Source organism: Streptomyces mexicanus (assembly GCF_902506575.1).
Lineage (GTDB): Bacteria > Actinomycetota > Actinomycetes > Streptomycetales > Streptomycetaceae > Streptomyces > Streptomyces mexicanus.
In genome coordinates this window covers 658,269-715,343 of the sequence record NZ_LR732544.1, presented here as the reverse complement: position 1 = coordinate 715,343, position 57,075 = coordinate 658,269, and the positions used below count along the sequence as shown (strand labels likewise).

General features: G+C 69.5%; 47 protein-coding genes and 7 pseudogenes (1 of these 54 cut by a window edge). 24 read left to right on the top strand and 30 right to left on the bottom strand.

The genetic code is table 11. The features are described from left to right. On the top strand, window positions 1–261 hold the 3' portion of the coding sequence (locus tag GV126_RS03335; protein WP_159662518.1) for a hypothetical protein. Its footprint begins 189 nt before the window's first position; only the last 261 of its 450 coding nucleotides appear in the window; the start codon falls outside the window, past its left edge; it ends in the stop codon at window positions 259–261. Window positions 262–559: 298 nt separating this feature from the next. Next, complete coding sequence (locus GV126_RS36195; protein WP_328707324.1) at window positions 560–1,120, top strand: helix-turn-helix domain-containing protein; 561 nt, start codon at window positions 560–562, stop codon at window positions 1,118–1,120. Here GV126_RS36195 and GV126_RS03325 read toward each other — a convergent pair. After that, entirely contained in the window at window positions 1,063–2,358 is a 1,296-nt protein-coding gene (locus GV126_RS03325) for a PP2C family protein-serine/threonine phosphatase (protein WP_236569857.1), read from the bottom strand. The genes GV126_RS36195 and GV126_RS03325 overlap by 58 nt on opposite strands. A gap of 326 nt (window positions 2,359–2,684) precedes the next feature. Here GV126_RS03325 and GV126_RS37080 point away from each other — a divergent pair, with 326 nt between their 5' ends. Then, complete coding sequence (locus GV126_RS37080) at window positions 2,685–2,816, top strand: hypothetical protein (protein ID WP_268977392.1); 132 nt, start codon at window positions 2,685–2,687, stop codon at window positions 2,814–2,816. A gap of 169 nt (window positions 2,817–2,985) precedes the next feature. On the opposite strand, the gene GV126_RS03320 is transcribed toward GV126_RS37080, so the two are convergent. After that, a complete protein-coding gene (locus tag GV126_RS03320; RefSeq protein ID WP_159662514.1) occupies window positions 2,986–3,378 on the bottom strand; it encodes a DUF2267 domain-containing protein in 393 nt (130 codons plus the stop codon). Between the two features lie 362 nt (window positions 3,379–3,740). Further along, window positions 3,741–3,944, bottom strand: coding sequence for a cold-shock protein (locus GV126_RS03315; protein WP_159662512.1), 204 nt, complete (start codon window positions 3,942–3,944; stop codon window positions 3,741–3,743). Between the two features lie 664 nt (window positions 3,945–4,608). On the opposite strand from GV126_RS03315, the gene GV126_RS03310 reads away from it, so the two are divergent. Then, a complete protein-coding gene (locus GV126_RS03310) occupies window positions 4,609–5,019 on the top strand; it encodes a hypothetical protein (protein ID WP_159662510.1) in 411 nt (136 codons plus the stop codon). A 1,478-nt stretch (window positions 5,020–6,497) separates the two neighbouring features. On the opposite strand, the gene clpB is transcribed toward GV126_RS03310, so the two are convergent. From clpB to GV126_RS37580, 9 genes and pseudogenes are all read right to left on the bottom strand, one after another. After that, a complete protein-coding gene (gene clpB, locus GV126_RS03305; protein ID WP_159673274.1) occupies window positions 6,498–9,137 on the bottom strand; it encodes an ATP-dependent chaperone ClpB in 2,640 nt (879 codons plus the stop codon). Window positions 9,138–9,145: 8 nt separating this feature from the next. Further along, window positions 9,146–9,481, bottom strand: a complete 336-nt coding sequence (locus GV126_RS03300) for a chaperone modulator CbpM (protein ID WP_159662508.1) — start codon at window positions 9,479–9,481, stop codon at window positions 9,146–9,148. Further along, entirely contained in the window at window positions 9,478–10,515 is a 1,038-nt protein-coding gene (locus GV126_RS03295) for a DnaJ C-terminal domain-containing protein (protein WP_159662506.1), read from the bottom strand. Before GV126_RS03295 ends, GV126_RS03300 begins: the two co-directional genes overlap by 4 nt. 15 nt (window positions 10,516–10,530) lie before the next feature. Then, window positions 10,531–11,163, bottom strand: a complete 633-nt coding sequence (locus GV126_RS03290; RefSeq protein WP_159662504.1) for a nucleotide exchange factor GrpE — start codon at window positions 11,161–11,163, stop codon at window positions 10,531–10,533. 51 nt (window positions 11,164–11,214) lie between these two features. Next, window positions 11,215–13,092, bottom strand: a complete 1,878-nt coding sequence (gene dnaK, locus GV126_RS03285) for a molecular chaperone DnaK (protein ID WP_159662502.1) — start codon at window positions 13,090–13,092, stop codon at window positions 11,215–11,217. Between the two features lie 150 nt (window positions 13,093–13,242). Next, a pseudogene (locus GV126_RS03280) lies at window positions 13,243–14,351 on the bottom strand (lipase maturation factor family protein). Between the two features lie 122 nt (window positions 14,352–14,473). Next, on the bottom strand, window positions 14,474–14,827 hold the full coding sequence (locus GV126_RS03275; protein WP_159673272.1) for a J domain-containing protein: 354 nt from the start codon (window positions 14,825–14,827) through the stop codon (window positions 14,474–14,476). 121 nt (window positions 14,828–14,948) lie between these two features. Next, window positions 14,949–16,079 (bottom strand): annotated as a pseudogene (locus GV126_RS03270) (SpoIIE family protein phosphatase); the annotation flags it as partial. Between the two features lie 45 nt (window positions 16,080–16,124). Then, window positions 16,125–16,388: pseudogene (locus GV126_RS37580) on the bottom strand (PAS domain-containing protein); the annotation flags it as partial. A gap of 766 nt (window positions 16,389–17,154) precedes the next feature. Here GV126_RS37580 and GV126_RS03265 point away from each other — a divergent pair. The 6 genes and pseudogenes from GV126_RS03265 to GV126_RS37425 form a co-directional block, all read left to right on the top strand. Next, window positions 17,155–17,607: an Hsp20/alpha crystallin family protein gene (locus tag GV126_RS03265; protein WP_159662498.1), complete on the top strand. Its 453-nt coding sequence runs from the start codon at window positions 17,155–17,157 to the stop codon at window positions 17,605–17,607. Window positions 17,608–18,546: 939 nt separating this feature from the next. Next, entirely contained in the window at window positions 18,547–19,032 is a 486-nt protein-coding gene (locus GV126_RS03255; RefSeq protein WP_159662494.1) for an STAS domain-containing protein, read from the top strand. A 282-nt stretch (window positions 19,033–19,314) separates the two neighbouring features. After that, complete coding sequence (locus GV126_RS03250; protein ID WP_328707323.1) at window positions 19,315–21,297, top strand: serine/threonine-protein kinase; 1,983 nt, start codon at window positions 19,315–19,317, stop codon at window positions 21,295–21,297. 103 nt (window positions 21,298–21,400) lie between these two features. After that, the gene (locus GV126_RS03245; RefSeq protein WP_236569856.1) at window positions 21,401–22,096 is read left to right on the top strand and encodes an FHA domain-containing protein; all 696 of its coding nucleotides are present in this window, start codon (window positions 21,401–21,403) and stop codon (window positions 22,094–22,096) included. Window positions 22,097–22,167: 71 nt separating this feature from the next. Next, window positions 22,168–22,974: a right-handed parallel beta-helix repeat-containing protein gene (locus tag GV126_RS03240; RefSeq protein ID WP_159662490.1), complete on the top strand. Its 807-nt coding sequence runs from the start codon at window positions 22,168–22,170 to the stop codon at window positions 22,972–22,974. Window positions 22,975–23,558: 584 nt separating this feature from the next. Beyond that, window positions 23,559–23,705: pseudogene (locus GV126_RS37425) on the top strand (STAS domain-containing protein); the annotation flags it as partial. A gap of 251 nt (window positions 23,706–23,956) precedes the next feature. Here GV126_RS37425 and GV126_RS03230 read toward each other — a convergent pair. The 6 genes from GV126_RS03230 to GV126_RS03200 all read right to left on the bottom strand — a co-directional run bounded on the left by GV126_RS03230 (window position 23,957) and on the right by GV126_RS03200 (window position 30,995). Continuing rightward, window positions 23,957–24,433, bottom strand: coding sequence for an ATP-binding protein (locus GV126_RS03230; protein WP_159662489.1), 477 nt, complete (start codon window positions 24,431–24,433; stop codon window positions 23,957–23,959). A 98-nt stretch (window positions 24,434–24,531) separates the two neighbouring features. Further along, window positions 24,532–25,851 (bottom strand): NRAMP family divalent metal transporter, encoded by a 1,320-nt coding sequence (locus tag GV126_RS03225; RefSeq protein ID WP_236569855.1) that lies wholly within the window; start codon window positions 25,849–25,851, stop codon window positions 24,532–24,534. A gap of 21 nt (window positions 25,852–25,872) precedes the next feature. Then, window positions 25,873–27,210: a magnesium transporter MgtE N-terminal domain-containing protein gene (locus GV126_RS03220; RefSeq protein ID WP_201299792.1), complete on the bottom strand. Its 1,338-nt coding sequence runs from the start codon at window positions 27,208–27,210 to the stop codon at window positions 25,873–25,875. A gap of 183 nt (window positions 27,211–27,393) precedes the next feature. After that, window positions 27,394–30,213 carry a dienelactone hydrolase family protein gene (locus GV126_RS03210; protein ID WP_419796080.1) on the bottom strand — a complete coding sequence of 940 codons (2,820 nt, stop codon included), beginning with the start codon at window positions 30,211–30,213 and terminating at the stop codon, window positions 27,394–27,396. 151 nt (window positions 30,214–30,364) lie between these two features. Further along, window positions 30,365–30,541 (bottom strand): hypothetical protein, encoded by a 177-nt coding sequence (locus GV126_RS03205; protein ID WP_159662487.1) that lies wholly within the window; start codon window positions 30,539–30,541, stop codon window positions 30,365–30,367. 37 nt (window positions 30,542–30,578) lie between these two features. Next, complete coding sequence (locus tag GV126_RS03200) at window positions 30,579–30,995, bottom strand: Hsp20/alpha crystallin family protein (RefSeq protein WP_159662486.1); 417 nt, start codon at window positions 30,993–30,995, stop codon at window positions 30,579–30,581. A gap of 218 nt (window positions 30,996–31,213) precedes the next feature. Here GV126_RS03200 and GV126_RS03195 point away from each other — a divergent pair, with 218 nt between their 5' ends. The 4 genes and pseudogenes from GV126_RS03195 to GV126_RS03180 all read left to right on the top strand — a co-directional run. Then, window positions 31,214–31,801 carry an HdeD family acid-resistance protein gene (locus GV126_RS03195; RefSeq protein WP_159662485.1) on the top strand — a complete coding sequence of 196 codons (588 nt, stop codon included), beginning with the start codon at window positions 31,214–31,216 and terminating at the stop codon, window positions 31,799–31,801. A 361-nt stretch (window positions 31,802–32,162) separates the two neighbouring features. Next, window positions 32,163–32,585, top strand: coding sequence for an Hsp20/alpha crystallin family protein (locus GV126_RS03190; protein ID WP_159662484.1), 423 nt, complete (start codon window positions 32,163–32,165; stop codon window positions 32,583–32,585). A 273-nt stretch (window positions 32,586–32,858) separates the two neighbouring features. Next, window positions 32,859–33,194: an STAS domain-containing protein gene (locus GV126_RS03185; RefSeq protein WP_236569854.1), complete on the top strand. Its 336-nt coding sequence runs from the start codon at window positions 32,859–32,861 to the stop codon at window positions 33,192–33,194. Between the two features lie 324 nt (window positions 33,195–33,518). Next, window positions 33,519–33,647, top strand: a pseudogene (locus tag GV126_RS03180) (integrase core domain-containing protein); the annotation flags it as partial. A gap of 152 nt (window positions 33,648–33,799) precedes the next feature. Here the strand turns inward: GV126_RS03180 and GV126_RS03175 are convergent. Then, complete coding sequence (locus GV126_RS03175) at window positions 33,800–34,891, bottom strand: alpha/beta fold hydrolase (protein WP_159662483.1); 1,092 nt, start codon at window positions 34,889–34,891, stop codon at window positions 33,800–33,802. Between the two features lie 1,244 nt (window positions 34,892–36,135). Between GV126_RS03175 and GV126_RS37260 the strand changes: the two genes are divergently transcribed. Then, window positions 36,136–36,309 carry an Hsp20/alpha crystallin family protein gene (locus GV126_RS37260; protein WP_328707322.1) on the top strand — a complete coding sequence of 58 codons (174 nt, stop codon included), beginning with the start codon at window positions 36,136–36,138 and terminating at the stop codon, window positions 36,307–36,309. 87 nt (window positions 36,310–36,396) lie between these two features. Here the strand turns inward: GV126_RS37260 and GV126_RS03165 are convergent, their stop codons facing one another. From GV126_RS03165 to GV126_RS03155, 3 genes and pseudogenes are all read right to left on the bottom strand, one after another. Next, on the bottom strand, window positions 36,397–36,774 hold the full coding sequence (locus GV126_RS03165; protein WP_159662481.1) for a hypothetical protein: 378 nt from the start codon (window positions 36,772–36,774) through the stop codon (window positions 36,397–36,399). Beyond that, window positions 36,771–37,154 (bottom strand): STAS domain-containing protein, encoded by a 384-nt coding sequence (locus tag GV126_RS03160; RefSeq protein ID WP_159662479.1) that lies wholly within the window; start codon window positions 37,152–37,154, stop codon window positions 36,771–36,773. Before GV126_RS03160 ends, GV126_RS03165 begins: the two co-directional genes overlap by 4 nt. A gap of 183 nt (window positions 37,155–37,337) precedes the next feature. Beyond that, window positions 37,338–37,484: pseudogene (locus tag GV126_RS03155) on the bottom strand (Hsp20/alpha crystallin family protein); the annotation flags it as partial. A gap of 617 nt (window positions 37,485–38,101) precedes the next feature. Here GV126_RS03155 and dnaK (GV126_RS03150) point away from each other — a divergent pair. From dnaK (GV126_RS03150) to GV126_RS36190, 3 genes and pseudogenes are all read left to right on the top strand, one after another. Beyond that, a complete protein-coding gene (gene dnaK / locus GV126_RS03150; protein WP_159662475.1) occupies window positions 38,102–39,970 on the top strand; it encodes a molecular chaperone DnaK in 1,869 nt (622 codons plus the stop codon). Window positions 39,971–40,288: 318 nt separating this feature from the next. After that, window positions 40,289–41,908 (top strand): chaperonin GroEL, encoded by a 1,620-nt coding sequence (gene groL, locus GV126_RS03145; RefSeq protein WP_159662473.1) that lies wholly within the window; start codon window positions 40,289–40,291, stop codon window positions 41,906–41,908. An 899-nt stretch (window positions 41,909–42,807) separates the two neighbouring features. Beyond that, a pseudogene (locus GV126_RS36190) lies at window positions 42,808–43,005 on the top strand (cold-shock protein); the annotation flags it as partial. A 221-nt stretch (window positions 43,006–43,226) separates the two neighbouring features. Here GV126_RS36190 and GV126_RS03135 read toward each other — a convergent pair. Then, window positions 43,227–43,565 carry a DUF6233 domain-containing protein gene (locus tag GV126_RS03135; RefSeq protein ID WP_159662469.1) on the bottom strand — a complete coding sequence of 113 codons (339 nt, stop codon included), beginning with the start codon at window positions 43,563–43,565 and terminating at the stop codon, window positions 43,227–43,229. Between the two features lie 45 nt (window positions 43,566–43,610). Here GV126_RS03135 and GV126_RS03130 point away from each other — a divergent pair, with 45 nt between their 5' ends. Continuing rightward, the gene (locus GV126_RS03130; RefSeq protein WP_159662467.1) at window positions 43,611–43,808 is read left to right on the top strand and encodes a hypothetical protein; all 198 of its coding nucleotides are present in this window, start codon (window positions 43,611–43,613) and stop codon (window positions 43,806–43,808) included. A gap of 179 nt (window positions 43,809–43,987) precedes the next feature. Here the strand turns inward: GV126_RS03130 and GV126_RS03125 are convergent, their stop codons facing one another. After that, window positions 43,988–44,278 carry a hypothetical protein gene (locus GV126_RS03125; RefSeq protein WP_159662465.1) on the bottom strand — a complete coding sequence of 97 codons (291 nt, stop codon included), beginning with the start codon at window positions 44,276–44,278 and terminating at the stop codon, window positions 43,988–43,990. A 149-nt stretch (window positions 44,279–44,427) separates the two neighbouring features. Here GV126_RS03125 and GV126_RS03120 point away from each other — a divergent pair, with 149 nt between their 5' ends. Next, window positions 44,428–45,132: an HNH endonuclease family protein gene (locus GV126_RS03120; protein ID WP_159662463.1), complete on the top strand. Its 705-nt coding sequence runs from the start codon at window positions 44,428–44,430 to the stop codon at window positions 45,130–45,132. Window positions 45,133–45,264: 132 nt separating this feature from the next. Here the strand turns inward: GV126_RS03120 and GV126_RS03115 are convergent, their stop codons facing one another. Together GV126_RS03115 and GV126_RS03110 are read right to left on the bottom strand one after the other, a co-directional pair. Next, window positions 45,265–47,211 (bottom strand): ATP-binding protein, encoded by a 1,947-nt coding sequence (locus tag GV126_RS03115; RefSeq protein ID WP_159662462.1) that lies wholly within the window; start codon window positions 47,209–47,211, stop codon window positions 45,265–45,267. 59 nt (window positions 47,212–47,270) lie between these two features. Beyond that, entirely contained in the window at window positions 47,271–47,456 is a 186-nt protein-coding gene (locus GV126_RS03110; RefSeq protein WP_159662461.1) for a hypothetical protein, read from the bottom strand. A gap of 141 nt (window positions 47,457–47,597) precedes the next feature. On the opposite strand from GV126_RS03110, the gene GV126_RS03105 reads away from it, so the two are divergent. Both GV126_RS03105 and GV126_RS03100 read left to right on the top strand, forming a co-directional pair. Then, entirely contained in the window at window positions 47,598–48,131 is a 534-nt protein-coding gene (locus GV126_RS03105; protein ID WP_159662460.1) for a hypothetical protein, read from the top strand. Window positions 48,132–48,210: 79 nt separating this feature from the next. After that, the gene (locus GV126_RS03100) at window positions 48,211–48,861 is read left to right on the top strand and encodes an endonuclease VII domain-containing protein (protein WP_236569853.1); all 651 of its coding nucleotides are present in this window, start codon (window positions 48,211–48,213) and stop codon (window positions 48,859–48,861) included. Window positions 48,862–48,882: 21 nt separating this feature from the next. On the opposite strand, the gene GV126_RS03095 is transcribed toward GV126_RS03100, so the two are convergent. Next, entirely contained in the window at window positions 48,883–49,098 is a 216-nt protein-coding gene (locus tag GV126_RS03095) for a hypothetical protein (RefSeq protein ID WP_159662458.1), read from the bottom strand. Window positions 49,099–49,265: 167 nt separating this feature from the next. Here GV126_RS03095 and GV126_RS36185 point away from each other — a divergent pair, with 167 nt between their 5' ends. After that, a complete protein-coding gene (locus GV126_RS36185; protein ID WP_202036272.1) occupies window positions 49,266–49,808 on the top strand; it encodes a hypothetical protein in 543 nt (180 codons plus the stop codon). Between the two features lie 254 nt (window positions 49,809–50,062). On the opposite strand, the gene GV126_RS03085 is transcribed toward GV126_RS36185, so the two are convergent. Continuing rightward, window positions 50,063–51,628, bottom strand: a complete 1,566-nt coding sequence (locus tag GV126_RS03085; protein ID WP_159662457.1) for a helix-turn-helix domain-containing protein — start codon at window positions 51,626–51,628, stop codon at window positions 50,063–50,065. Beyond that, complete coding sequence (locus GV126_RS03080; RefSeq protein ID WP_159662456.1) at window positions 51,625–51,912, bottom strand: hypothetical protein; 288 nt, start codon at window positions 51,910–51,912, stop codon at window positions 51,625–51,627. Before GV126_RS03080 ends, GV126_RS03085 begins: the two co-directional genes overlap by 4 nt. 160 nt (window positions 51,913–52,072) lie before the next feature. On the opposite strand from GV126_RS03080, the gene GV126_RS03075 reads away from it, so the two are divergent. Beyond that, window positions 52,073–52,858 (top strand): hypothetical protein, encoded by a 786-nt coding sequence (locus tag GV126_RS03075; RefSeq protein ID WP_236569852.1) that lies wholly within the window; start codon window positions 52,073–52,075, stop codon window positions 52,856–52,858. A 1,161-nt stretch (window positions 52,859–54,019) separates the two neighbouring features. Here the strand turns inward: GV126_RS03075 and GV126_RS03070 are convergent. Next, window positions 54,020–56,518, bottom strand: a complete 2,499-nt coding sequence (locus tag GV126_RS03070) for a DEAD/DEAH box helicase (protein WP_159673263.1) — start codon at window positions 56,516–56,518, stop codon at window positions 54,020–54,022. Between the last annotated feature and the right edge of the window lie 557 nt (window positions 56,519–57,075).

Below are 57,075 nucleotides of genomic sequence, written 5' to 3'. Positions count from 1 at the left end.
CTCTACGTCCGCTTCGATGGTCCGGCCCAGCTGGGCCGGCTGAGCATACGACTCATCATTCGCGACGACTTCGACCGTACTCGGGTACCCGGACTCGCCGGTGGTCCGACGCCGGACGAGATCGCACAGGTCGTCTGGGGCTCCTACCGGTTCCGGCCCGGAGTCGACGGCGCCGACCAACTCGGTCGGACCGTCACGCCGTTCCCGCTGGACGCAGGTGACCGTACTCGGCTCGCCCTTGACCCTTCCGTAAATGGTTGATCTTGAGCACGCGGCCGGAATTCCGGTCTGGCGGGCTGGTGCGTTGGTGGTCCAAGACGCCCCGCTTCCTGCGGGAGATGCAGGTGCAAGGCCTGCCCGGCGCTCGAGACGAACCCCGTCCCTGACACATCAGGGGCGGGGTTTCCTCACGCCCGTCGCAGGCCGGCGGCAAGGATGGCTCACGCCCACATCAGGAGTGATGCGAGGGTGACGGCCGCTTGTTTGCCAGGGGGCACCAGCCGTCCACTGCCGTCCGGTTCTTCCGCCGAACCGGTGGCCGCCACCGGCTGGCGCGATCATGGCAGCATCCATCCTCTTCGGGAGGAATCACCTTATGCCGAACAAGACTCCGGTCCGCCGGATCACGCCCGGCCCGGACCGTGACCAAACTCGCGGCCGACCTCAAGGCCAAGTACGACACGGGAAATCCATCCGGGCCCTGGCGGAGGAGCCGGGCCGTTCCTACGGCGCCGTCCACAGACTGCTGGAGGATGCCAAAACGACCCTCCGCTCCACAGGGGCGGAGCCCCGCGCCGTCCCAGGTCATGAGCCCTGCGACGGTCCTCCCTCGATGCCCCTGGCCCCGCAGAGCACCGGTGTCCGCGCATGTCACCTGGACAGCGGCGCTGAGTGGGGTCACGGGGGGCCGGCTGCTCGATCGCGAGCGTGTGGTGGGCGTGTGTCAGTCGCAGCAGCCGCGCCACGGAACCGTGCGCACCCGCAGGTCGGTCGCGGGGACGGGCCGGCCGCGCGGGCAGGAGGCAGGTTGCTGCTTGTCGGCACGCACCTGGGAGGCGGGTGTCACCGTAGGCCGGGCGGGGGCAGGCGCAGGGCGAGAAGGGCGACGTCGTCGGGGTAGCGCTCAGCGAGGAGGCCGGCGAGGAGTTCGTCGCACAGCGTGGGCAGGGGTTCGCGGGCGAGGGCGGCGGCGTGCTGGCGCAGGCGGGTCAGGCCCATGTCCAGAGATTCGCCGCGGCGTTCGATCAGCCCGTCGGTGTAGAGCAGGAGGGTGGAGCGGGCCGGCAGGCGGGCGGTGGCGTGGCTGCGGTGGCGGTGGGGGTCGACGCCCAGGAGCAGGTCGTGGCTGTCGTTGAGGTAGTGGGTGTCGCCTTCGTGGGTGACGAGCAGTGGGGGGAGGTGGCCGGCATTGGAGTAGTGCAGTTCCCACGGGCCGCCTTCGGGGCCGTGGACGATGGCGTAGATGCAGGTGGCGGTGGTGGCCAGCAGGGTGTGCTGGGCTAGGTCCAGGCGGCGCAGGATGATGTTGGGCGGTTCCTGGCGGTCGCAGGCGATGCCGCGGAGCATGTTGCGGATCTGGCTCATGGCGACCGCGGCGCGCACGTCGTGGCCGGTGACGTCGCCGATGATCAAGGCGGTGTCGCCGGTGGGCAGGGTGAAGCTGTCGTACCAGTCGCCGCCGACCTCGGCCGCTTCGCTGCGGGCGGGGTTGTAGCGGGCGGCGAGCTGCAGGTGGCCCACGTGGGGCAGGTCGGGTAGCAGGGCGCGCTGGAGGTGTTCGGCGGTGGCCTGGACCTCGGTGTGCAGGCGGGCGTTGTCGGCGTGCAGGGCGATGCGGTGGGCCAGGTCCTCCACGAGCGCGAGGTCGTCCTCGCTGTAGGGGCGCTCGCTGCCGGTGCGGGCCAGGGTGAGGGCGCCCATGACCCGGCGCCGGGCTCGCAGGGGCGCCACCACCATGGAGGACGCCTCAAGCGCCGGGGCGAGGTCCCAGCCGGCCAGGCGATGCGTGCGCTGCGGCGTGTGGCCGGGGTCGTTGATCAGCAGCGGGCCGGCGCCGCGCAGGACCCGGGCGAGCGGTCCGGGGGTGTCGTCGGTCAGCGCCGGCAGGCAGCCCTCCAGCATCCCCGGCGGCAGCAGGTGGGGATCGCGGTGGGTGACACACACCCGCCTGGGCTGGTCATCGCCCTCCAGCAGGTCCACAGCGCACCAGTCGGCCAGCTGCGGGACCACGATCCGGCACACCCGTCGCAGGCCCTCATCGGCGTCCAAGGTGCTGCCCAGCGCCGTCGTCACCTCTGCCAAGAGCGCCAGGCGGTCCAGGGCCTGCTGTAAAACAGCGTCCACATCGAACTCGTCCACCCGCGCCGCCCTCTCCTTCGGCTGCACCATTGCTTGTCCGGGTACCCGGCTGTCTACCATGCCAGCACGATCGGCGCACCGGGCTGCCGCCCGTGGTTCTGCGGCCACACGGACACCCCTGGTCGGCACGGGCGAGGAACCGCCGTCGGGCTCGGTGAACGTGCACGCCGTCAGGGACTCACTGCCCGTGGCAGTAGCAGGAGCGGACCCGGCTCTATATGGGTCCTTTTGTCCTGTAGAGGGCGGCCCGTCTTCCCTACGCGGCCTCGTTCGACGCCTGTGTACGCCGGTGACCAGATGCTGACCCGTCAACCGAGAGGTTCCGCATGACGGATACCACCGCTGTCTTCGACGTCGGTGCCCGCACAGTCCCGCCGCTGCAGGACGCGGCCGCTGCCGGCGCGATCGACACCATGATCGATGAAGCAGCACCTGCCCACGATCCGCTCGCGCTGTAGGAGCACCTGGCCCTCGAGCGGGTTTCAGCGCGTTTTGTGGTCCGCGGTGGAGTCCTGGGAGCTGCCAAGGCCAGGCGGCCAGGCCCGACGCGCAAGTCCTCGGAACACGGTCCTGTCGGCTGCGCAGCCGACTACGCCTTCACCGAACGTGGGAAACGGTCTGGGCAGGTCAGTCGGCGAGGTCAGCCTTGCCGAACAGGGCTGCGTAGCCGGAGGGGAGCTGGCTGAGGATCTGGTTGAGCTCACCGCCACTGACCGCCTCGGCCAGAGTGGACAGGACCGCGCCGGCGTCCCACTCGGCTGTGCGCGGACGGGCGCCGGTGCGCTCAGAGATCCTGCGACAGAACTCCTGGACACCGAAGCTTTCGGCCTGCTCGGGCCTGGCCTCGGCAAGTGTCCGTCCGAGCGTTCCTGGCAGCTGGGAGGCGAGATCGTCGACCTCCCCGGGGCTGATCCGCTCGGCCAGCGTCTGGAGGACGGCTTCGGTGACGTGCGCGGCTTCGTCCTGGCTGCCGTATTCGCCGAGCTCACGTACACGCGCGAGGAACTCGTGGTGCTGCATTGATCGTCGCCTCCGGCTCGTCGGAAGAGTCTCGACAGCACCTTTCGATGCCCTTTCCCCGGTACCCAGTCTCTCGCCGAATGTGCAGCCCCAGCACACCCCCGCCCCCTGGGCACACAGAGCGGCCGGACCCGAGGGTGCCGCCCCGGCCTGGCAAGCGGGTCACTCAGAGGACCTGTGGAGTCATGGGAGGTTCTCAACCGCCTGCGGCTGACACCCCAAAATCATCCAGCGGGTACCGCTGACCGGAAGGCCAAGCAGGCGGAGAGCTTCCACGCGTACGCCCGCGGGCCGGGCATCCCTCGCAGCGCCCGGCCGAACGGCCTTCGAAGCGCGCCCGCCGCCGGCGGACCAGACGTCCTTCAGGCTGGAGTGACGTTCTCGGCTTGCGGCCCCTTCTGCCCCTGGGTGATATCGAAGCGGACCTTCTGCCCCTCGCTGAGTTCCCGGTAGCCGCCGCCGGCGATGGCCGAGTAGTGGACGAACACGTCCGGCCCGCCACCGTCCTGGGTGATGAAGCCGAAGCCCTTTTCTGCGTTGAACCACTTCACCGTGCCGGTGGCCATGACCCTGCTCCTTCGTTTCGGCCTCGCGGAGAGAAGACGGAGCGCTCACTGCACTTCGGAACGATCTTTTCGCTCCCCCGAGGACAGGGAGAAGCGCGAAACGCCGACCGGATGCATCGGATGCCCCTTCGGACACACGTCCGTCCCCGGCCCGGTCCAGGTCCGGCAATACGGGCAGGAGCGGACCTGGCTGAGAACGGTCAGGCCACGGGAGAGGGCCCCACCGGCCGCACGCCGGGCGGTGTACCAAAGCACGGTCAGCCTCTGCTGGAACAAGCCAGTGATGCTGGGCACCTGGGCCTCCTTCCGGTCAGTGCCGTAGCCGCGCTACGGCTACCAAGCGCGTTCCCGCTATGGTTCGCTGGATGCCTCCCGGCGAAAGCCGGCATCGCGGCCGGGCCGTCATGCCGGGGCATCGAGCACGCCGATGAGACCGCCACCCCTGGCGCCCGCCTGCCTCGTTACGGACCCAGCGGAGCGGTAACCGGGAGGGAACCGGTCAGGGCGGAGAGGTCCGCCACCGCGCAGCGGGTACGCGGGGCGACGTCACGCAGTTTGGCGTTGGGGTGCTGGGACAGCCCGCGCAGCACCCCGAAAGCGTCAGGAATAGGCCAGCTGACACGGCGCGTCTTTGAAAGCAGGGCACTCAAGGAAGGGAGTTGACGTGCTGGTACAGGCGCGGGTCGATGGTGATCACCTCCTCGTCCAACTGCCGGGGCGCCTGGCCTTCGCCGCTCGCCAACGGACGCTGAACGTCTCGCTGGAGCCCGTCGCGGAGGTGCGAGTCGAGCCGTCGTGGTGGCGGGCGCTGAGGATCGGCGCGCCGGGCCGGCATTACCGCTTCCGGCCGGGACGATGGTGTGCCGGACAGCTGAGACATGCCAGGGGCCGCGACTTCGTCGCGCTGATGGAGAACCATCCTGCCCTCGTCATCGACTTCGACCACTGGCAGAGCCCGTATGTCCGCCTCGCTCTGTCCGTAGGGAACCCGCACGGGCTCGCGGCCCTGCTGCGGGACCGCGCTGGCCGTCTCGGAGGTACACCCGCAGATGATGCTCCTTGTGATGCGAACTGATCCGTTCCAAAATCTCGGCCCGGCTCGCTGAGCGTTCGAGAACAGGGCCGCCTGCCCGATCGCGGTGCTGGTATCCGGTTCATCCTTTGCGCGTGCGGGCATCTCTAAAAGGTCGCGTCGCTCGGTGGCTCGATGGGGAGCTCGCTGACCGCTGACGCCTCCCGGTGAAGCAGTGATCACAGGACCGCGGCGGGCAGAACCTTCTCTGATGTACGGCCGATCGGGGGGATTTCGCACGCTCAGCGCGAAGTCGGTAAGCCGCTCGGGTGATATCGCGGCGGTGAAGTGCCTTGATCGTTCGTTGGGCCGTGCGTGGATGCTCGCGGTGGTGTCGCGAAGCCTGTGCCGAGCCGGCTGGAGGCTGAGTTCCGCCCTGGCCGCGTGATTCAGCTACGTCATCACCTGCGCGCGGGCAAGGAGGCGCCTGCATGGGCGGTTGGTGATGGTCGGCATCGCGGTGACCACCGTGATCTTCGCGGTGGTGTCCGTCGTGGTGCGTGACCTTCCCCAGCGAGCGTCTATGAGCTGTTCGGGGAACCGGTGATGCGGCCGCCGGGGGGTGCAGGATGCTCCCCTGGACGGGCGAGCCGGTGGGCCCGGCTCCCCGTCGGCGCCTGGATACCCGGAGAGTTCCGCGCAGTCCCCGCGGCGGCGCCAGGTCGGCTGCACCGTTCTTTCAAGCGGTGCAGCACCCGTGCCCTGCCCGTACGCCGCGGGCGCAGGGCCCATCGGCGCGGACCTCACAGCGTGTTCGGGCGCGCACACCGGCATAGGCGAAACGGAAAGCAACCCCGGATGCTGATGGCTCATCCAGCGGCACTACGCGGGACTCGCAGAACAGTGCAGTCCGTCGCAGCGCGTGTCAGCCGCCGCGGCCCACTGGGAGCGGGAGAGGCAGCCAGCGGGCGCGGAGGCGGTCGTACCAGTCGACGTCCGTCCAGATCTCGCTCGGCCGCGGGTGCCTGCTGGGTGCATACTGGCCGCTGCCGAGTACCAGGGGTGTAAGAAGCCACCTCGGTCGAGTCATGGGTCTGCCCTCCCTTCTGCGGCATAGGCGACCCCCAGGGCACCCTGGGGACCTGGTCGTGAACTGCCGGCGTGCCGGCCACGCACGCCGCTTGCCGGGGCCTCTGCCTGCTTTCCCCAGGCCCGGTGTGCTCCGCCTGTAGGGCCTTGGCGTTGGCGGAGCGCGTCAGTTGTGAGGTCTGTGGCGTGTGCTGCGGCGGGCGTGGCCCGGGCGAGACGGAGGTCGCCGCCGTTACGCCGGGTGTTCGGGGACGCGGGCGAGGCGGCCGGACGTGTAAAGCCGCTTCGTCCAGCGTTCGTGTTCCTGACGTGGAACTGTAGTGATCAGGGTCCAACCACCTCCCTCTCCTGCACGGTTCCCGACTGTCCCGACATTCCGGTTGTTTCCGGACCTTCGGATGTCTATGCATGCCAGGTCAAGATTTTTTAGGTTTTTGTCCTGCTTTGGTTGTTCACGCTGCTTCTGCTGGGGTGCCTGGTGTCTCGGGGGCCCAGGTGACGGTGAGGTGGTCGTCGGTGAGGTCGACGGTGATGGTGGCGCCGTCGGGGATGTCGCCGGTGAGCAGGGCGCGGCCGATGCGGGTTTCGAGTTCGCGTTGGATGAAGCGGCGCAGCGGGCGGGCGCCGTAGACGGGGTCGAAGCCTTCGGCGGCGATGTGCCGGCGGGCTGGCTCGGTCAGGTGCAGGGTCAGGCGGCGGTCGGCCAGGCGCCGGCGCAGGTCGTCGGTGAGCAGGTCGACGACGCGTTCGATCTCCGGCAGTGTCAGGGGCTTGAACAAGATGACGTCGTCGACGCGGTTGAGGAACTCGGGGCGGAAGTGGCGGCGCAGTTCGCCCATGACCGCGGCGCGTGCCTCGTCCTTGATCTCTCCGTTGGGGGTGACGCCTTCCAGCAGGTACTGGGAGCCGATGTTGCTGGTCATGATCACGACGGTGTTGCGGAAGTCGACGGTGTGCCCTTGGGCGTCTGTGAGGCGGCCGTCGTCGAGGAGCTGGAGCAGGGTGTTGAAGACGTCGTGGTGGGCCTTTTCCACCTCGTCCAGCAGGACGACGCTGTAGGGCTTGCGGCGGACGGCCTCGGTGAGCTGGCCGCCTTCTTCGTAGCCGACGTAGCCGGGCGGGGCGCCGACCAGGCGGGAGACGGTGTGCCGCTCCTGGTATTCGCTCATGTCGAGGCGGACCATGTTGTCCTCGGTGTCGAACAGGGCGGCGGCGAGGGTCTTGGCCAGTTCGGTCTTGCCGACGCCGGTGGGGCCGAGGAAGAGGAAGGAGCCGATGGGGCGGCGCGGGTCCTTCACACCCGAGCGGGCGCGGATGACGGCGTCGGCGACGAGCTGGACGGCCTCATCCTGACCGACGACGCGTTCGTGGAGGATCTCGTCGAGGCGCAGGAGTTTTTGCCGTTCGCCTTCCAGGAGGCGGCTGACGGGGATGGATGTCCAGCGGGCGACGATGTTCGCGATCTCCTCATCGGTGACGACCTCGCGCAGCAGGCGGCGTCCGCCCTGCTTGGCCGTGAGGCGTTCCTCCTCGTCCTGCAGGCGGCGGGTGAGGTCGGGCAGGCGGCCGTGGCGCAGTTCGGCGGCGCGGTTGAGGTCGTAGGCGCGTTCGGCTTCCTCGGCTTCGTGGCGGGTGTGTTCGATCTCCTCGCGCAGGGCCTGGACCTTGCGCAGGGCCTGGCGTTCGGACTCCCACTGGGCGCGCAGTGAGTCGGACTCGGCGCGCAGGTCGGCCAGTTCGCGGCGCAGTTCCTCCAGACGGGTCTTGCTGGCGGCGTCCTCTTCCTTGGCCAGGGCTGCTTCTTCGATCTCCAGGCGGCGCAGGCGGCGGGTGAGTTCGTCGAGTTCTGCGGGCATGGAGTCGATCTCGGTGCGCAGCATGGCGCAGGCTTCGTCGACGAGGTCGATGGCCTTGTCGGGCAGGAAGCGGTCGGAGATGTAGCGGTGGGAGAGGGTGACCGCGGCGACCAGCGCGCTGTCCTGGATCTTGACGCCGTGGAAGACCTCCAGACGCTCCCGCAGGCCGCGCAAGATGGAGATCGCGTCCTCCTCGGAAGGTTCGTCGATCATCACGGGCTGGAAGCGGCGCTCCAGGGCGGCGTCCTTCTCGACATGCTTGCGGTACTCGTCCATGGTCGTGGCGCCGATCATGTGCAGCTCGCCGCGCGCCAGCATGGGTTTGAGCATGTTCCCGGCGTCCATCGCACCCTCGGCGGCGCCCGCGCCGACGACGGTGTGGAGTTCGTCGACGAAGAGCAGGATGCGGCCCTGTGCGGCGGTGACCTCGTGCAGCACCGCCTTGAGACGTTCTTCGAACTCCCCGCGGTACTTGGCGCCGGCGACCAGGGAGCCCATGTCCAGGGCGAAGATCGTCTTGTTGCGCAGGCCCTCGGGGACGTCGCCGTGGGTGATGCGCTGGGCCAGGCCCTCGGCGATGGCGGTCTTGCCGACTCCGGGGTCGCCGATGAGGACGGGGTTGTTCTTGGATTTGCGGGACAGGATCTGCACGACCCGGCGGATCTCGGCGTCGCGTCCGATGACGGGGTCGAGTTTGCCGGCGCGGGCGTCGGCGACCAGGTCGCGGCCGTACTTGGTGAGCGCCTCGTACGCCGATTCGGGGGTGGCTGAGGTGACGCGCTGGTTGCCGCGGATGCCGGTGAGGGCGGACAGGAAGCGTTCTCGGTTCAGGCCCTGTTCGCGAAGGGCTCGGCCGGCCGCGGTGTCGGTGCCTTCCTCGATGAAGGCGAGGACGAGGTGTTCGACGGAGACGTACTCGTCCTTGAGCCGCTTGGCCTCTTGGTCGGCGACGTCCAGCAGCTTTGAGAGGCGCTGGGTGAGGTAGACCTGCCCGGGGCTGGCGCCTGGACCGGAGACGCGCGGGCGGCGGCCGAGGGCGGCCTCGATGGTGGCGCGGGTCTGGTCGGGGTCGGCTCCGGCCGTGGTGAGCAGCCGGGGGACGAGTCCTTCGGGCTGGTCCAGCAGGGCCAGCAGCAGGTGTTCGCCGTCGACCTCGACATGGCCGTAGCGCACCGCTTTGGTCTGGGCGTCCTGCAGGGCTTCCTGTGATTTCTGGGTGAGGCGGTTGATGTCCACGACCGTGTTCACCTCCTGCCGACGCCGGGCCGATCAGCGAGTGCGGCTTCGAGTTCCTCGATCCGGTCCAGCAGGTCCAGCACGACTCCCAGGGCCGTGTAGTTCAGGCCCAGCCCGGCGCGCAGCCGGTGGATGCGTGCGATACGCAGCAGGTGGACCGAGTCGAAACGCATGGCTCCGGCCGGGTCGGTGCCCGGGGTGAGCAGTCCAAGAGCGACGTAGCGGCGGACCATGTCCGGGTGCATGCCGGCCGCGGCGGCGAACTCGTGCAGGGCCACGCCGGCGGTCCGGCGGGTGGGGAGCGGTACGAGCGGATGGTCGATGTCGGGGCGGTGCGCGGTCATGAGCGTGACCCTCCAGACCTGCTGGATGTGCTGTCGGTCGGGCCGGTTGATGTGCGCGGGTTGAAGCCGGATTCCCGGGCGAGCTGCTCCCACAGCTCGCGCTCGCCAGGGGACGGTGTTCGGGGCGGGACCATGACCTTGACCTCCGCGTACAGGTCTCCCGGTGTGCCGCGTGGGTTGGGCATGCCGCGGCCGCGCAGCCGGAGCCTGCGTCCGCTGGAGGAGCCGGGCGGCAGCTCGAGCCGGGCTGGCCCGCCGGGGGTGTCGACGGTGACGGTGGCGCCGAGGGCCGCCTCCCAGGGGGCGACGGGCAGGTCGACGGTGATGTCGCGGCCGTGGACGCGGTAGCGGGGGTGCGGTGCCAGGCGGAGGCGGAGATACAGGTCGCCGGGCGGGCCGCCGCCGCTGCCGGTCCCTCCCTGCCCGGCGAGGCGGATCCGCTGGCCCTCGGTGACGCCCGGCGGGATGTTCACCTCGTACTTTCGCTTGCCCGAGGCCGTGTCCAGGGAGATCCGGCGCTGACCGCCGGCGTAGGCGTCCTCCACGCTGAGAGTGATCTCCGCCTCGCTGTCGGCGCCCGGGGTACGCACCCGGCCGAAGCCTCCTCCTCCGCCGCCGCCGAAGAAGCCGCCGAGAAGGTCGTCGAGGTCCACACCGCCGATGCCACCTCCGAAGTCACCGCCGAGCCCGCCGCCGGGGAAGCCGCCGACGTCACCCGCGCCGAAGTCGACGCGGACCCTGCGCCCACCAGCGCCCGCACCCGTGCCGAAGGGGGCGCCGACCCGCTCGTCGTAGTCCTCAGGCACCTGGCGCCAGTCGGCCCCGAACCGGTCGTAGCGGGCCCGGCTCTTCGGGTCGGACAGTACGGCGTACGCCTCGTTGACCTGCTTGAAACGTTCCTCCGCGCCGGGGTCCTTGTTGATGTCGGGGTGAAAGCGGCGCGCCAGGGTGCGGTAGGCGCGCTGGATCTCCTCGCTGCTCGCGTCCCGCTTGACTCCGAGCACCTGGTAGTAGTCGGGAGTCTCGTTCGCCATCGGCCCCTCCCCGGCTCATTCCGGCCGTTTGGCCACTGCCACCACGGCGGGGCGCAGCAGCTGCCGGTCGCTGCGGTAGCCGGCCTTGAGTACCTCGACGATCGTGCCCGCTTCGGCGGAGGGAACGTCGCGGGCCTGGGCGGCCTCGTGCAGCGACGGGTCGAACTTCTCGCCGACCTCGGCGAACCGGTGGTAGCCCAGGCCCTCCATCGTGGCGAGCGCCTGGCGCTGCACGGCCTCGACTCCGGCGATGATGCTCTTCGGGTCCGCCTCGGCGTGCCGCAGCGCCAGCTCCAGGTGGTCGAGCACCGGAAGCCACAAGGACAGCACCCGCTCACGTTCGGCTGCCCTCACGTCGGCGACCGTGCGCTCGTACCGCTTGCGCTGGTTGTCGAGTTCGGCCATCGCGCGCAGCCATCGGTCCCGCAGTTCGGCAGCGCTCTCACCGCCCCCGGCCGGTTCACCGATCGGACGGGGGCCCTCCTCGGCCGCCGTCGCGGCCTGCGTCTGAGCGGTCGCGGCTTCCGCTTCCTCGTTCTCCACAGCCGCGCTCCTCGCCTTTTCTGCGGCGACAGCAGATTCCTGTTCGGCGGCCGAGCCCGTGGGACGGCCGCCCTCGTCGGGGGACAGGTTGCGCGCTTCCTTCATGATCACTTCCCCTAGGCTCGCTGCCGGTTCCCGGCCATTACCGGTCGGCGGTCATTCCGGCCGGAACTCGGCGTCGATCACGTCGTCGCCGCCCTCGCTGCCGGGCTGCTGCTCGGGCCCGCCGCCGCCCGGAGGAGCAGTGGCGGACAGGCCGTGGAAGACCTGCTGCAGGTCGGCGGTCAGCGACCGGATCCGCTCCAGCGGCGTCGCCTCGTCCTTCACCGCCTGGTGCGCGTCGGCGGTCAGGGTCTCCGCGCGGGCCTTCTCGTGCACCGGAACCGCGTCGCCGAGCTCGCGCAGCCGGCGCTCGACCTGGTAGGCGGCGCCGTCCAACTCGTTGCGGGCCTCGACCAGCTCCCGGTGGCGGGCGTCCTCGGCCCGGTGCCGCTCGGCGTCGGCGACCATCCGCTGCACCTCGGACTCCTCCAGGGTGCCGCTGCCGGAGACGGTGATGCTCTGCTGGGCGCCGCTGTCCTTGTCCTTGGCGGAGACGTTGAGGATGCCATTGGCGTCGATGTCGAACGTGACCTCGATCTGCGGCACGCCACGCGGCGCGGGCCGGATGTTCTCCAGCCGCACCCGACCCAGCACCCGGTTGTCGGCCGCCTTCTCCCGCTCGCCCTGCAGGACCACGACATCGACGGCGGGCTGGTTGTCCTCGGCGGTGGTGAAGACCTCGCTGCGCCGGGTGGGGATCGTGGTGTTCCGCTCGATCAGCTTCGTCATCAGCCCGCCCAGCGTCTCCACACCCAGCGACAGCGGGGTCACGTCCAGCAGCAGGACGTCCTTGACCTCGCCCTGGAGCACGGCCGCCTGCACCGCCGCGCCGCAGGCCACGACCTCGTCCGGGTTGACGGACATGTTCGGGTCCTTGCCGCCGGTCAGCCGCCGCACCAGCGCCTGCACCGCCGGCACCCGGGTGGAGCCGCCGACCAGGATCACCTCGTCCAGGTCGTCGGCGCTCACCTTGCCGTCCGCCATCGCCTGCTTGACCGGGCCCATGCACCGCTCGACCAGGTCACCGACCAGCCGCTCGAACGTGGCCCGGCTGACCGTGGTCGTCAGGTGCTTCGGACCGGAGGCGTCCGCGCTGATGAACGGCAGGTTGATCTGCGTCTGTGCCGCAGAGGACAGCTCCACCTTCGCCTTCTCCGCCGCCTCGTACAGACGCTGCAGCGCCTGCGGGTCGCGGCGCAGATCGATGCCGTTCGCCTGCCGGAACTCGTCCGCGAGGTGGTCCACCAGCCGCCGGTCGAAGTCGTCACCGCCCAGATGCGTATCGCCGGCGGTGGAGCGCACCTCCACCACGCCGTCCCCGACGTCGAGCAGGCTCACGTCGAAGGTGCCGCCGCCCAAGTCGAACACCATCACCGTCTCGTGCTGCTTCTTGTCCAGCCCGTACGCCAGGGCCGCCGCGGTCGGCTCGTTGATGATCCGCAGCACCTCCAGACCGGCGATGCGCCCGGCGTCCTTCGTCGCCTGCCGCTGGGCGTCGTTGAAGTACGCGGGCACGGTGATCACCGCCTGCGTGATCTTCTCGCCCAGCTGCTTGGAGGCGTCGTCCACCAGCTTGCGCAGCACGGCCGCCGAGATCTCCTCCGGCGCATACGTCTTCCCGCGCACGGTGAACCGTGCCGCGTCCTCCGGCCCGGCCACCACCTCGTACGACACCTGCTCGGCCTCGGTGCCCACCTCGCTGAAGCGGCGGCCGATGAACCGCTTGGCCGAGTACACCGTGCCCTTGGGGTTCAGCACCGCCTGCCGGCGCGCCATCTGCCCCACCAGCCGCTCGCCGGTGTCGGTGAACGCCACCACCGACGGCGTGGTCCGCGCGCCCTCCGCGTTCGGGATCACCCTGGGCTCATGGCCCTCGTACACGGCGATCACCGAGTTCGTCGTACCGAGATCGATGCCCACAGCCTTCGCCATGATCATCTCCTTGGTCGTCGGCGGATCCACTGCGGACGGTCGGCCGACCGCGAACCAGGGCTGCTGGCGTCGTCCGGGACGGCCGCACCGCGTTCCCTCCCGTAATGGTCGAAACCTCCAATTGTGTTCTGCCATGTCCGCTTTTCGATTTCAAGATGCTGCTTGGTCGGCGGGCTCGGCCCGCATGACCGGCGGCACGTAGTCCTGCACGAGGGTGCGCTGCCACCAGGTCCCGGTGGCGCGCAGTTCACGCCATGTGGTGAACCGGTGTACAGGCGGGCGCGCGCGAGGGGGGGCGGCGCGGCGGGGAAGGGATTGCGGCGCAGGAGCCGCAGGACGGCGCGGTCGTTCTCCAGCAGGCGCAGGAGAAGGACCATGAACCAGGGCGAGGCGTACACGGGGGAGATCGCGGCGAACCACATCAGCCAGTCCAGCCGGAGGTGGCCGTGGACGCCGTCGATCGCGGAGAGGGCGAGGAGGATGGTCAGCCAGTTCAGCCAGGCGAAGTTGCCGGAGGCGATCAGCCACAGCTGGGTGATGATGATGAAAGCCGCCGCCCCGTCGACGATCGGCCAGGGCGCGAACAGCAGGGGAGGGGCGATCAGCTGCGCGAGGTGGTTGCCCGCGGCTTCCGCCCTGTGCACGGGGCGGGGCAGGTGGTGGAAGAACCAGCTGAGCGGGCCGGGCATCGGCTGGGTCTCGTGGTGGTAGTACAGACAGGTCAGATCGCGCCAGCACCGATCGCCGCGCAGCTTGATCAGCCCCGCGCCGAACTCCAGCCGGAACAGCAGCCAGACCAGCAGCCACCGCACCAGCACCGGCGGCACGACCTCGTCGTTGCCGAGGAAGACCGCCAGGAAACCGGCCTCCAGCAGCAGCGACTCCCATATGAAGGCGTACCAGGTCTGCCCCACGTTGACGATGGACAGGTACAGCGCCCACAGCAGCGCCCACATGACCATGGCGGCCCACAGCGGAACCAGGTCGGCGGCGCCCGCGGCGACGGCGGCGGACAGCGCGCCGCCCGCCCAGGCCACGGCGGCGAAGAAGCGGTCCGAGTAGTTCCAGTGGAAGATGCTCGGCGCCCGCCGGAACGGCACTGCGGCCACGAAGCGCGGGACGGGCAGCAGGCCCCGCTCCCCGATGAGGGCCCAGAACTGCACGGCCGAGCCGACGAAGGCGATGCCGTAAAGGACGGCGAGGCCCCGTTGGAAGACCAGCCTGCTCAACCAGTAGTCGGCGCCTGTGAACCACACCATCGCAGTTCCTTGGGCACGTCACATCCGCCGTACCCACCACAGCAGTCGTGCGGGCAGCTCGGAGAGCTCCGCGGGACCGGGCCACGGCGTGCGGCGCGGGACCGGGCGGAGCAGTTCCTCCACTACGTCGAGCAGCCAGGCCGCCGAATCCGCCGGCAACCGGACGGCGGGCCCGGGGGCGGCGCACTTCTGGTGCGGGTCACGCGGACCGGGATGCGCCGGCCGGCAGCACTCGGCCGGGCGGTGACGTTGTCGCGTCCGGCGTCGTAGGCGGCGCGCCGCACGGGGTCGCGCAGGGTGTTGTAGGCGGCCAGGACGGCGGCGAAGTCGCGGCCCGCCGCCGGGTCACCGGGAGCGGTGTCCGGGTGAAGGGCACGGACCTGCCTGCGGTACGCGCTGGTGATCTCCTGGGCGGACGCGGACGAGGGGACGCCGAGCACCGCGTAGTGGTCGGCCTGTGGCCGCTTGGCGGGCATACCGCTCACCTCCGCCCTCCATGCGCCTCATCTGCAACTAAGTATATTTCCGCCGCACTTGCTGAGTGGCGTGCACCGGCCCGCTGCACCCTTTGATTCAGGCGGTGGGTATCGCGTTGATTCAGGCGGTGGGTATCGCGCCGGCGCTCGGCGGTGTCCACGGCGACGGTGTCGGTTGTTCTGCCCAGATCGTCTTGCCTGTGCCGTTGTGGCGGGTGCCCCACCGTTCGGCCAGGATGCCGATCAGGAGCAGTCCGCGTCCCCCCTCGTCCAGGACATGGGCGCGGCGGGAATGCGGGGAGGTGCTGCTGGCGTCGGAGACCTCACAGATCAGACTGCCGTCGTGGATCAGCCGTAGGACGATCGGGGGCTCGGCGTGCCGGATGGCGTTGGTCACGAGTTCGCTGACGATCAGCTCGGTGGTGGGGACGGCGTCGGCCAGGCCCCACTTTTTCAGCTGGGCTGCGGCCTCACGGCGGGCTTCGGCGACCGCGGCCGGATCGGCCGGCACGCGCCAGGAGGCCACATGGGCGGCGTCCAGGGCGTGTGTCCGGGCGACGAGCAGGGCGACGTCGTCGTGCGGCTGGCCGGGCAGCAGGGCCTTGATGGCCTTGTCGGCCACTTCCTTCAGCGACGCGCCCGCTCCGGACAGGGCGTGGCACAGGGCCTCACACCCGGCGTCGATGTCGCCGCCGGGTGTCTCGACGAGCCCGTCGGTGTAGAGCGCGAGCAGGCTGCCCTCGGGCAGGGCGAAGTCGGCGGCCTCGAAGGGGACGCCTCCCACCCCCAGCGGCGGGCCGGGGTCCAGCGGGAGCAGGTCTGCGTTGCCGTCCGGGGTGACCAGTACGGGGGCCGGGTGGCCGGCGGTCGCGACGGTGCACTGCCGGGAGACCGGGTCGTAGACCGCGTACAGGCAGGTCGCGCCAATCTCACCGTCCTCGTCGGCGCGCTCGCGGGCCTCTTCCAGGATCAGGTCGTCCAGCTCGGTCAGCAGCTCGTCCGGAGGCAGATCGACATCGGCCAGGGTACGTACCGCCGTGCGCAGCCGGCCCATCGCGGCCGAGGCGTGGATGCCGTGACCGACCACGTCGCCGACCACCAGCGCGACCCGCGCCCCGGACAGCGGGATCACATCGAACCAGTCCCCGCCGACCCCCGCGTGCGGTTCGGCCGGCAGATAGCGCGTCGCGGTCTCCACCGCCTGCAGAGCGGGCATGCGGTGCTGCAGCAGGCTGCGCTGCAGTGCCAGCGCGGCTCCGTCGCTCTCCTGCGGAACCGCCGCCTGCACGAACCACTGAACGTGCCCTGCACCATCCAGCACGGGGCAGGCCCGCACATCCGCCTCGATCCCGCGCCCACCATGGTCACGCAGCACGACGCGTCCCATCCACGCCTTGCGCTGGCCCAGATGCCGGCGCGCCGGGTCCGGCAACCGCTCGTCCGCCAGCAGCACCGACGCGGGACGCCCCGCGATCTCCCGCGGGGTGTAACCGAGCAGCATCTGAGCGCCGGGACTGAAGCCGACCACCGTGCCGTCGGCGTCGATGGCCGCCACCGCCATCTCAGTCGCCGGGAGAAACCCGTCACCGCCGGCAGGAGAGAGAGTGGCGTACCTGCTCATCACGCTCACCTCCGCATCCTGTCAATCAGTGCGGTCCCTCGTGCCGTCGCGGCCCGGCCGGTGGCGGCGCAGTCCCGGGGCCGGCCGCGACGGCATCGCTCACCGCCGGGTGGACCGGCAACGATCGGTACGTCCCGGTGACGGATAGCATGCGCAGCATGCGGCCCTCGGCGCAGACGAGCGGGAGCAGTCCTCCGCACTGCTGGGTGGCGCGGCCATGCGCCACGGACAGGGCACCCAAGTCCACGGCGTCAGGCGCGGTGACCCGGTCGAGGTACGCGTCCAGCCGCGCCCGTGTGGTCACGGGCACCTCTTCGGCGACATACACCACGCACCATCCGCTGGCCCGGCGCTGGGAGAGAGACAGCGGAACGCCGCGGAAGGTGCTGGGCTCTGGCCTTGCCATCATCGTGACCTCCACGGCAGGAGATCGACCGACCCTAAAGGGGTACATACGCCGCAAGCCGGGAATTGTCAATATGACGAAAAGAGGTTGTCCGTGCTGCGGCGTCGCGCTGCGAGCCCATCGGCTCGGTGGCGCCGCGCCTGCGGGCCGAAAGCCCACTCGTACACACGGGAATATGGGCGGAAATCTGTTGGATTGAGACGATTGGAGGTCCCGGTCAGGGGGACTTCCGGAACGCGAGCAGGCCGTGACCGGGCTGACTGTCATGGCCCGGAGCTTTTCGGAAGGAGATGATCGGACATGGCGCTTCCCGTGCGACGCGAACACAACCGACCGGTATGGGACCCGTTCAAGGAGTTCCAGGACCTGTACGACCGGATGGGACAGCTGTGGCAGTCCGCCGTTCCCGGAGGCGGTGGGCTGATCCCGGATGCGTGGACGCCGCTCGCAGATCTCGAGGAGACAGACGACGCCTACCTCGTCGAGGTCGACCTGCCCGGCGTGAAGAAGGACGACATCACCGTCGAGCTGAACGCCGGCGAGCTGTCGGTGCACGGCGAGATCAAGGAAAAGGAACGCACCGGCGTGCTCCGTCACCGCACCCGGCGCACCGGCCAGTTCGACTACCGGGTGACGCTGCCCCAGGACACCGACGAAGAGCAGGTCAGCGCCGAACTCGTCGACGGCGTCCTGACCGTCAAGGTCCCCAAGGCGCAGAAGGCCAAGCCCCGGCGGATCGAGATCACCAGCTGACGGCCGTTTGCGGTCCGCGCCGAGCCGAGCCACCCCCTGGCGCGCTCGGCTCGGCGCTGCCTGCGCTGCTGTCGCGGCGCCGCCGCATGAGAGCGCCCGCATGTGCCGGTGCCCGGCCTTTTACTGTCTCCCCACCAGGTTCGGGACGCGGGACGCGCTTCCTGCCTTCAGTGGGGGCCGTCCGTACCAGGCGACTGAAGCATGGACGTTGGCTGCTCGGAATCACCCGCATCGTCGGCAAGGCCCAGCCGCCCGATGAACGCCGGCTCGCTGCGCGCCAGGGCAAGCTGGAGCCGCTCTCGCCATTGAGCGTACTGCACCTCTGCGCCAGGTCGCTGTGCTGCCACGGCAATGACCAACAAGCTCTGCCCGGCGGACGTTTGCACCGGACGCAGGGCGGCGACGTCCTTGTGGACAGTGAACACGAGGCTGTGTTGTGCGACCTCGACGGCGCCCGGTCCACGGTCGCTTCTTGCCAAGAGCACTGAGGAGGGCGGGTGAGCAGGGCAGCGCCTCATGGCTGACAAGCCGCGCGGTCCAGACTCGTTGCCCGGCCTGCGTTCACGAGTGGCGAAGCCCGGCCGAGGGAACGCGGCGCTTTCGACGTCGGTCGGCGCCTTCGCCGAATGCTGTCCCGAAAGCTGAGCGTCACGTTGTCAACTTGCCTGCGCTGGAGCTACAAATGTTCCGGGTCATGCGGGTCGTGGGGCTTCCCCAAGTCGCGATGCGACGGCTGCGGGGGCACCCCCCTTTTCCGTCGAAAGGGGACAACGTCATGGATCAGCTGTCCTGGCTGCTCACTGCTGTGGTGTCCGGTGATGGTGCCGACATCTTCAGCGGCCTGACCGGTCGCCGACGAGGGTGGCCGGGTACGGCACCGGTCGAGCAGTACGCCCCCTGTCGGGCGGTACTCGGCCAGCGGCTTAAGGGAGTCGGCCGGTGACCGCCCCTGAGCCGGGTGACGCGGTCGGCCTGCACGCGGAAGCACTGCTGACCGATCGCTGCGCCGCCGTGTACGTCGCCGGCGAACTCGACCTGGGCACCGCCGAGCAGCTGGTCCAGATCGTCCGGATGTGCCTGGCACACCACCCGGATCTGCTGCGCGTGGACGTCTCCGAACTGTCCTTCTGTGACTGGTACGGCCTCAAAACCCTGCTGGCGCTGAACCTAGAGGCCCGGCGCTACGGGACCGTCCTGACGCTGTCCGGGGCCGTGCGCCCGCAGCTCGCCCGCCTTATCGCTGCCACCGGTGCCAGCGACGTCCTGCCAGTGTCCGGCGTCCGGGCGACTGGCGTCAGCGCCTGCGGCCCCGCCCTGCGCGGTCCCTGCCCGGCACCGGCCAGCCCGCCGACAGCGCCTAACTGTGCCTCGAACCCCCCGTCGGACCGGCGGCCTGCCGCCCTGCCGGCGCGGGCAGTGGCCTGACCATAAGGGCTGTCCCGCAACTCTGGAGACCGCTTGCTGGTGTCCGGTTCGACCTTCTTAGCTGGAATCCCGTTAAGGCCGTGACTCGGGGCGGAACCGGACAAGTCGGTCCGGCTGTGGTGTCCATCAGCCTCTGCCCCCGAGTTATGGGACAACCCTTAAAGAAGCTTGAGGGGGTCGGCGTCGCGCGATCCGCTTCTGGGGGATCCTGTGGCAGTCGGCCGGAACCCTGCTGGGTCTGATCCCTGGTGAGTACACTCTGTCGCCCGTACAGGACCGGGCGTGGTCTGGGCAGGGAGTGGGGCGGTGCGGGTGACACCGGAGGCCGGGTACAGGGTCGGGGGCCGGTATCGGCTGCAGGAGCCCATCGGTCAGGGTGGGATGGGCGTCGTCTGGCAGGCCCGGGACGAACTGCTGGACCGGCGCGTGGCGGTGAAGTGCGCCCGCCCGGACGACGCCAGGGCGGCCCAGCGGCTGAAGAAAGAAGCGCGCTATGCGGCGCGACTGCACCATACCAACATCGTGGCCGTATTCGATTACGTGGCCGAGGGCGATGCGTGCTGGATCGTCATGGAGTACGTGCCCGCGCGCAGCCTGGCTCAGCTCATGCAGGAGCGCGGACCGCTCTCGCCGCAGGAGGCGGGCTCGATCGGCTGCCAGATCGCGGCGGCCCTGGCCAGGTCCCACGGCGAGGGGGTGGTGCACGGTGATGTCACGCCGGAGAACATCCTGGTCACCGAGGACGGTGTGGCCCGGCTGACGGACTTCGGGATCGCCCGGGCCTTATGGAGTGAGGTCACGCAGACCGGCACCACGACGGCGACGGTGCGCGGCAAGCCCCGCTATCTGGCGCCCGAGGTCGCCAAGGGAAAGGCCCCGGATGAGAAGGCGGACGTGTTCTCCCTGGGCGCCACCTTGTTCGCGGCCATCGAGGGCCGGTCGCCCTACGGTGAGTTCGAGCATGTCATGGGCTACCTGTCCCAGGCCCTCATGGGACGCGTGGATGCCCCACGGCAGGCCGGCCCGCTGACCGAACCGCTCACCGCGCTCCTCGCCGTCGATCCCGGCAAGCGCCCGGACGCCGCGCAGGCGCACGCCCTGCTCTCGCGCGCCGCGCCACCGCCGGCGCACATCCAGAAGTACGCCCAGGAGCATAGGCAGGACCCGCAGCCGAGCGCCCAGAAGACGCTGCGGCTCGGCCGTACGCTCACCCTGCCATCCCCCACGCTCTGGCTGCCACGGAAGTTACATCGCCGCCACCGCCGTGCATTGTCGGCCGCTGCGGCGTTCGCCGTGGCGGGGCTGGCGGCCGGCCTCGCGCTCCTTAGCCCTTGGTCGTCGCAGCACAAGGACGACGGCAAGGCTCCCGCTCGCGCCACGCCCTCGGCCACAGCGCAGGCGCAGGCCGGTGCGATGGGGCAGGCCACAAGCGCGGACCCTTGCGAGGTGATGGACGCGGCGTCGCTGAGTCGCTTCGGACACACCGAACTCACCCCCTCATACGGGCAGTTGAGCAGGTGCGACGTCCTGGTGCAGAAACCTTCTGGGGACGAGGTCGCTGACGCCGAGGTCGACTTCAGCGACGATCCACAGCACTTCGACAGTGGCGTGCCCGTCAGAAGAGTCGGCAACGTCGTCGTCGCGTCCTTGCAGCGAGACGGTGACCAGTGCCTGCGGTTCATCACGACTACGGACCGCAAACAGATCGTGGTCAACGGCAAGCGGGAGCGCGCCGGCGCGCCCGACCCGTGTGCCCTGGCGGACGCCGCCGCCGACTATGCGGTCACGGTGCTCGACAAGGGCCCGGTTCCTCGGCGCTCGGTGGCGTGGCCTGCCGACTCCCTGGCGCGGCTGGACGCCTGCGCCTTGCTGGATCCGGCAGCCCTCAAGCAGGTACCCGGCCTTCAGCAACGGCCGGCAAAGCGGGGCTTCGCCGGCTGGACCTGCGACTGGGCGAGCCGCGACGGCCGCCGCGCCTACGTGCAACTGCAGTTCACACAGGACAACGACCTGTCGGACAACGGAAAACCCGCGAAGATCGCCGATGCGACCGACTACGTCTCCCCCAAGGAAGAAGGCGACGACAGCTGCGTCATCTACGCGCCGCACCGCACGTTCACGGACTCGGTCGGGGAGCGGACCATCGAACTGTTCCGGCTGACTCTGAGTGAACAGGGCCAGAAGAGCACCAAGGTGTGCGCCGGCGCCAAGGCGCTCGCGGCCACCGCCGCGCAGAAGATCGCCCACAGCCTGCCGGGAAAGTGAGCCTGTCCTGATCACGAAGGCGACACCGTCGGCCGGGGTTCATACCGCCGCTCCCGGCAGCCTCACGCGCGGCACGTCGGCATCCGTGCCAGGCACGGTCTTCGTGCGCGCGATCACCGGTGGCATCACGCTGCGGCCGGGTGAAGGACGACAGATTCTGTTCGGCCGTAACCGGCCCGAGGTCCACGTCTGCATCGGCGAGGACGACCCGCGCGTGAGCCGGCACCAGGGCACGCTCACGCATTGGGGCGGCCGATGGTGGCTGAGTACCAGCGGGCAGCTGCCGATCCGCTGTCCCGAGGGACGTCTGCTGTTCTGCGGCGAGGAGCCTCTCCCTCTGGCCGCTGGCTGCACGCCGCTGTTCGTCCAGGGCTCCCGGGGGCGCGAGCACCTACTGGAGGTCTTCGTCACCGCCGCTGACCGGCAACGTCCGCGCCCGCGGCACGCCGACGTCACCAGCCCGCCGCGCGTGTGGGTGCTGAGCGAGCAGGAGAAGCTGGCCCTCGTGGTGCTCGGTCGGCGCTACCTCCTGCACGAGCCCAAGCCGCAGCCGCTGACCTGGAAACAGACGGCTGCCCAGCTCGCCGAACTACAGCCCGGGGCAGGGTGGACGGACAAACGGGTCGAGCACCTCGTGAATGCCGTGCGCGCCCGTCTGGCCCGTGACGGAGTGCCCTATCTGACGCGTGAGGAGGTCGGCGAGCCGGTCGGCAACACCCTCAATGACCACCTCCTGCGTGTTCTGGTGGCCTCCACGACTATCGTCCCCATGGACCTGGCCTTGGTGGAGGCGATGTAACCGCCGGCGGGCCCGCCGCGAACCACCCGCCCCGGGACCCCTCCCGAGGTGTCCCGGCTACGCTCCCCGCCATGCTGAGCCCATCACACATTGCTGTCCGCACGCTTCGGACCGCCGCGCTGCTCGCCGCCGCGGCACTGGCCACGACCGCGTTCAACACCCCGCCTGCTCGGGACGCCGTCCACCCGCGGCTCGTCGTCACGCACGGCGGCACCGCCGCGCACCCGGCCGTGTACGACGGTCACGGCCGCCGAATCGACGGCATCACGGTGGAAGCCAGCCATGTTGTTGTGGAGAACTACCGCGTCACCCGGCCTGAGGCGCCGGGCATCGACATCACCGGTGACGACATCACCGTACGCAACAACACCGTCACCAGCCCGCACGGCCACGACGGCGACGGGATCCGCTTCTTCGGCAACCACCTGAAGATCCAGCACAACACCGTCCGCGGCGCCTCCAACCGCTACGGCCATGCCGACTGCATGCAGACCTTCGCCAGCGACACCCCGCCCAGCCATCACGTGCTGATCGAGCACAACCGCTGCGAGCACATCGACAACATGTGCCTGATGGCCGAGGGCCCCAATGACGGAGAAGGCGACGGCCGTGGCCACACCTTCGACTTCACCGTCCGCGACAACTACTGCGAGACACTGAAAGCGTCGCAGGCTCTGATGTTCGAGGACGTGCAGGGAGCCAGCATCACCGGCAACACCTTCGCCGCCGCCACCGACCACGCGATCGGCCTGGCCATCCATTCCACCGGCGCCCACGTCTGCGGCAACCGGATCAATCCTCATATCCGCTACGAAGTTGGCATAGACGCTTCCTCCCGGCCCGGCTACCGCGGCCCGATACCTGGCGGCGCCCCCTGAGATTCCTGATACGCCCATGACACGACGACGGGGCGTCGTCATACGCCTGAGGCGGCCGGCCGGCCTCAGCGTTCGGTCAGGAGTTCCAGCAGCTCCCGGACGGGCAGGTGAGCCTCTGCCGGAAGGCGGAAGTGTGCCGTCGAGGCGGAGGTTGTAACGGGTGCCTCGCCCGTCGTGTTCGCGGCTGAGCCAGCCGGCCTGGCGAGGCCGGTGATAACGCTCTGGCCAGTGCGCTCGGTGATGTGGCGGGCTGCAGCGATGTCGCCACGTCGGAGGTCAGGGTTCCGGGCGAATGGCCATCAGCACCCGCGCGCGGTTGGTGAGGAAGCACCATCCGCGGGCTTGCTGGTTCATGAAAGGGTCTTTCGTCTTCCTCGCCGCCTTTCTGGGATTATCGCAAAAAATACCGGAGAAACGAGGCTGCTCCGTGATTCGTTGTCTCGGGTGTGCGGGGAGCCGTTGGGCTCCTCGTCACAACCGGTTGCGTCTCCCGATTGAGACGGCGGGAAGAACATGATGACCATAGCGCCCTCAGTTCAGGCGACAACGTCGGGGCCGTGCCTGACCGTGCGGCTGATCGGGAGATGGACTATGAGACTGCCCCGTTCTTCCGTGAGCGTCTTGTGGAGGAGATCGCCCGAGGTCAGCGGTGTGTGGTGCTGGAGTTGTCCGCGGTGTCGTTCTGCGACTCGGCAGGGCTGAACGTGCTGCTGTGGGCCTGGCAACAGGCGAAGAAGGACGATGCCGTGCTTGGTGCTGGCGTGTGTTCCGGCGCGTATGGAGCGGATGCTGTCCATGACCGGGGTGGACACCCTCGTGCGGGTGTATGCCACCGTCACTGCGGCGGAGGACGAACAGATGGTCGGCGGCGGGGCCTGATCCTCGGTGCCAGGTCGCATGCGGGTTCAAGGACCCGGCCCAGGCTGGGCAGCTTCTCGGGGCCGCGGGTGACGGGTGGTCGCCGCCCAGGTGATCAGCATGATCAGCAGATCTCATCGCCACCTTCATCCCCGACCGCGTCGTCGTCCAGCACCACGGTCGCCGTGATCCGCTTGCCCACTGGCTCCCGCTGCCTCTCGAAACTCCGGCAGACCGCAACGACGATCTCCAGTCCGTGCTGGCCGACCCGCCCCGGGTCGGCCGCCTGGGCGACGGGCAAACACGGGTCGCTGTCCCACACCGTCACCTCCACCGCCCCGTCGCCAAGCTCCAGGGACAGCAGACACGGGCCCGGCGCGTATTTTCGGGCATTGGTCACCAGCTCGCTCACCACCAACTGGACCATGCCCTCCGCACGAGCGGACACCTCCAGCCCATGCACGGACCGCAGCTCGGCCAGGAACGATCTGGCCAGAGCGCGGGCCACGGCGATGTCTTCGCTGCCCTGGAACGCGACGGAAACCGAGACCGGGCGGTCTACGAACGGCTGGGAGCCCTCATCTTGCCCAGGCAAGTCCATACAGTCCGCCTCACGTCCGAAGCGCCGCCCTCGCCCCGCCCGCCTACCCCCCGACCACACCCTCAGTCCTCTGCTGAGGCGAAAATTCCCGGTGTTCGCTATCTGATGCCGACCCAGCCGAGGAGGGTCTGCACAAGAACGACGGCCGACAGCAGGGCGATGGCGGCCACGCACATGGTGGCCACGGTGCGGAAGACGAGGCCGTTGGCGGCTTCTCCCAGGACGCTTCGGCGGTTGGCCAGGATCAGAACGTAGGTGAGCAGGATCGGGGTGATCAAGCCGTTGAGGACCTGCGTGCGCACCAGGAGCTGGATCAGGTTGCCGGGGGTCACGGCGATAGCGGCCCCGATGAACACCTGGACCGTGAACAGCCCGAGGAACAGAGGTGCTTCGCGGAAGCGGCGGGAGACGGAGCTTTCCACGCCGACGGCTTCGGCGACGGCGTAGGACGTGGACAGGGGGACCACGGCGGCCGCCAGGGCTGAGGCGCCAAGGAGCCCGAGCCCGAAAAGCTGTTCGGCGAAGCGGCCCGCGACCGGTTTCAGTGCCGAGGCGGCCTGCGCGGCGGAGCCCAGTGGTACCCGGGCGGTGATTGCGGCTGCCGTGGCGGTGATGATGAACATGCTGATGAGGTTGGCGAAGAGGGACCCGGCGATGGTGTCGGCCTTCTCCCGGGGGTATTCGGCCGGACCGATGCCGCGGTCGGCGACGGCCGCGGCAACGTAGAACTGCATGTACGGGGTGATCGTGGTGCCGATCAGCGCCACGCCGAGCAGCAGGAAGTCCTTGCCGGCCAGGAAGTGCGGCCAAGCCAGCTGGGCCCCGGCCTGCCCCCAGTCGGGGTGGGCCAGGACGGCGGCGAGGGGGTAGGTGAAGAACGCCAGCGACAGCACCAGGAAGATCTTCTCCGCGTACCGGTAGGAGCCGAAGACCACCAACGCCCACACGCCCGCCGCAGCCAGCGGTACCGCGATGTACCGGGAGAGGCCGAGCAGTTCGAGGGCGGCGCCGAGTCCGGCGAACTCGGACACGACCAGGCCCAGGTTGGCGGTGATCAGGCACAGCAGGGCGAAGGCGGAGACTCGGACGGAGAACTGCTCGCGGATCAGTCCGCCGAGCCCGACACCGGTGTAGGCCCCGAGCCGGGCGCACATCTCCTGCACCACCACCAGCGCGACGGTGACCAGGAGCATGAAGAACAGGGTGCGGTAGCCGTACTGGGCTCCGGCAGAGGCGTAGGTGGCGATCCCGCCCGCGTCGTTGCCGGCGTTGGCGGCGATCAGGCCGGGGCCGGCGACGGCCAGGGCGGTGACCAGGCGTCGCCTGAAGCGCGGCGCAGCCGCGGCCGGTGCGTCGGGGGCGGTTGGCGCCGTGGTGGAGTTCCGCTCCATGTCCGTGGCCTTTCGTCTCGCACGCATGGGCAGCTAGGGGCCGTTCGGTCAGGGGAGGAGGCGGAACACGCGGAACCGGCCGCGTTCGGGTACCAGGGCGTCCACCAGGTCGTCGGCGAGGATCCGGCCGACGGGCCGGTGCTGGTCGTCCACGACGACCACGGAATGACGGCGGGTGTCGGTCAGCCGCTCGACCACCTCGCTCAGCGGCGCGTCCGGGGTGACGGTCACCGGGCCCGGTTCCTGAACGAGTTCACCCATCTGGGTCCCGGGTTCGGCCAGCAGCAGCTGCACCACCGGCACGTCGTCCACCAGTGCGCCCTCACCGTCGAGGACGCACACGGCGTCCAGGTCGGCGGCGTGCTCGGCCTGCCCGCGAAGCTCGAGCACCACATCCGCCACCGACCGGTCAGCGCTGGCGGTGACCAGCAGCGACGTCATCAGCGCACCAGCCGTGCCCTCGGCGTAGCCCAGCAGTGTGCGCAGCCGGCCGGCCTGTTCGGGACGCATCGCGCCCAGCAACCGCTCCCGCTCCGCATCCGGCACGTCGCGCAGCGCCTCACTGGCCTCGTCCGGCTCCATCTTCTCCAGCAGGCGGGCCGCCTGTGCGGTGGGGGCCTCGCGCAGCAGCGCCTCCAGCTCGGCGGCGTGCATCTCCTCCAGCGCGTCCGCCGCCTGCCCGGGTTCGACCATCTCCAGCAACTCGCTGGCCGCGCCGCGCCCCAGGTGCTCCAGCAGGTCGGCCAGCTCCGCCGGGCGCAGTGTCCTCAGCGCGCTGTTCGGGGCGCGCAACCGCACTTGCCGCGCTGCGGTGCCTTCGCGCTCCGGTCCGCCCAGGGCCTGGATGGCCGCCCAGTCCAGCACCTTCTCCGGTGCCGGGCGCCGGTGCAGGCGACGCGGGCCGATGCGCCGCAGCAGAACCTTCAGCCCGACCTCGGCGCCCACCAGACGCCAGGTCCCCTCCACGCGCGCCAGATAGAGGTCCGAGGCACGGATCACGCGGACCCCGTCGACGTCCACCAGTTGGTGGTCCAGCACATCATGGGCGAGGCGGACCTCGCCGTCGCGCACCTGAAAGTCCCGCAGGTCCACACGGGCCGAGTTCAGCCGCACGCCGTCCGGGGAAAGGTCGGCGACCGCCGCGACGGGCACGTAGGCGGTCCGGTGACCGACCTTGACCACGAGCCCGGCCACCGGTGGGTACCGCTCGCCGCGCCACCGGCAGATCACGTCCACCAGTCGGCCGATCTCCTGACCGGCAGGGTTGATCACCACCACCGTCAGCAAGCCCGCCAGGGAGACCAGGGCTTCCCGCACCGCCTTACGGGCGAGCGCCCCGTCTTTGCGGCGCATCCGCCCGTCTGCCTGCGTGTCCTTTCCCCACATGTCGCATACCCTCACGCACGGATGGTGCTTGCGCGGAGACCAACACGGCTGCGGCATCCGTCCTGTCGGCCCTGTCCGAACCCGCCGTGGTACCGGCATCGATGGAGAGCGGCTCGTGGGTGGGACGCCTCCCGGCCGGGCTCAGGGTGCAGTGGCCCGGCGGTGTGGCGTCAACCGGATCGCTCATCTCGTCTCCTGGCGCAGCTGGGCCCTAAACCAGTCGCCGGCGAGTGTGGAGACCTCTTGCATCGCGCCCGGTTCCGGGAAGAGGTGGGAGGCACCCGGCACCACGTGCACGCGGTGCGGGCCGGCGAGTTTCCGGGCGGCTTCCCGGTTGAGGTCGACGGCCGCCTCGTTGCTGCCGCCGACGATGAGCAGGACAGGAGCTTCGACTCGTTGCAGGGCATCGCCTGCCAGGTCAGGCCGCCCGCCTCGGGACACCACCGCGAACACCCGATCCGGCCGCTCGGCCGCGGCGATCAGCGCCGCAGCCGCCCCGGTACCGGCGCCCAGCAGGCCCACCGGCAGGTCCCTGGTTTCGGGATGGTTCGCCAGCCAGTCGATGGCGCCCACGAGACGCTGGGCCGGCACGTCGATGTCGGCAGTGTGGCGGCCGGTGCCGGTGCCACCGCGTTCCTCCCGTTCGGTGAGCAGGTCCAGCAGCAGGGTGCCCAGCCCTTCCTTGTGCAGGCCGGCGGCGAGGGCGCGGTTGCGGGGACTGTGCCGGGAGCTGCCGCTGCCGTGCGCGAAGAGCACCACCGCCTGTGCTCGGCTGGGCACCACCAGATCGCCTGTCAGCGTCGCATGGCCGGTGGGGACCATGACCAGGTCGGAGATCATCGACTTCACCTCCTGCGGAAATCTGCGGACTGGATGCAGGTGCTCAGAGGTACCCGCTGATCTGGCGTCCACGCGCTGGGCGTCGTGCGTTCGACCGGGCAGAGAGGGAAAACTCTGGAGTGGACAGGCTGGGTCTCGGTTCAGCTGACGTGGACGCGGGGCCGGTGTGCGGGGTTCGGTTCGGCGCGGCGCAGTACCTCCTGGGTGACCGGGGCGACTTCTCCGTGGCCGAAGACAAGGAAGCGGACGAGGTGGCTGATGGGGGCGCCCTCGGTCCATCTGAAGTACACGTGGGGCACCTCGCCCGTGCGGTTCCGCAGGGCCAGCAGGATCGCGGCGATGGTGTTGGGCACCGTCGGGCCCTGGGCTCGCAGCAGGCGGACCCCGTTCTCTTCGGCGCCGCGTACGGTGACGTCCGCGGTGAAGTCCGACGAGTCCCGCACGAGCACCTCCAGCAGGATCGGACGCTCCTGCTGCTGCGAGGGCAGTGCTCCAGGAACGTCCTCCGCTGAGGGGAACCGAACGCCGCGCTCCTGCGGGCTCGTGGGCGATGAGCCGCAGCTGGCCGTGCGCGGCGGCCTCGTCGACGATCCGTTGCGCCTTGTCGTCGAAGACGACCTCGCCGACGCGCAGTTCGAACGCCCGGTGGACGCGCGAGGCGAAGGAGGTGGCCAGGACCGCCACGATGAACGTCGACGCGATCTTGAGGCCGTCGGGACGCTCGATGACATTGGCGACCAGGGTGTAGGCGAAGACCGCGGTGATCAGGGCGAAGCCGGTCGTCGCCCTCAGGCGGCCCTGGCGGCGTACGGCGACCGTGGAGGCGAAGGACGCCGACAGCATCAGCACGAGCATGCCGGTCGCGTAGGCCCCGCTCTGCTTGTCCACGTCGGCGTGGAACCACACGGTGATCAGGACGGCCGCCGTCGTGAACACCAGCACCAGCGGGCGGACGGCACGTGTCCACTCGGGGGCCATGCCGTAGCGCGGCAGGTAGCGCGGGACCAGGTTCAGCAGGCCGGCCAGCGCGGAGGCGCCGGCGAACCACAGGATCGCGATGGTCGACACGTCGTACACCGTGCCGAACGTCTCGCCCAGGTCATGGTGGGCGAGGTAGGCGAGCGCGCGGCCGTTGGCCGGTCCGCCGCTCCGAAAGGCGCTCTGCGGGATGAGGATCGTCGTCGCCAGACTGGACAGCAGCAGCAGGCAGCTCATGATGACGGCGGCCGTGGACAGCAGTCGGCGCGCCCCGTGAACGCGGCCCCGCGGCTTCTGGTACGAGTCCGAGGGATCACCCTTGATCTGCGGCATCACCGCGACGCCGGTCTCGAAACCGGACATGCCCAGGGCCAGTTTCGGGAAGACCAGCAGGGCGACGCCCACCATCGCCAGGGGGGAGGAGTGCTGCGCGGTCATCGCGTGGGTCCAGTCGCGGATGCGCACTGGGTGGGCGAGGATCTGCCAGGCCGCTGCGGCGAGCACGGCGACGTTGAGGGCCAGGTACGTGCCCACCAGGGCCACCGCGATGCCGATGGCCTCGCGGAAGCCCTTGAGGAAGACGGCGCCGAGCACGCCGACGAGGACGAGCGCGATCCACAGGTGTGCGCTGTGCAGCCAGTGCGGGGCGAAGGGGTTCTCCGTCACGTGCGCGGCGGCGTCCGCGGACGACAGCGTGATGGTGATCATGAAGTCGGTGGCCGCGAAGCCGAGGAGCACCAGCACGAAGATCTTCCCCGGCCACCAGGGCAGCAGCCGCTCCAGCATGGCGATCGACCCCTCGCCGTGCGGGCTCTCCCGGGCCACCCGCCGGTAGACCGGCAGCGCGCCGCACAGGGTCAGCGCGATCAGCACCAGGGTGGCGAGCGGGGACAGCAGGCCGGCGGCGAGTGCGGCGATGCCCGGCTGGTAGCCGAGGGTGGAGAAGTAGTCGACGCCGGTCAGGCACATCACCCGCCACCACCGGTGTCCCTCCTGCTCGGGGTGCGGCGTGCGGTGCGGGCCCGGGTGCCGGGCCGTCTGCTCACTCAGCCCCTCCAGGAGCCAGGACCGCCACCACGGCGCCGCCGACAGGGAGGACGCCCGCGGATCATCAAGGGCGGGTGCGCGTGTGCGCTCCCCGCCGAGGGCGCGGGTACGCGTCCGCTCAGCGTCGATGTCCGTCATGCAATCCCCTTCCGCGGTCCGACGGAGCGCCGGGCGACCGTCGTGCCACCGCCGTCGCGGGAAGCAGTGGGTTCTTCGCACGGTTACCCGCACCCAGGCTGCAGCCGACGACTCAGAAAAGAATGATCTCCGCTGAGAGGTCCGTCCTCCTTTAAACGGCCTCACACTGCTCATCGCGGCTCAGCACGCTCCGCAGCCTCTGGTAGCGGTCGAGGTCTTCCCAGGTGTCGTGGTCGGGGCTCGGTTGGAGGCGGCCGATGCACCAGGCCCAGATGCTCGCGGCGAAACCAGTGATCAGCGGGATGAGCAGCCACAGCAGGGCGGCCACGGGACAACCTCCTTCGACGTCGCGGTTATGTGCAGATTTAAGCCGTGAGCTGCTTGGACATACCCCCGGAGATGGCGATCTTGCGGGGCTTGGCGTGTGCGGCCATCGGGATGCGCAAGGTTAGGACGCCGTTGTCGTACGCGGCCTCGGCGGCGTCAGCGTCCAGCGCATCGGACAGTGTCATGCGGCGCATAAACCGTCCGGTGGCCCGCTCGGTGAGGACAGGACGCGCGTCGGCCGGGATGGGGGAGCGGCGCTCGGCGGTCAGCACCAGCGTGTTTCGCTCCATGGTCAGTTCGACGCTGGAGCGGTCCATGCCGGGCAGGTCGAACTGCAGGTACAGCGCGTCCTCATCGCGCCAGGCATCCGCAGGGATGACGGTGCCCGCGGCGGCCTGTGAGAGCTGCTGCGTGAGCCGGTCGAGATCACCCAGGGCGCCGGTACGCGCAAGCATGGCCACTTCTCCCTTCACGTCAACGGGGTCGGCAGGCGGCCCGAGGAAACGAGACCGTTAACCCGTATAGCTCAACTGCAGGATCATTAACAAGTCCAGACTAGAGGAAGTTGACACCATCTGACTCAAGGGCTTATGACGCTCTGTGAGCGTTCGATTGCGCCGACGGCCTCGGCCGGCGGTGGTCGGCGCACACAAGGTCCGAAGGGAGGTGGCTGATGACGGAGAGAGTTAAGACTGTCTGCTTGCTGGGGGCCCGTGGTGGTGCGGCGGTCCTGTTCGGGGTGCTGACGCTGGCCTGGCCGCAGCTGACCGTGCTGGCTCTGGCCTGGGTATTCGGGGCGTACGCGCTGGTGGACGGCGCGGTCCTCATCGCAGCGGCGTGGCGGCATCGGCGTGAGCGACGTCCTGCTCTGGTGTGCGCGGGGGCTGGTGCGCTGGGCGTCGTGGCTGGTCTCCTGACCGCGGCGTGGCCGGGTCTGACGGCGCTGGCTCTGGTGGTCACGGCCGGTGCGTGGGCCGTTGCCACAGGCTTCCTGGAACTGTGGGCCGCTACGCGGATGCGGCATCAGCTGGGGCATTCCTGGCTGTGGCGGACCTCGGCCGTGGTGTCCGTGGTCGCGGGCGTGCTGCTGTGGCTGCGCCCGGACGTCGGTGCGGTGGCCATCGCGCTGGTTCTCGGCGTGTACGCGCTGATCGCCGGTGGTCTCTGGCTGGCCGCGGCCTGGCGTGAATACCGGGTTCGCAGCGAAGGCGGAGCCCGGTCGTGGCCGCGATCGGCGTCCGGTGCCCGCGTGGCCCACTGACCACGGTCCTCCGTTTCGTCCGGCGCACCGCGGGCGCGGCCGGCGGGCCCGCGGTGCGCCGGAGAGCGCTGGAAGGGGTGAGTGTCGTGACCCGACTGCAGTCGACGACGGCGACTTGGTGGTGCCTCTGCCCTGGCGGTGGGGGCCGGCGGCGCAGCGGCGGGACGTGTGGCTGCCTGTGACTGGAGCCGCACTGGTGGCACGCGGTGCGCCCGCAGCCCGGACGCCGATACCACAACCTGGCTGCGACAGTCATAGCCAAGCCAAAAAGTTGAGCCGATAGGTGTCAACTTTATCGAGGCGTGGTATAGCAGTAGTAGAGCGAAGGATGCAGAGATCACCTCATAAGGAGGGATGAAACATGCTGATGCGTACGGATCCCTTCCGTGAGCTTGACCGGCTCGTCGAGCGGGTCTGGGGCACGGCCGCGCACCCGGCCGGCATGCCGATGGACGCCTGGCGTGAGGGCGACACGTTCGTCGTGGAGCTGGACCTGCCGGGCGTGAACCCGGAGTCCATCGACCTCGATGTCGAGCGCAACGTCCTGACCGTCAAGGCTGAACGCAAGCCGGCGTACGGCGAGGGCACCGACACGGTGATCACCGAGCGGCCAGCGGGAACGTTCAGCCGCCAGCTGTTCCTCGGCGACACCCTCGACACCGAGCGCATCGAAGCCTCCTATGAGGCCGGCGTTCTCAAGCTGCAGATCCCGGTCGCCGAGCAGGCAAAGCCCCGCAAGATCGCGATCAGCGGCGGCAGCGACCGCAAGGAACTCGGCAGCTGAGCAAGCGACCAGCTTCTCCAGGCCCCGGCGCCCAAGCCCGGGGCCGAACTGTATCTCAGGCGCTGGCGCGCCATATCTACCGAAATGGAGGCGTCCGGGCACTGGCCCGATCAGTCAGATCCACCAATCTTGATTGCTGGATCTGCACTGGACTTGGCGGCTGCGCAGCTGTCGGTGGTCGGTGGTAATGCGGCAGTGACGTACTCGTGCCCTCGAATCGGGCCCCTTCGGCAGGGATAATCGAGCGAGGAACTCCCCGGTGCGGAGGCCGTTGTGAAACCCCATCCGGATCCCGACACCGGTTCGCGCGGCCCGGTGAGCGTCATGGACGCGGACGGCTGCGCCATCCTGCGCTTTGCAGGTGAGCTGGGTGCGGACCGCGTGCTGGACGTGGAGCAGCAGCTCCTCGACGTGCGTCTTTCTCAGGTCCGCGAGTGGGTGCTGGACATGAGCGACCTTGCCAGCATGGACTTGGCCTGCGCCTATGCTCTCCTGCGAGCGGCCACCCGCATTCCGGCGACCACCACGGTCCGGGTGCGCGGTGCACGGCGCACCATCCAGCGCACGCTGCAGCGTGCCAGCATCGATGCACTCGCCACCATCGAGTAGCCCCTGCTTTCTGCTAGGGCGTGTTTCGAAAGTCCCGCCTGGCCCGCGACGCCTGGCACGGCACCTCGCCGCGTTGTCGGGCTCGTCCGCGTACGCCCAGTACGCGGACGACCCTCCGCCTTGCGATGCACCGCGCCAGACGCCGCGGGCCCCGCCCTCCGGGCGGACGACGCTACTTTCGAAACACGCCCTAGCTGTGCTGTCCCGGGACGTTGGTGACACGCGTGCTGGGTGCTTGAACGGGTGAGGGCCTTCTGGTTTCGGTGTGGATTGCGAAGTCTGCACCGATGCCCAGGAGGCCCTCGTGTCCCACCGTAATGCCCCGCTGACGCCGACCGGCAGGCTGCGTTTCCCGACTGGCTGGACTGGTACAACTACCACCGACCCCACACCGGCATCGACGGCCAAACACCAGCCAGCCGCGTCACCAACCTGCCCGAACAGCACACCTAGCGCCGCGTCACGCACGTGCCGCAATGATCACCGAAGCGGCCGAGCCCGGTGCGTCGGCACCCCTGTGCTCATCCGCAGTGGCACCCGAGCGCCGATCCTCTCCCCAAGGCCGAGGATGGGCAATCGCAAGGGCGGTCGGCACCTTCGCCGCATCAGCCGACCGCCCTTTCACCTCGCGGTCCGCCACCGTGCCGGCCGGAAACTGCCCGGCGTGCATCTGGATGTCGGCGTCGCCCCGACTGCCTCGCGCGACCAGGTGAGTCAGCGTCACGCCTGCCGGGACGACGGCTGTGGCTGCCGGGCTGAGTGGCTTGGAGGATGGTGTGGGCGATCAGTTCGGGCGCGTCCAGCATGGGCACATGTCCGCAGCCGGGCAGCGGTACCAGCCGTGCCTGAGGGATCAAGGCGCGGGCCCGGGCCGCCTGCCGCGGTGGCAGGATGCGGTCGCGGGTGCCCCAGGCGATGGTGACCGGTACGTCGGGGATGCCGCCCGTGAACAGGCCGGGTGCGCGCCCGGCTCGCAGCGTGGCCTTGACGGCCGGTGTGTGCTGCAAGGTTCGCAGGGCCGCAGCCACAGCCTGCGGCGGACGTGCCTGCGAGCGGCCGTACAGGGTGCCGGTCAGCACGGCACGGGCAGGGGCGGTGCCCACCAGAGCCTCCAGTGCCGACCCGGGCAGCAGGCGCACACCGTAGTGGGTGGCGTGCAGCACGGCGTAGGTGTAGCGGCGCTCTGCAGGTGTCCAGAACCCGGCCGGGGCCAGCGCGGTCACGCTGTGGGCGAGATGGGCCTGCCCCAGACGCAGAGCGATCAGCCCACCCAGCGAGTGGCCCACCACGTGTGGCCGCTCGACGCCCAGGGCCGTGAAGATCGAGCCCAACCACAGCATGGCCGTCTCCAGGGCGCGGGGAACGCCGGGATCGAGGTCCGGGGACTGCCCGAAGCCCGGCAGATCCACCGCGATGATCTCCCTGCGCTCGGTCAGCAGCGGGATGACCGGGTCCCAGGTCTGCCGGTGGCATCTCAGACCGTGCAGCAGCACGACCGGTTCACCCGACCCCACCGTCACCGAACCGAGGTCGGCTGCCTCGCCCTGGATGTACCAAGCTGGCCGTGACTCCAGCAGGATGCGGCCCCGATCACCGTCGGCCCCATCCGTAGCGGGGACCTTCCAACGGCGCAGGCACGCGGCGATCTGCGCTGCCCGGTCACCGCCGTGGTCGGCAGCCGACAGGAGAGCAGACACCCAGGCCATCGTCCTGCACCTCGCATACCACTGACATTGACTGCCGTCACAAAGGCGACACCGCCCAGGCAGTGCCGCTGACACCGGTGTATTTCCATGCGGCCGCGGTGCACGCCGGTTCAGGTGCCGACCGGGCCCGCACCGCCGTTGGTGAAGTCGACCGCGTCCGTGGGTGACCCGGATGCCGCACAACGCGTTGAGCATGACGTGACCACGACCATGCGGCTCACGCCCGTCATCGGCGTCCGGCGCGGCGCAAGCGAAACGGTCTCCCGTCCCGAACTGGAACCGATCTTCACTGCTCTCGCCGCGCGCTGGCAGACCGCCGGACGAGGAGTGGGCGGTCCTCGCCCGCCGCTCTCCCCGGTCCGCCGGCTGACCGCGCGATGAGCACGCTCGCCCGTGCTTTCGCGCTGGGATTGGGACCCGGTCCGGCAGCCCCACGAGTCCATCAGCCGGCAGGGCAAGCGACGGCGCCCGGCAGCATCGAAGGCCCTGACCGCCCGGGCGTTATCAGGACCTCGTACGCCTGGGGAACCTGACGCGGCCCCGACGCCAGAGCGCGGGGGCCGCGGACTGCATCCGTCTACGCATGCGCGAGTCAGGACGACCAGCCCGGCTACTCCGGCTCTCCACCGTCGGCCTCAAACACCTTGGTGAAGGTGGCACCGCACCGGCAGCGCGAGTACTCGATCAGTTCACCCTCTTCGGACACGCTCAGCCCCTGGCTGAGTCGCACATGCACATGATCACCCATGGGGAACTGCTTTCCTTGCCGCTTGTCGTCCGCCTCATCGTGAGCACTGGCCGCGCCCGCTGGCAATGCCGCAGCTCACATGCTTCACGACCGCGACCCCGCGCTTCTTCATGCGGTCGGGGCCGGCCATGCCGCGAAGCAACATCGGGAATAGCCTGAACGTGACGGAAGGTACCTGTGTGCGGAGATGGAACGATGACGCTGCCTGTGCGACGCGGAGGGCCCCTGGCTGAACGGCGGTTCCCGGGCTGGGACACGGAGCCTCTCGCCGAGTTCAGCGACCTCTTCGGCAGGATGGGGACTCTCCTGGAGTCCACCATCGGCGGTGCCATGGGCCCCATGGCGGAGGGCATGGCCTGGTCGCCGCTGGCGAGACCGATGACGCCTACCTTGTCGAAGTCGAGGTGCCCGGCGTCAAGCGCGAGGACCTCGACATCGAGATGACCGAGCGCGAACTGACCATCACCGGTGAGTTCAAGGAACGCGCATGCTGCGCCGCAGCACCCGCAGGACCGGCCGGTTTGAGTACCGCGCCGCGCTGCCCGGCGACATCAACCCCGAGAACGTCGAGGCCACCCTCGACAGCGGTGTGCTGACCGTCAAGGTGCCGAAGGCGGAAACCACCAAACCACACCGCATCGAGATCACCTCGGAACGCTGACCCCAGCCCAGGCAGTGAGCTCTGCCCCCGTCCGGGCGCGAGCCGTACGGGGGCAGAGCGAGATGTAGTGCGGAACCGACTGGCCGGTCAGGACGTTTCCGTGGACGGCTGCCCGGTGCGCGCGTGAGGTTGGGGGTGGCCGGCGGCGTGCAGCATAGGTGCGGTGTGCCGCTCGGGGCGGTGACCGCCTTCGGCCGGTACGCGACTGCGCGGCCCTTCGGCGTCGGGCAGGGGTACGGGGCGGCGGGCCACGAGGCGCCCGACCCAGCGCCGGCCGCAGTGTTCGCAGGGCGGCGCGCCCTGCGGGGTGTACGGGGAAGGGACCACCATGTTGTCGCGGTAGAACACCTCCCACTCGGCGTCGAGGGCGTCCTGGTAGCGCTGCACGTCGTAGTCGACGCTCCAGCGGTGCCAGCACGAGCCGCAGGTGAATTCGACACGTTCGACGGCAAGTTCGGTGATCACGGCACGGCACCACCCATCCGGTTGGCGACTGTGGTGCGGGGCGCTGTGAGGGCGGCCTCGAGGGAGGGGTAGACGGGCAGGGCTTGGGCGAGTCCGCTGTCGCGCAGGAGCCGCTCCACGCGCCCTTCGGGGCAGACCAGGCGCAGCTCCCCCTGGTCCTCTTCCAGCATGGCCCGGACGGACATCAGGGCAGCCAGGCCAGCTCTGTCGGCCCAGGTCAGCTCGGACAGGTCCACGATCAGGTTCAGCAAGTGCCGGTGCTTGGCGGTGACGGCGGCCACGTAGTCACACAGCTCGCGGGCCGTGGTGGTGTCCAGGGCCCCTTTGATCTCCGTCACGGCCCAGCCGTTCTCCCAGTGGGAGGCGAGGAACAGAGCCATGGTCCTCACTCCTGCCGCTCAGCGCACGCTGCGGGCCACCGCACGTGCAGCGCTCAAGCGTTGCGACGGCCCGCAGCCATGTCGTCGATGCTGCGGTCTGCTGTTGTCTACCTGTATTCCCTCCTGACGAGCCGCTTCTTCCGCTTGCTTTCGGTGTGGGGCGGGCCAGCTCTCGATCCGCTGTCACTGCGCGCCTTTTCGGTAGATCTCGATGCGGCGGGGCTTGGCCTCCTCCGCCACCGGGATATTCACGGTGAGCAGGCCCGCGTCGTAGTGGGCGGTGATCGTCTCCGGCCCGAGCGAGTCACCCAGCAGAGGCTGGCGGCTGAAGCGCCGTGGGGCCGCTCGGCGACGAGCAGATCGGCCCTCTGCCTCCAGACCCCGAGAGCCCGGAAATGCCTCCGACAACCCCTATACTGCCGCCAGCAAACCTTGACAAGACTAGACTCAAGTTTTATCTCATGAACTGAGGCAAGCTAAGGGTGAAGTCGCAGCTCGCAGCAGGCGAGGAGGTGAGGCAATGCGGGCGCTGAAACCGCTGAAACCAGGGCGCGGACCTGTATGCGGTGCTGGGACGGAGCCCTCAGCGACAGCCGAGTTGATCACCTCTGCTTTCCGCGCCCAGGTGCGGGAGCTGCGCCCCCACTCGGGTGGACGCGGCCACCGCAGAGCGGTTCGGCGAGGTGCGAGCGGCGTACACGAAACGCTCCGCGATCCGGCCCTGCGCCCGGCCTACGACCAGACCTACCGGAGGACGGCCGAGCGGGTATACGACCCCGGCCCTGTCGCCGCACGGACGACCCGGCCAGCGCCGCGTTACCTCGTGGTGCTGGGGTGGCCCGTCCCGAGCCTCCGCTGCGGGCCGCTCCCGTCCGGTGGGAGCGGACATTGCGATGACGCCCTGTCCGGAAACGTGAAGCAGAGCATGGGTGAGGAGGGAGAACCAGATGGCGCGCTCGGTCGGCATCGACCTGGGCACGACGAACTCGGTCGTCTCGGTCCTCGAGGGCGGTGAGCCCACGGTCATCACGAATACGGAAGGCGGGCGGACCACCCCGTCGGTGGTGGCGTTCGCCAAGAACGGCGAGGTGCTGGTCGGCGAGGTGGCCAAGCGGCAGGCCGTGACGAACGTGGAGCGCACCGCGCGCTCCGTGAAGCGGCACATGGGCGATCACAGCTGGCGGTTCCCGGAGCACGGCAGCATCGACGGCAAGCGGTACACGCCCCAGGAGATCTCCGCGCGCGTGCTGCAGAAGCTGAAGCGGGACGCGGAGGCGTACCTGGGCGAGGACGTCACCGACGCGGTGATCACCGTGCCCGCGTACTTCGACGACGCCCAGCGGCAGGCGACCAAGGAGGCGGGCGAGATCGCGGGCCTGAACGTGCTGCGGATCATCAACGAGCCGACGGCCGCGGCGCTGGCCTATGGGCTGGACAAGGAGAACGACCAGACGGTCCTCGTCTTCGACCTGGGCGGCGGCACCTTCGACGTGTCGCTGCTGGAGATGGGCGAGGGCGTCATCGAGGTCAAGGCCACCAACGGCGACACCCACCTCGGCGGTGACGACTGGGACCAGCGGATCGTTGACCACTTGGTCAAGCAGTTCAAGAACCACTACGGCGTCGACCTGTCCAAGGACAAGATGGCGCTCCAGCGGCTTCGCGAGGCGGCGGAGAAGGCGAAGATCGAGCTGTCCTCCTCGTCGGAGACCACGATTAACCTGCCCTACATCACCGCGTCCGCCGAGGGCCCCCTGCATCTGGACGATAAGCTCACGCGGGCCCAGTTCGAGCAGCTGACGTCCGATCTGCTGGAGCGGTGCAAGGCGCCGTTCCACAACGCGATCAAGGATGCCGGGATCAAGGTCTCGGACATCGACCACGTTGTGCTGGTCGGCGGTTCCACCCGGATGCCGGCCGTGACCGAGCTGGTGAAGGAGCTGACCGGCAAGGACCCGCACAAGGGCGTCAACCCCGACGAGGTCGTGGCCGTCGGCGCCTCGCTCCAGGCCGGCGTGCTCAAGGGCGAGGTCAAGGACGTCCTGCTCCTTGACGTCACCCCGCTGTCCCTGGGCATCGAGACCAAGGGCGGCATCATGACCAAGCTGATCGAGCGCAACACCACGATCCCGACCCGGCGTTCGGAGATCTTCACCACGGCCGAGGACAACCAGCCCTCGGTGACGATCCAGGTCTACCAGGGCGAGCGGGAGATCGCCGCGTACAACAAGAAGCTCGGCATGTTCGAGCTGACCGGCATCGCGCCCGCCCCGCGCGGAGTGCCGCAGATCGAGGTCGCCTTCGACATCGACGCCAACGGCATCATGCACGTCGCCGCCAAGGACCTCGGCACCGGCAAGGAGCAGAAGATGACTGTCACCGGCGGCTCGGCGCTGCCCCGGGACGACATCGACCGCATGGTCCGCGAGGCCGAGCAGCACGCCGAGGAGGACCGCAAACGGCGCGAGGCCGCCGAGACCCGCAACCAGGGCGAGCAGCTCGTCTACCAGACCGAGAAGCTGATCAAGGACAACGCGGACAAGATCCCGGCCGACGCGAAGAGCGAGACGGAGACGGCGCTGGCCGACCTGAAGGAGAAGCTGAAGGACGAGAGTGCGGACACGGCGGCGATCCGGCAGGCGATCGACCGTACCGCGCAGGCCGCGCAGAAGATCGGCACCGCCCTGTACGAGCAGTCGCGGGCCGAACAGCCTGCGGGCGCGGCCGGGGCGTCCGCGGGTGGGACGTCCGGCGGGGCCGAGGAGGAGGTGGTGGACGCCGAGATCGTCGACGACGACAAGCCGGAGGCCGGCTGACGATGACCGGGAGCGGGCCGCAGCTGCGGCACCTGATGGAGGCGCGGATCCCCGACCTGCAGCGAGTGAGCGCGAGGAACCCGCTCGGCGGTATTCGGACACTCCTGCGTGCCCCGGAACAGCGGCCGCTTGCCCAGGAGCATGCCAAAGTGCTACACGAGGAATTGGCACTCTCACATCTAGAGTGCTACCGGCTGGGTCGGGTGACGTGCTCGTGCGGCCGTGAGGGAAACCTCTGGTCGTGCGGGTGAACGTCGCGGGCGTCACCCCGTCCACCGTCATCGACTTCAAGGATTCGATGCGGAGGAGACCGTACCGATGACTGCGAAGATCATCGCCTACGAGGAGGAGGCGCGCCGTGCCCTGGAGCGCGGCATGAACCAGCTCGCGGACGCCGTGAAGGTGACGCTCGGCCCCAAGGGCCGCAACGTGGTCCTGGACAAGAAGTGGGGTGCCCCCACGATCACCAACGACGGCGTGTCGATCGCCAAGGAGATCGAGCTTCAGGACCCGTACGAGAAGATCGGCGCCGAGCTGGTCAAGGAAGTCGCCAAGAAGACGGACGACGTCGCCGGTGACGGTACGACCACCGCGACCGTTCTCGCCCAGGCCCTGGTCAAGGAGGGCCTGCGTAACGTGGCCGCCGGTGCCAACCCGATGGCTCTCAAGCGCGGTATCGAGAAGGCCGTCGAGGCCGTCTGCGCGGCCGTGCTGGAGCAGGCCAAGGAGCTGGAGACCAAGGAGGAGATCGCCAACACCGCCGCGGTGTCCGCGGGCGGCGACCGGATGATCGGTGAGCTGATCGCCGAGGCCATGGACAAGGTCGGCAAGGAAGGCGTCATCACCGTCGAGGAGTCCAACACCTTCGGTCTGGAGCTGGAGCTCACCGAGGGCATGCGCTTCGACAAGGGCTACATCTCCCCCTACTTCGTCACCGATACCGAACGCATGGAAGCGGTCCTGGAGGACCCGTACATCCTGCTGGTCGGCTCCAAGGTCACCGCAGTGAAGGATCTGCTGCCGCTGCTGGAGCAGGTGATGCGGGAGAGCCGGCCGCTGCTGGTGATCGCCGAGGACGTTGAGGGTGAAGCGCTGGCGACGCTGGTCGTCAACAAGATCCGCGGCACCTTCAGGTCGGTTGCCGTCAAGGCCCCGGGCTTCGGCGACCGCCGCAAGGCCATGCTCGGCGACATGGCGGTTCTCACCGGCGCCACGGTCGTCTCCAACGAGGTCGGACTGAAGCTGGAACACGCGACCCTGGACGTCCTGGGCCGGGCCCGCAAGGTGGTCGTCACCAAGGACGACACCACCATCGTGGAAGGCGCCGGTGACCCAGCGGCGATCGAGGGCCGGATCAAGCAGATACGCACCGAGATCGAACGCACCGACTCCGACTACGACCGCGAGAGGCTGCAGGAGCGGCTGGCGAAGCTCGCCGGTGGTGTGGCCGTGATCAAGGCCGGCGCCGCCACCGAGGTGGAGCTCAAGGAACGCAAGCACCGCATCGAGGACGCCGTCCGCAACGCGAAGGCCGCCGTCGAGGAGGGCATCGTTGCCGGTGGCGGCGTGGCCCTGCTCCAGGCGTCGGAGAAGGCGTTCGAGAAGCTGGAGGTAGACCACGAGGAACGCACCGGTGTGGAGATGGTCCGCCGCGCGCTGACCGCCCCCCTGCAGCAGATCGCCTGCAACGCCGGCCTGGAGGGCGGCGTCGTGGCGGAGAAGGTCCGCGCCCTGCCTGTCGGCCACGGCCTGAACGCCGCGACCGGCGAGTACGTCGACATGCTGGCCGCCGGCATCATCGACCCGGCCAAGGTGACCCGCTCGGCAGTGCAGAACGCCGCGTCCATCGCCGCGCTGTTCCTGACCACCGAGGCCGTCATCGCCGATAAGCCCGAGGAAAAGGAACCGGCTGCCGCCGGGGCCAGCGCAGAATTCTGAACGCCGCCGCGTTTCCGGAGACGGACCGAGGCGGGTGCCGGTGGCCGCAACAGCAGGCCGTCGGCGCCCGCCCACCGGCGCCCATCGCTACCCCGGGGGGAACTCGTGCGGCATCGGTCTGGCCAGGCAGCTGCCGTTTGGTGCCCGCACGATGCAGGCTGACGGATGCCCGACAGACTGGCGTCGTGACCGACCACCCCGCCCGCCTGGAACCTGGCACAACAACCCCGCGGCCCCTCTCGGGCCGCCCCACCCGAGAAGCAGGACGGCGCAACCTCGCCCCTCCTCCGTCAGCGAGAGCGAGCGGCGTCGCACCCACTCTCACCTGCGCGGTGCACAGCCAGGCGCACCCCGCCGGGTGCGCCTGGCTGTGCTGAACGCCTCCGTAGGCCAGGAGAAGAGTGCGGGGCATGGCCGAACTGACAGAACGCGAACACGCCTGCTGCTCCTGTCCGTGCGGCTGTGGGGCGACACCCATACTGGGAGACCGCACCTTTGGCGCCGACGACGCGCTCCGACCTCCGCAAGCTGGCCGGCACCCCAGAGCCGTCCGAGCCGCGTGACCGGACGCCTCGGTCGACCACGAACACGAGGTTCGACACTGCGCCTGCTGTTGCGCGGCCCGAAGGAGCATCCCTACGTCCGCGCAGATCACCACGCGGTTCCTCCGTGGTCGGCCCCGCTGACATCCCCGTTGCGGCCGCTTTTGTCCATGCCCCTTGGTCGCAGCGCATGCCACTGGCCGCTTGATCACAGCTCAGCGAGGCCCATTCCCCAGACGAAGACGGCGGTGCTCGATTGACGTTCGGAGAGCCGGCCCGACGGGGAGACCTCCCGCAGAAGCGATGCGGGACGTAAGCCCGTGTGGCACCGCCGCGCGACGTCGTCAGGGGAGCAAAGTGGCCGAGGGCACGGTTGTCTGGTTCAACTCCGAGAAGGGTTATGGCTTCATCAGACCAGATGGCGGCGGTCCGGATGTGTTCGTTCACTACTCGAGCATTCAAATGAGGGGCTACAAGACTCTGGATGACGGCGATCGGGCCTCCTTCGCTATCGAGCACGGCCCGAAGGGCCCCCAGGCGACTCACGTGACGCCCCTTGGCACGCGAGGGGCTGTCAGCTCTGGTTGGCAGCAAGGCACTACTCCCGTGCCGGCGCGGCTACCGTTGGCCGTCCGACTGTTGCCTGTACTGCTGCCTGTGCTCCTCGTCGGCTTTGTTGCACTGGTCACGCTGTTCGGGTAGCAATCGCCGCCGCAGCAGAAGCAGCCGGCCAAGAAGACCGCGAAGAAGAGCACGGGCCGCCGGCCGCGCAGCGCCTAACCGTCGAGGAACCCCAGCTCGCTGTCGGGCTGGCAGTGGCTGCACGGCTCGACACCCTCCGCGAGCGCCCGCAGCGCCACATCCCGCGGCACGCCCCGCCACCGCTTGCCCGCCATGTGGCAGCCGCCGACGTGGACCGCGACCGGGGGCGAGTCGCGGTTGAGACCGCGCTCGATGACCCACTCCGGCACCGGGGGCCGGGCCTGCTCGCCGCGCTGCCGCTCCTGCTCCCGCCGCTCGGCCGCGGCAATCTGCTGCCGGACCCGGTCCAGGGTGAGGGCGAGCCAGGTCTCCAGAGTGCGGAGGCGTGGCAGGTCAGGCGGCAGATCGGTCACGCGTTCGATTCTAAGGGTGAGGCGGGCCCCTGCCATCCTGAGGGCATGCCCATCGAGCGCTACCACCTCACCCTGACCGCCGACGGCCGTGCGGTGGTGCAGGGCCGGTGGGCCGCCGAGACGACCGCGCGGCGCAAGTTCTCCGGCTGGATCGGCGAGTACGGCAACCTCCCCGGGGCTCGCATCACCCTGGTCGACGAGGAGACCGGCGAGACGTTGACGACCTGGCCGGAGGAGTCCTAGCCGTCTGCCAAGATGCGGATCATGGCCTACCGCCCGTACCCGGTCCGCGGCCGCGCCCTGCGGCAGATCATGCGCCGGCACCGCAACGAGATCCCGGCCCGTCTGCTGCCCCCGGCGGCCCGCCCCTGGGATCCAGAGCACGCTCCCGTGTACCGGCTGTCCACGCGACGCCCTTCGGGTCACTCGTCCTGAGGCTCGGGCGGCTCGGGGTGCCGGGCGGCCTTCTTCACGCCGGCCTCCACCTCGGTGCGTGACTGTCCCTCCGCCTGGGCGTGCTCGGTGACGGCGGCCTGGACGTCGCGGGCGAGGTCACGCCAGGCACGCCAGGCGGTCTCGTAGGTTGCGGTCTGCTGCTCGCTCCACGCCACACGAGTGGGCGGCCCGTACTGGTCCCGAAGCTGCTGAACCTGCGCGTGCGCCTGGTCGGCTGCGCGCTGCATCTCCACGAGTTCTTCGAAGGTGTGTGCCACGCGCGGATCCTAAGCGGGCCTTGAGAGGGGCTGGTCATCCGGCGTGCCGCTCGATCGGGTAGAGCAGCCGCCGTTCCCGGGCGCGTCGGAGCCCGGGGCCGCTACGAAGATCCCGACCTGTCCGGGATCTTCGAAGGGACCCTCGTCCGATGCGTTTGGCCCGCACCGCGGCCGCGGCCGCCGCTCTCGCCGCCCTGCTCCTGCCCACCACCGCCCACACCGCCACCGCAACCCCCCGAACCGCCGGCGCGGCCACCGCACCGCTGCGCGCACCGGGCCAGACCATCACCCTGCCCGTACGCGACGCTCTCGCCCAGCTCCCGGTACGCGCCGAGGACCGCACCGGGTACGTGCGCAGCAAGTTCAAGCACTGGATCGACGCCGACCACGACGGCTGCAACACCCGCGCCGAGGTCCTCAAGGCCGAGGCGGTCGTCGCACCCGTGCAAGGCGCGAACTGCACGCTGACCGGAGGCCGCTGGTACTCGCCCTACGACGACCGCTACATCGACGGCGCCCGCGGCCTGGACATCGACCACCTGGTGCCGCTGGCGGAAGCCTGGGACTCCGGCGCCTACGAGTGGAGCGCGAAGGAGCGGGAGGCCTACGCCAACGACCTCGGAGACGACCGCGCCCTGATCGCGGTGTCCGCGGCGTCGAACCGGTCGAAGGCCGACCAGGACCCGACCACGTGGCTGCCGCCGGCGGCAGGCTACCGATGCCAGTACGTCACCGACTGGGTGGCCGACAAGACCCGCTGGGGCCTGAGCGTCGACGCCGACGAACAGGCCGCCCTGGCACAGACGCTGAGCAGTTGCACGGACGTGCCCGTCACCGTGACGCTGGCTCGGTAGCAGGGCAGCTGACAAGACAATGCTGGTCACGCCTCGATGGTGAGGGTGTAGGTGTCTTTGACTTTCACTTCGGCGACGGCGCGGCCTTCGGGGAAGACGGCGCGCCAGTCGCCGATGACGTGGAGTTCGTCGTCAGGCGCTGTCGTCTTCCCGGCTGGCTAGAAGGGGGACAACGTCAGCGTCTGCGTGAACACGTTGCGCGTATTCGATGCTGCGCGTCTGGTCGGACGCATAGTCCAGCCGTTCCCGCTGATTGCGCAGTCGTTCCTCACAGGCGTCGATGATCGCTCCCCAAGTGACGATGCGGATGGTCACCCGGGCATCGTTCTTGACATAACCGTCCGGGTACTGCCATTGCACAACATCGTCGATCGAGTTGCCGACGAGCCAGAATTCCCAACGGGTCTCGTCATCGTGACGGTAACGCTCGTCTGTGGTGACGGCATATGCGTAACTGTTGATCTGGGCGACCTCCTTTTCGGAGAGCACCGTGCGTGGCCGCTTGAGCTCAACGACTAGATGCTGCTTCGTGCGGCCAGCGCCTGAGACGCAGGAGAGCAGGAGATCCAGTCGGCCGCTCGTTCCGTTGTGCAACTGGACCTGCTGCTGGGGCACCGCCCTGCCTTCCAGGCGGGGGAGATGCCGGTTGAGTGCCTTCGTCAGCCCGATCTCGGACACGGCGTGGCTGTACTCGTCGCCGAAGATCCACAGCTCCTTCTCGAGCATGCGGTGCAGCTGGTCCTTCTCGCGCAGGGTGTACCGGGTGTCGAACTCGAACAGCAACTCGCGCAACGTGTTCAGGGCGTCAATGCGGTCGACGGTCTCCGCATTAGCGGCAATCAGGTTCGCCAGAGGGGTGCGGTCGACCAGATCCTCCAGCCGTTCTTTCTGAGGGCCCGAGAGTCCAAACAGCTCATCGAGGACCTTCGGCATCGCGGCGGGCTGGCGCCGCAATGCTTCGCGGAGCAGCACCATCTGGGTACGGCGTGCTGCCCTCGGCCCTTTGAGCTGGCGGCTGATGAGACTGGCTACCTCGTTGAATGTCTCCCGTTCAGCCTCTTCGACCGGACCGCTCGGCTTTCCGCTGTAGGGGTAGATGCCTTCCAAAATCCACTGCTGTACCAGCTTTCGCGTTCGCTCCCGCTCCTGTTCGCGGAAGTAGGCGCGAAGCCGGGCCCGCGCGGCCTTCACTGTGGCACCGAGCAGAGAATCCGAGTGTTCGAACTCTCCTTCCAGCAGGTCGTGGTCAGTCAAGTTCGCAAACTTGTCCCACAGCACGTAGGCAGTGAAGTAGAAGTCAGGGGCCTGAATCTGAGCCAGTAGCGTCACTCGGTGCACGCCGACGGCGTCGCAGATGAGCAGCTCTCGCCGCGGGGGCTTGTTCTTCCACTCCACGATACGCAGGAGAGGCCCTGGGCCACCAGTGTCGATGTCGATGTCCAGTTCTTCCTCGAACGGATCGCCCTGGATGGCCTCGCTCGGATCAAGAGCGGTTCCGCGCCACCACACGGTCGCAGTGGGGTACTTGCTCAGGTACATAGCCAGCCGACTGGTCAGCTCTTCCCGGGCCCTGTCCGCAGTGAGGCGCTGCTTACGCAGGGCTTCTCCGGTAACTCGCACGACGGTGCCAGGCTTCGATGATGAGGCTGGCACACGCTCATCGACGTCGAAGTCGCTGTCCCCGTCCTGGAAGCGAATGACGACCTCGCTCCTGCCACCGGGACCATCGGACACGGAAGTCCACATGGCGCTGGATCCCAGAGCGAGCACCCGGAAACGCCCGTAACCGTGGCGGCCATGCAGCTGACGGCCGCTCTCTGTGCCTGACGCCGTTCGCTTCCACGAGCCGCCCATCCCCTTGAAGGCGGACTCGACAGTCGCTGGCGGAATGCCGTGTCCGTTGTCACTCACGACGACTGCGTGCACGCCATTGAAATCATCGAGCTCCAACTCGATGTGCACCTCGGTCGCGTCAGCATCAAGGCTGTTCCAGACGAGCTCCTCCACAGCTCCCAGCGGATCCGTGCGGCGGGCAACCTTCTCGATGAAGTCAGGGCGCACTTCGACAGGAATCCGCATAGGCCAAGCATGTCACGCACTCTGGCTGGCCATCTACTGAGTGAGGATCACAGCCTGCCCTACCAGCGCATGCCGAGCGCGTCGAGGTCGTTGCGTCGTTCCACGGCGAGCCAGGCGACCGCTTCGATCGCTAGCTTCCGCACCCGCTGCTGCGCCTCCGTCTCCCACTTCTTCTTGAGCCGCGCCTGTTCGTCCTGGCGATCCCGTTCCTGTCTCGCCTTGTCGATCGCGTCGTCCAGCGCCATAGGACGACGGTAGCCACGGGCACCGACACCCAGACCCGCTTGACGGCAGACCAACCGGAAGGTGACCCAGCGCGTTTGGCGCGAAACCAGATCAACGGCACACTGCCACCCACTGCTCCATCCACAGAGAGGCAGGAACCAATGACCGACCTGCACGACCGCGCGGCCGCAGTCCTCGGCACTGAAGAAGGACGCGTCCGCTGGCCCTACGGAATGAGCCCGATCCACCCCAGCGAGAAACGCAAGGACCCCGAAAGGTACGAGCAGCGTCGCGCCCAGCGGCTGGCTGGTCAGGAAGCGATGGTGTCCTGGGCGGAGCACTACGGCCTGAAGTACAGCGAGGCCGGCTGCTGCCCGTTCTGGCTTCAGGGCAAGACCAGCCGCCGCTGCCGCCCCTACGGCCCCCACGCCAACCGTTGCACCCGATACGGCACCCACGTAGACCAAGACTGGCTGGACCACGCCGTCGGCTGGCTGAAGGGTGGCCGGCCAGCGGTCCTCACGTCCGCGCCGTACGGCTTGGAGTACATCACCGAGGCTCCGGAACGCCTGGCCTACTGGCAGCAGGAGGACCCGCGGCTGCAGGTGGTCCAAGGCACGGGCTGGTACGGGCATGGCACGACGCAGATCGTGATGTGGCGCACCGACATCCTCGATGAGGTAGCACCAGCCTGACGTCTTCCACGGGGGCCGCCCCCAGATGGTTGCTGTGGCCTGCTGTTCCCAGGAGCGTGTCCGCCGGGAAGATGACTCCATGCCCAACCCGAAGCGCACCCCGCGGCCACGGCCCGACCCCTTGGCCGCGCTCGTCGAGGCCGCAGTCCAACGACAGGCCGGCAAGGGCTCCTGCACGCCAGACAGCCTCGGCATCCGCGACCAGCGGTACGCCAGACGCCCGCTGGACGGCACAGACGGCTACCACCTGTGGAGCCCCATCCGTGGCCTCGACACCGCCTACTGTTCCCACTGGCGCAGCCACGGCCCCAATTCCTGGCGCGAGGAAGAATTGACCCCGCCCGTGCCCGCCACCCAGATTCCGCCCGACCAGCGGTGCGGCAACTGGAAATCACCCCGCTACATGCCCCGCCCCTGGATCGGCCCCCTCCCGGAACAGTGGCCCGGCCCGAAGATCCCCCGCTGGTATGCGTGGTGGCGGCTCCACGACCTCCAGGACGGCACCTGCGCCACCTGTGACGCCCCCGCGTACGCCATCGACCACGACCACAACACCGGCCTGGTCCGCGGACTGCTGTGCGTCTCCTGTAACCACCGGGAAGGGATGTGCAGCCACCGTGCCCAGTACGGAAAGCACCCGGGTGTGCCGTGCTTCCAGACGTACTGGGATCATCCGCCGGCTGGTCCGCTGCACTGGATGTACGGGAAGTCGTCTCTTTCGGCTGTCTGAGGCAGGTGGCGCAGGCCGGCCCTACGCGGCGCCGCGGTGTGCGGCCTCGTCCGGATCCCCCATCGGACGGGTCAGACCGTCATCGGTCACCAGCCGGCGCTCCGGCGCCGTCGCGTCCAGCTCCCAGTAGTACAGGCACTCCTCGCAGCGGACCCCGTCGACCAGGACCTCGTCCTCCGCGTTCGGGCAGTCCGTGCCGTCCCCGCGTCCCGCGCATGCTTCCCTGGTATCCCCCATGCGTTCGACCGTGCGCCGCACCGGACCGCCGACGGCAGGGAGCCTGCGGGGCGCACAGACGCTCAAGACCGGCACAACACCCGACCACCCCCAGCAGCCCCACATGAGCAGAGGAAGGATCACCGGAACGCACCCCGCGCCGACCGCTGCCTGTGCACACTGCTGCCATGCTTTCTACCAAGACCACCGTGCAGCCCTACCCGCCCGGCACCCAGTGGACCTTCACCACCCGCCGCGGCACCTACACCCAGGACGCGGAGCTGATCCTCTGCCCCGAACCCGACGGCAGCAGCATGTCCGACGACTACCTACCCGACGAGATCAGCGCGCATGAGCTGTGGCGGATGTGGGTCGACCGATACGCCGTCACCTACCACCAGCGCTACCCAGAGAAATACCGGGTCGGCGAAGTCCCGATCTTTTGGACTGTCACGTCTGGCAGCGGCGTTTTCGAACAAGCACCCCACAGCGCCCACGGCTTGTCCGAGGACTTCCTCACCCACTACACGCACCCGGTGCACGCGGAGACCGGGGAGCGGGTGAACTGGATGCGGCTGCCGGTGATGGACCGCGGTTGGAATGGGACGACCGCGGACAAGGGCGGCTTCATCCAGGAGGCAACCGGCTGGAAGCCGTCCCCGTTGCAGCCGACGATGGACTTCATCCAGATCGGTCGGGCAGCCGGCCTGTACGTGCCGGATCTCGGCTAAGAGCCGGGGGAACGTGCCCGCGGGGGCACTGTCGTGCCTATGGGCGTCTCGGCACGTTGCCCAGTGTGGGGAGCGGGCGCGGCCGGGGAAGCGGGTCGGCAGGGCGGTCCACGCAGCCGCCCTGCCGCCCGGAGCCTACCGCCTCACCCTCCGCGCCGTAGGATCTCCGCCCATGGCCGCTGCCCGTCGTGCGCTCCGCGCTGGCCCCCGCCCGCCCTGCACGCGCCGGCCGCCCCACCTGTCCGCTGAGGTGATCACGTGCCGGCCGTGAGGGTGTAGGTGTCTTTGACTTTCACTTCGGTGACGGCGCGGCCTTCGGGGAAGACGGCGCGCCAGTCGCCGATGACGTGGAGTTCGTCGGTGCCCATGGCGCGGACGACGGTGAGGCCTTCGTCGTAGGCCTTGAAGGCTTTCATCCAGAGGTTGGCGAATGCCTGGGAGCGGATGAGGTGCATCCAATCCTGGCGGTAGATCTCGCGGTTGTAGTTGGACTCGCCGAGGGTGGAGACGAACTTGGAGTACATCGCCTTGACGTACTCCAGCGTCACCTCGTCGCCCTGGCTGATGGCCTTGTCCCGGGCGTCCTTGAGCAGGATGCGGAACTTCTCCAGCAGGGTCTCGGTGGCGCCGGATGTCCATGATTCGTGGATGACGGGCGGGTCGCACAGACCGTATTTCGGGCCTGAGAGGCGCAGCAGCTGGCGCAGGGTCGGTTCACCGACCCAGACCGGGCCGGGCTCGTCGCGGGCCCCGATCGGGTTGGGCAGCACCGCCTGGTGCTCCCACGCGGGCGGGGTGATCAGGTGGAAGCCGGAGCGGCGCCGGTCGTGGGTGTTGCCGCTGGTGTGCTCCAGCTGCCCGAGCGGCAGCCACGTCTTGAGCGCGGACAGGTAGGCGCCGTTGATGTCCAGCGCGGTCACCTGATGCTCACCGGGCGGAAGCTCGGGACGGGTCCACTTGGGGCGGGCCTCCCAGATCTCGTCCGCGCCGCGCGCGGTCTTCTTGCGCAGGATGTCCGGCAGCCACGGGTGCGCGACGATGTCGTACCGGCCTCCTTTGCGGGTCGCGTCCAGCAGTGCCATGGCGTCCGGGATCGCCCGTTTGACCAGCGCGGCCGTGGCCGCTTCGACGTCGCCGGAGTGCTCGGCGAGCGCGGCGGCGACGGCCTGGCCGATCAGGTCGGGAGTGTCGGCGGCCTGTACCCGCCGCCCGACCGGAGCAAGACGCACCCCGCCACGGTCATCGGCGCCGGGCCGGGCGGGCCGCGGGCGCCGCGCCGGGGGTTCCTCACCCGCCGCGCCCGCGCCCGGGTCGGTGTCCGGGGCCAGGTCGGTGGTCGTGGGGGTGGGCACGGTGACGGTGGTGACGGTGGCGTTGCATTCGGTGGGGTCGAGGTGCTGCGGGTAGCCGGCCACCGCGTACCGGGCGGGCAGCCCGCACAGCACGCACGGCTGCGGCTCGGCAAGCTCCGCCTGGTCCTGTTCCTGGTCCAGGTCCTGGTCGCCGTCCGCTTCCTGTTCCTGCACGGGTGCGGAGGGTTCGGCCTGGGCTGCGTCGTCCTCGGCGACGGTCGCGCGGGCGCGGATCTTCTCCTCGGCCTGCCGCAGGAAGTAGGCGTACTTCTCGCGCGTCTGGCCGCTGGGGTCGCGGCCGGCCTCCCACCCGCCGAGCGTCGACGGGCTCACACCGAGGGCGCGGGCCACCTGGGCGCGTGACAGTCCCACGTCCTCCCGTAGCCGGCGCCGCTGGCCGGCCGGTGGCAGCGGGACCGGTTCGGGCGCGGACGCCAGCAGCGCGTCGATCGCCTCGAAACTGCTCATCGCGGAGCCTCCCCCTTCGCGCCCTTCGGCCGCTTGGGACGCACCGGCAGGCCGGCCTTGGCCAGCCAGTCGTACAACGTGCGCGGGCTCACCCCGGCTTCCTCACGGATCCGGTTGCGGGAGGCGCCCAGACGGGCGGCCTGAACGGCGGCGTGCTCCACCGCGGCCTGCGCGTCGGCAATGATCCGGTCGCGCTCGTCGGCCGCCGCTTTGACGGCCCGCAGGGCCTCGGCCTGACTGCGCAGTGCCGCCGCCCTCTCGTCCTCGGGGATCACGTTGGTCATGGCACACAGCATGCCAGAAAAAACCCTCCGGTGCGAATCATTGCACTCAAGGATGGTTACATTCGTTGCGTGGGGGGGCGGCGGCGCGGGAGCGGACCAGGCCGGAGCTTGCGCCCCTGTGCGCCGGGCGTGGCCCGCCGATGCGCGGGACGATGGAGCCGTGGGCGCGCAGCATGAGGACCAGGAGCACGGCATCGATCCGATGCGGTCGTCGCTCACCGCCGACCGCGCCCGTCAGATGACGGCCCACCTGCGCGAGGCGATGGACGACGTCGGCCGGTCCGTGGCAGTGCTCGCCGCCCGGGTCCGCCAGGCGCACGCGGCCCGCGTCTGGATCCCCCTCGGGCATCGCAGCTGGGCGTCGTACTGCACCGCGGAGTTCGGCATCAGCCGCGCCCAGGCGTACCGGCTCCTGGACGTCGCCCGCTCCCTCACCGCGATCCACGGCGCCGTCACCGCCCACGCCGAGGGGTCTCGCACGCGAGACACCGGCCCGGCCGCCGCGGCCGCGCTCGACTACGGCCTGTCCCAACGCGCCCTGATCGCCGTTGCCAGCCGCGCGGACGATGTCTCGGAGCTGATCACCCGCCGCCTCGCCACCCTCGCCCACAGCGGCCCGAAGGCGCTCGACGTGGCCACCGTGCGCGCCGTTGTCCGCCAGGCCGTCCGCGACGCCCGCACCGCACAGCCTCCACCACCCGCTGACCCGCCGACCACCCCCACCATGGCCGCGCTGCGCGCTGCCGCCGCCGACCTCTACGCCAGCGCCCACGCAATCGGTGAGCTGATGCTCGAAGTTGCCCCGGCCTACCTGTCCGACACCGAGGCCGCCGACGTCCTGGCGCTGCTGTGCGAACAGATCGGCGAGCCCCTTGAACACGGCCTCGCCGCCCGCCGCTACGCGATCTCCGGAGACCCCCGCGCCCTGCACGGAACCGTCCTGTGACCGCTGCTCGTCCGCGGACACGCAGCGGCCGGGCACCCCTTCCCCTGGATCCTGAGCCGAAGCGCTGTAGGTGTCACATCGAGGCCCCACTGACCTGTGGTTTCGATCAGGTGAGGCACGGTGGTTGTCACCAGCGGCGCACGAAGCACAGTGGGTGTCACTGACTCACAGCCGCTTGAGCTGCACGGTGACCACGATGTCAGCATGGCGCACTCCCTCCGGCAGTCCTGGTAACGACATATTCCGGCCACTTGGAGCGGCAATTGGGCCATGAGCGCCGACAGCTGTACCCCCGATCATCACAGCTGGAGGTACGGGCGTGTCCTTGGGGGGACAGGAAATCACCCCTGGTCAGCGTTCGTTCGCCCGGCCTCGGTGGTGCCTAGAAGGGCAGCAGTTGCCCCCTGACCTGGGCTTTTGTGGGCTTTTGCTCGCGCACGGCGCCAGAATGGACCCGGCTGAGGCGGCACTGAGTACGCCACAGCGCAACGCTGTGCCCACGTGCACGACAGAACCAGGTCGGCCGCAGAGATGGCCTGGTCAACGAAAGAAGAGTCGTTCGGCCGGATGCTTGCCTGCAGGGCCGAACGACTCCGCTTCGGAACCGTTTCCCTGCTCAAGAGGATGGAGGCTCCTATGCCGGAGTCTAGGAGCGAAGGCCCCGCATCTCGTCTCGAGTGCTCACGGCGGCTTCGCGTAGCACTGGCCCGTCGTGTCCGCGTCGTCTTTGACAGCGCACTCCGCGGCGTTGGATACGCCGCCGGCACAACGGGATTCGCCCTGCTGTGGGTGTGGTGGCAGAGCCATAACTGACCGGTACCGTCGATGCCGGGCTCTCGGTCACGACGGAGGCCGGGGCCGAGAGCCAACCCACGTCTCAATCTCAATGGGACTCGTTCGCAGCGGCCGCCGAGCTCGCTGTCACCTGCGGGCTGGCATTACGCGGTGGCCACCCCCCGCTGGCGCGAACACTGGCCGCGGAGGCGGCTGAGGCCGACGACGACACTGAGCGCTGGCACGCGAAGGTGGCGGAGCTCGCAGCCCTGGGCCCGCAGCCCTTCGGTGACAACGAGCCTGCCTATGGGACAACTACCGTGCTTCGGCTCAGCCGGGCATCCGGTCCCCCGGGTGCCCGGCTGTTGTGGTTCTCGGTGCTGTGCTCTACCAGCGCATGCCGAGGGCGTCGAGGTCAGCCCGCCGCTCGGGGGTCAGCTTGTCGGCGCGGCGGCGGGTGTTGTCCAGGAAGCCGCCCAGCTTGACCGGTGTCCCGTCGATGATTTCGACGTGCTTGCGGGCCGGTCGCAGATGGCCCTCACGGGCGTGGAACTGCCGGGCCGCCGCGATGTTCAGCCGCCACTTGTCGTCCCGGCTGGGCCGCGCCGGCACTTCTTCGGCGGGTGCCGGTTCCAGCCCGAGCGTGGTCTCCAGCAGCCACTGCTGGGCGGGCTTGAGCTTGTCCCACCCGTGCCGCTGCGCCGTCGCCCACGCCCCCAGGTCCTCGCCTTGGACGATCAGTTCACCGCCCGCCGTGGGCAGGGTGCCGCCGGCCTCGACGTGGGCACGGGCAAGCCGGAAGCACCGCTGCCAGGCCACGTCCCACCCCAGCGGGCACCATCCCGGGTCGATGGCTTCCAGGGCCTCCAGACGGCTCTCAGGCATCTCCCCAGCAGCCACCGGCACGTTCTCCCCGGCCGCGCGTCGTTCGGCGTTCAGCAGGGCTTTGCGGGCCGCTGCGCGCTGGTTCTTGGCCCATACCCCGATGGGGAACCCGCCCTCTCCCACGGCGGTGGCGGGCGGCAGGAAGTGCCCGTGCTCGGCCGCCCACGCCCGCGCCACGGTCAGCCCTTCCTCGAACGCCACATCGTGGTGGGACCAGACCATGCCCAGCGCCTCCAGCTCGGCCACCCGCTCCGCGTCGAGGGTCCCGGCGTTGTAGTAGCGCCGCTGGTCAGCCAGCCACACCCCCAGCGGAAACCCCGCGCCGGCCCCCTCGTCCGACGCCTCGCGCTGCACAACGCAGTCATACGGCACCCGCAGCTGGTCGGCGCCGGTCTCGCGCAGCCAGTGGGTGGCGGCCTCGATCCCGCGCCGCCAGTAGGCGTTCTCCGGGTCGACCACCCGCAACCTGACGAACTGCGCCAACACGGCCGGGTCGCGCGGTTCGCTGAAGCGCAGCAGCCCGGCTGCGCGCTCGCTCACCCACGCCTCGGCGTCCTCGTCCTCCTGGTCCTCGTCCCTGTCCTCGGGCTCACCCTCGCCGCCGTCCTCGTCCTCGGCGCCCTCGCGCCGGCCGCTGCGCCGCCGCGGGTCGGCCAGGGCCTCGATGGTGTCCGTGTCATGCGCCCGCAGCGCCCCGAGGACCTTCGCGAGGGTCCCGTAGGCCTCGGAGGTCAGCATTTCCTCGCCGTCCTCACCGGGGCCAAGGAATACCGGCACCACCAAAGACGCCAATTTTCCCTCCCCCGGCTTCATCCGCAGGGCACGCCCGACCATCTGCACGATATCGACCATGGAGCCGCGCGCATCACAGAAAGCGACCGCATCGCACTGTGCAGTGTCGACGCCTTCCCCGAGCACTTTGACGGAACTCAGGATCCGCACCGCGGCCGGGATATCAGAATTCCCGCCGATGAAATCGGACGCGAATTCATCCAAGACCTGCCGCCGGTATCCGGGGGCGTGTTCTCCGTACAGCCAGTCCGCCCATACCCGGTCGGCCGGCGGGTACTGGTCGGGGTCGTCGTCGGCCAGCCGCTTGGCGGTGGTGGCGATCCCGGCCGCCATGGCCTCCGCTTCGGCGACCCGGCTGTGGAAGGCCAGGATCCGCCGCAGCCGCTCCCGCACGGCCGCGGTGAGCAGTCCGGTCTGCAACGCGGCCAGGCGTGCCCCGCGCACCGCGTCCGACGCCGCGGATTCCGTCTCCAGGGCCGCGAACAGCTCCGGGTCGCGGATGTCCAGGCACACCACCTGATAGGGCGCTACCAGGCCCCGCCGGACCGCCTCACTGAGCTTGAGTTTGTACGCGATGGGGCCGAAGACGGGGGAGTCCTCGTCCATGCTTGCCACCAGCCGCGTCGTGTCGCCCTCGGCCTCCCAGACACGAGGCGTGGCGGTCATGTACAACCTGCGCTCCGCCGGCACCCGCGCCTGGTCGTGCACGGCCGCCCACGGCTTCCCAGCGTCCCCACTGGTCCGGTGGGCCTCGTCCACGACCATGAGCGACCACACCGGCAAACCCGCCGCGTGCGCGCGCTGGAGGATGCCCAGACCCACCGCGGCGTAGGTGGCGAACACCGTCACCGTCTCCAGGTCCCGCGTCCAGGCGATCAGCTCGTCCGGGTCGGTGGTGCAGGGCAGACCGTCGCTGTCCTCGGCACGCAGCGAGCACACGCCGACCATGGCGCCCCGCCGCCCGCCCTGACGCCATGCGCCGGCCATCTGCGTCAGCAGGTCCAGCGTGGGCACCAGGACCAGGACCCGGCGCGCGGAAAGCCGCCGCGCGGCTTCCACGGCGATCAGGGTTTTACCCGATCCGGTCGCGGCGATCACCTGCGTGCGCAGGCCCCCGGGAGGAATGCGTCCCCCGGGCGGAGTCTGGAGGTGACGCATAATGCCGTCGACCGCTTCAACCTGATGCGGAAACAAGTTCATCTGCGGCATGGCCACGCTTTCCGCCTCGTGTCCTGTCGAGGCTTTCTGTGGTGGTGATTCCCGGGCTTCTCGGTGGGGTGCTGTCCCGCCGCCTCGGCGGGTATGGAAGGCGGGCCGGGCGGGGGAGAGGTGGGGTGTGCTGAGCCCAGATTCTATCCGGCTACGGCAGATGACGCACACGAGTGGAGGATGTCCCGCATTGGTCGGCTGGATCGGGTCCGTGCCGGGTATCTGGTGTGCTAGTATTCCAACTGTTCGGCCCCATCAAGGGGACAGTTCCAAGGTTCCCTGCTACTCGGGTCACTGACCGCCTGTCACCCCAGGTCTGGGTCGGCTGGCCTGTCCCTCCCATGCGTCCACCACCTCCCAACTCCTCGCTGCTGCCGTGTCAGGTCCGCGCGGAGCGCGGGCCGTTGCCCGGAACGGGGCGCGGAGCGGCCCGAGCCGGGCCATGAATTCACGCGGAGCGGGAATTCCCATGCCGCGCGTGAGCGCGGCCCCGGAACGGAGTTCCGGGCTCATTCCGCGCTTGCGCGGAATCCGCCGCGTAGCGGCGGCGCGTCGTG

Coding starts and splice junctions, on each gene's coding strand:
- GV126_RS36195 (WP_328707324.1), top strand. CDS start 560: ATGGCAGCATCCATCCTCTTCGGGAGGAATCACCTTATGCCGAACAAG.
- GV126_RS37080 (WP_268977392.1), top strand. CDS start 2,685: ATGACGGATACCACCGCTGTCTTCGACGTCGGTGCCCGCACAGTCCCG.
- GV126_RS03320 (WP_159662514.1), bottom strand. CDS start 3,378: ATGCAGCACCACGAGTTCCTCGCGCGTGTACGTGAGCTCGGCGAATAC.
- GV126_RS03315 (WP_159662512.1), bottom strand. CDS start 3,944: ATGGCCACCGGCACGGTGAAGTGGTTCAACGCAGAAAAGGGCTTCGGC.
- GV126_RS03300 (WP_159662508.1), bottom strand. CDS start 9,481: ATGACCGCGCACCGCCCCGACATCGACCATCCGCTCGTACCGCTCCCC.
- GV126_RS03295 (WP_159662506.1), bottom strand. CDS start 10,515: ATGGCGAACGAGACTCCCGACTACTACCAGGTGCTCGGAGTCAAGCGG.
- GV126_RS03290 (WP_159662504.1), bottom strand. CDS start 11,163: ATGAAGGAAGCGCGCAACCTGTCCCCCGACGAGGGCGGCCGTCCCACG.
- dnaK (WP_159662502.1), bottom strand. CDS start 13,092: ATGGCGAAGGCTGTGGGCATCGATCTCGGTACGACGAACTCGGTGATC.
- GV126_RS03275 (WP_159673272.1), bottom strand. CDS start 14,827: ATGCCCGCCAAGCGGCCACAGGCCGACCACTACGCGGTGCTCGGCGTC.
- GV126_RS03265 (WP_159662498.1), top strand. CDS start 17,155: ATGGCGCTTCCCGTGCGACGCGAACACAACCGACCGGTATGGGACCCG.
- GV126_RS03240 (WP_159662490.1), top strand. CDS start 22,168: ATGCTGAGCCCATCACACATTGCTGTCCGCACGCTTCGGACCGCCGCG.
- GV126_RS03230 (WP_159662489.1), bottom strand. CDS start 24,433: ATGGACTTGCCTGGGCAAGATGAGGGCTCCCAGCCGTTCGTAGACCGC.
- GV126_RS03225 (WP_236569855.1), bottom strand. CDS start 25,851: ATGCGTGCGAGACGAAAGGCCACGGACATGGAGCGGAACTCCACCACG.
- GV126_RS03220 (WP_201299792.1), bottom strand. CDS start 27,210: ATGTGGGGAAAGGACACGCAGGCAGACGGGCGGATGCGCCGCAAAGAC.
- GV126_RS03210 (WP_419796080.1), bottom strand. CDS start 30,213: ATGACGGACATCGACGCTGAGCGGACGCGTACCCGCGCCCTCGGCGGG.
- GV126_RS03200 (WP_159662486.1), bottom strand. CDS start 30,995: ATGCTTGCGCGTACCGGCGCCCTGGGTGATCTCGACCGGCTCACGCAG.
- GV126_RS03195 (WP_159662485.1), top strand. CDS start 31,214: ATGACGGAGAGAGTTAAGACTGTCTGCTTGCTGGGGGCCCGTGGTGGT.
- GV126_RS03190 (WP_159662484.1), top strand. CDS start 32,163: ATGCTGATGCGTACGGATCCCTTCCGTGAGCTTGACCGGCTCGTCGAG.
- GV126_RS37260 (WP_328707322.1), top strand. CDS start 36,136: ATGCTGCGCCGCAGCACCCGCAGGACCGGCCGGTTTGAGTACCGCGCC.
- GV126_RS03160 (WP_159662479.1), bottom strand. CDS start 37,154: ATGGCTCTGTTCCTCGCCTCCCACTGGGAGAACGGCTGGGCCGTGACG.
- dnaK (WP_159662475.1), top strand. CDS start 38,102: ATGGCGCGCTCGGTCGGCATCGACCTGGGCACGACGAACTCGGTCGTC.
- groL (WP_159662473.1), top strand. CDS start 40,289: ATGACTGCGAAGATCATCGCCTACGAGGAGGAGGCGCGCCGTGCCCTG.
- GV126_RS03130 (WP_159662467.1), top strand. CDS start 43,611: ATGCCCATCGAGCGCTACCACCTCACCCTGACCGCCGACGGCCGTGCG.
- GV126_RS03120 (WP_159662463.1), top strand. CDS start 44,428: ATGCGTTTGGCCCGCACCGCGGCCGCGGCCGCCGCTCTCGCCGCCCTG.
- GV126_RS03115 (WP_159662462.1), bottom strand. CDS start 47,211: ATGCGGATTCCTGTCGAAGTGCGCCCTGACTTCATCGAGAAGGTTGCC.
- GV126_RS03110 (WP_159662461.1), bottom strand. CDS start 47,456: ATGGCGCTGGACGACGCGATCGACAAGGCGAGACAGGAACGGGATCGC.
- GV126_RS03105 (WP_159662460.1), top strand. CDS start 47,598: ATGACCGACCTGCACGACCGCGCGGCCGCAGTCCTCGGCACTGAAGAA.
- GV126_RS03100 (WP_236569853.1), top strand. CDS start 48,211: ATGCCCAACCCGAAGCGCACCCCGCGGCCACGGCCCGACCCCTTGGCC.
- GV126_RS03095 (WP_159662458.1), bottom strand. CDS start 49,098: ATGGGGGATACCAGGGAAGCATGCGCGGGACGCGGGGACGGCACGGAC.
- GV126_RS36185 (WP_202036272.1), top strand. CDS start 49,266: ATGCTTTCTACCAAGACCACCGTGCAGCCCTACCCGCCCGGCACCCAG.
- GV126_RS03085 (WP_159662457.1), bottom strand. CDS start 51,628: ATGAGCAGTTTCGAGGCGATCGACGCGCTGCTGGCGTCCGCGCCCGAA.
- GV126_RS03080 (WP_159662456.1), bottom strand. CDS start 51,912: ATGACCAACGTGATCCCCGAGGACGAGAGGGCGGCGGCACTGCGCAGT.
- GV126_RS03070 (WP_159673263.1), bottom strand. CDS start 56,518: ATGCCGCAGATGAACTTGTTTCCGCATCAGGTTGAAGCGGTCGACGGC.